This window comes from Bacillus sp. AFS029637 (genome assembly GCF_002584985.1).
In the GTDB taxonomy this organism is placed as follows: domain Bacteria; phylum Bacillota; class Bacilli; order Bacillales; family Bacillaceae_G; genus Bacillus_A.
Genome location: NZ_NUPZ01000022.1, coordinates 1 through 57,671, shown reverse-complemented (window position 1 = coordinate 57,671; position 57,671 = coordinate 1). Strand labels below are relative to the sequence as shown.

Genomic DNA, 57,671 nt, shown 5'->3' with positions numbered 1-57,671 from the left:
TTTCAGCTAATCGATCTTTTCTTGATAAGAACCATCCGTAAGCTCCTAAAAGTAACATGAACGTTCCGCTCATTACCATCGCTCTAAAGCTCCAAAACATTGTATGTACTGGCGGAATATAATCCCCAGGTCCATATTTTTCTTCATATTGTTTTTGAATTTGATTCATACCTTCTACTTGACCGCTAAATTTATCGTATGACAATAGACTTAACATATAAGGGATTTGAATTTCAAACGAATTTTCTTTCTTCTCTGTATCAATTTTTGCAAATACCGTAAATGGCGCTGGATCCTCACTCGTATTCCATAATGCTTCAGCTGCCGCCATTTTCATCGGATGTGTCTTAATTAAATTTTGCGCTTGTGCATGACCGAAAAATAATACCAATGCTGTTGAAATTGTTCCAACAACGATAGAAACTCGGAAAGACTTCTTAAACACCTCAGTCTCTTGTTGTTTTGTAATTTTCCATGCACTAACACCAGCAATAAAGAATGCCCCTGTTGCAAGTGCCGCTGTAATTGTATGCGGGAATTGCACCCATAGTTGTGGGTTTTGAATAATCGCTAAGAAATCATTCATCTGTGCGCGACCATCTGCTGCCATTTCATATCCTACAGGTGACTGCATAAATGCATTTGCAGTTAAAATCCAAAACGCTGATAACATCGTTCCAATTGAAAGAAGCCAAATACATAAAAGGTGAATTTTCTTTGGTAGTTTATCCTCACCAAATACCCATAAACCTAGGAATGTAGACTCAATGAAAAATGCTAATAATCCTTCAATTGCAAGTGATGGACCAAACACATCACCTACGAAACGTGAATACGTTGACCAGTTCATACCAAATTGAAACTCTTGTAAAATACCTGTTACTACACCTACCGCAAAGTTTACAAGGAATATTTGTGTCCAAAATTTCCCCATCTTCTTATATACTTCTTGCCCTTTTACTACATACAACGTTTGCATTAACGCAATAATAAAAGCTAAACCAATGGACAGTGGAACGAACAAGTAATGAAATATCGTTGTTGATGCGAATTGTATTCGTGCCAATTCGAGCGTTTCCATGCTAAACTCACTTCCCTCATAGTTTTTATCATAAAAATTAATTGAGCACTCTTAATGAACTCAATTAATAAGAAATACGAAAAGATAAAATCATCCTGTATGTATTTTCATAAAATATGAAATTTCAGTTTTTCGAACTATTACACTTCTATTTTTTACCTTTTCACTATTTCTGTAGTGTTTTTATTCGTTAATCGAATTGTATAATATACTTACATAATAAATTCAGCTGATTTTTGACGTATTCTTGACATCATTTTGTCTGAAATATGTCTTTTGGTATTTTTTTGAATGATTTTTTTCTCATTAATAAAATGCATTTTTTGAATGTTAAACTTGCTTTTATATTAATAAAAACATTATTTTTCTCTTTATGTATTTGACTTCCCTTCAAAAAAATGTCCTTAGAGCCAACCAGAAAAAACACTATTTTTTTGTCAAGAAAAAAATATATTTTTAATATTCAATCCTATCATTTTGTTATTCAAAAATAGAAAAAAACTCCCTTTTCTCTAAACTAAAATTCATTTTTTTGTCACTTTTTCAAACGTAATACATACATAAAAAAATACCGAGAATCCATTCGATTCTCGGTATTTTCAAATTATTTCGCTGTATGTTTTCTAACAGCTGGTAAAATTTCAGTAGCAATTAATTCGATGTTTTTCTCAATTTTGTCAAATGGTACACCACCAAAATCGATTTGTGCCATAAAACGTTGTTGTCCAAATAATTCATATTGATAAAGCATTTTTTCAATAATTTGCTGCGGGCTGCCAATCATTAACGCGTCACGGTAATCTAGCGCATTTGTAAATTGTTGCTTCGGATATCCGCCTCCACGTAATGCAATCATTCCCGCATTAATGTGAGGATAATATTCACTTAGCGCATCCTGTGAATTTTCTGCTGTATAGAATAAACTCGTTGTTGCAATTGGTAAACTAGCTGGATCAAATCCACTTTGCGCAGCCGCCTCACGATAAGCATCTACTGAAACTTTAAAATTAATAGCTGGTCCGCCAAGTGTTGTTATCATCATCGGAACACCTGCGCGCCCCGCTTTTATTGCACTAGCTGGTGGACCACCAACCGCACGCCAAATTGGTAAGTTATTATTTTTAGCTCTTGGAATAATACCTGCACGTTCAAGTGGTGCTCTGAACTGCCCTTTCCATGTTACATTTTCTTCTTTATTAATTTTTAGTAAAAGATCCATCTTCTCTTCAAATAGCTCTTCATAATCATTTACATCGTAACCAAGTAAACTATATCCTCCAATGCGAGAACCACGACCAGCTACGATTTCAGCACGACCATTAGAAATTAAATCAATAGTCGCAAAATCCTCATATACTCGAACTGGATCTGATGTACTTAAAATTGTTGCAGAACTCGCTATTTTAATATTTTTCGTTGCTTGTGCAACAGCCCCTAAAATTACTGTGTGAGCTTGCGTTGTAAAATGCGTTTGATGACTTTCACCAACTGCAAATACATCAAGTCCAGCCTCATCCGCTAACTTAGCAGTTTCAATAAGCTCACGGATTCGCTCCCCTGCACTTAATTTTTTTCCATTATGCGGATTTAAAATATGATCCCCAATTGAATATAATCCAAACTCAATTCCTTTACTTGTATCCATACGGTATTTTTCCATAATTGCGCTCTCCTTTATTAATCGGTATTAACTTTTCTCTAATCACTTGATTAGTCAATTGATTCTGTAAAAAAAATTACTCACTCGGTAATTCTTTTTTTTCACTATGCTTATGAACTTTTGTCATCAACTCATAAAGTATTTTCTGCTCTTCTTCATTTAATACATCATCAAAAAATGATGATTGAAATGCAAGTTGTTCTGGCAATGCTCTTTCTAAAGCCCCTTCCCCTTGCTCTGTAAGACTAATGGTTTTCGTCTTCCAATCTTGTTTTCGTATAATATAACCTTCTTTTTCAAGGCGAGTTAACATTCGAGAAATACCACCTTGTGTAACAGTAACCTTCTCAGCTAACTCCATTTGCGTTAACGGCTGATAAGTCCGTATTTGTAAAAGTACATCAAATTGTGCTGTCGTTAAATCAAAACGTTTTAAAAACTCATTTGACATTTGATTACTTTGGTTCGTAAATCGTATTAAACGTAACCATATTAACGATCCTATTGTATTATCACGCATGATTCATCACTTCCTAGCGTTTATCTTACTATCACTTTACTACGCAAGTGATAGTAATGCAAGTGATAATTACATTTTTTTTATACAACTCAACTTATTTAAACTTGAAACAATAAGTTATATCGAAATGCATCACTCGTGTAGTGTCAGGTCTACTTGCCGTTCTCTACATCTCCATACAAAAAGGATTAAGCTCCAATGCCTAATCCTTATCATACATTTATTTTTGTTTTCCAAAACGGTATGTTTGAAATTCACACTATCTAACCTAATATTTTTGCCGTACCGTCATTTCATTCAAGCTTACCGTTTTCATTTAAAACTTGTATAGATTTGCATAAAAGACCCTTGTCTACACAAATCGGGCTTTTACGAGATAAATCATTTAAGTTTCACTTTTACTTCCTCTTTAGACATAACATCAGGTCTATAAATTAATTGAAGATTAGAATCACCTTTTTTCGCTTCAAATGTTATCGCTCCTGTTAACTTACCATTTGGATCTACATCATTAATTTTAAAAATATTTTTATTGCTAGTTGAAAATGTATGGTCAACAACACTTCCATCGCCTCTTTCAAGGTAAAAATCTAATGGGTTAATTCTAACTTTTTGATTACCAACATTCTCTACTGTAACATGAACAATAACAAACTCATTACCTTTTTCCAGCTTATCATATTCTGCCACTTGTGCTATTTGCACCTTATGGACTGTTAATTTTTGATCTCTAATTTGAGTAGTTTTTTCAACATTATATTCCCTTGTATCTTCTTTCTTCGCATCTTCTTTTTTTTCACTACTTTGCTCTTCCTTAGTATTATTTGATACGGTTTTAGCTACTTCTTCCTTCTCATCGCATGCCGATAAACTGAAAGCTAATGTCCCTGCTAGAGTGATTGTCCCAATTTTTTTAAACATAAATTCCCTTCCCCCAATATAAAAATGATAAAAACCCCAAAAAAACTATATATTATGATAACAGATGGACGAACAGCATGTTGTCATTTTGTGTCGAATATAGTAAAGCGATTTATAAGTATGAAGTATCACTTCACTCCTCGTCTTTTCGACGTATGATAAAATCTCAAAAATGAGATATCTACCTTACTTACGAATTCTTTCTTCTCGTAAAGTGAAACTTTAATCAGTGGAGGTTTTGTTCACCCCCCACTGATTATTAGCCCGACTCCCACCTTACTTCTTTGCTTCAGCCTAGAGGTGGGAGTTTTACTGCCTACAAATAGCGGGATAAATATGAGTATCTTAAAGTTTCAAATAAGAAAAAATTCAAATAATATGATAAAATTAAACAAAAAACTCGTATAAAGGTGGACAGGCCATGCATATTTCTAAACAATTTATAAAACCGTTTCCTGCATATGAAGAAGTATTTTATGATAATTTGGAACTGCATAAAAAACACTTTTTACCCATTTGCTCTATAAACTTACAATGTATTGAACCGGAATGGGACGAATGGTTACATATTGTGTCAGCAAAGGAAATTCACGAAGGGTGCGTTGGTGATTTCACCCAATCATTTCACACAAATTATACGAAAGCAGATACAATAGGCTTCGATGTCATTGATGGGAAATATAAATTCGAAGCAAATTGGAATTACTTTAAAATTGAACAAAATCATTCTGATATTATAGAAAAAGCCTACGAGTTTAATGAAAAAAACTATAAAATCCGTAAAGAATATTTCAATCGCAATCAAAAAATTTATCCTTATTCTAGTTTTGGAAAAGAATTTACATCTGTAGAATTATTAGAACAAGAGTTTGCTGAAAAACAAACAAATGGCTGGGGATTAAATTATCCCGAGGTAAATGGGTTCCTAAATGATATACGCTTTATGACAGAAGAAGGCAAAGAATTATTAGAAGACTGCGTTAACGAAGACGAAATTTTTGACTATACTAATCTTCTATATGTACCAAAAGATGAATATGGTCATCCCTTTACATATGTTGGATTTGTCACAGGATATTATTTTCAAGCTTATGGTGCAGATCGTGTATACTTATTCTTCAATAAAGAATTAAGAAAAGCAGTAATTTGTTTTGAGTATACATAAGATAATTAAGAAAAATCCATTTTGAACCTTTTTACTTTACTCAAAATGGATTTTTTTATAAATAAGCTATCTTTCATATCTACTGTGAAATGTGTAAAACCTCATATATTGTAATATCCTTCATTTCTTCAACTTCAGGCTTCTCTTCATAAAAATGAAACTGACTATATCCCCATTTATCCGGATTATATACTACCACATTTCCCAAGCAATTTTCTGTATTTTGGACATTATGATTCGAACTGTTAAATTGATTCCCAATCAATGATTCCTTTTGAGAAATACTCCCTACATATTCAACAGCATACCTACTTTTTTTAAACTCATTACTTAAATTAATCACTAAAGGGACACCTATATGTATTTGTTGCCATCCAAACGATTGTAAAATATTATCGTAATACCCTTCAAATATAAATTTGTTCATTCCTTCATGACTATTCCAAATATATAAAGGTGCATAACAGTTATAGAAATTCCCATCTTTACCTGCCTCAGTAATTAAATACGCCTTGAAATTCAGTTCTTGAAAACCATCTGTTTTATACCCATTATCCTTTACCCTTTTCTTAATAATCCCCATGTCATAATCCTTTGGTAAAATGACCTTATATTGCATTCCAATCATGATTATCACTCTCTTTCGATCTTATATATATAATGATAAGTCGACGACCGGCTGACGTAAAATAGGTATAAATTATGTTTGATATCATTTATAATGATACCAAACAAGGGGCTGAGATACATGGAAATTAATGATCTTATCATATTCAAAACTGTAGCCAGTGAGGGTTCTATTAGTAAAGCTGCTAAAGAATTAGGGTATGTTCAACCGAACGTAACGGAGCGTATTAAAAAATTAGAACAAGAGTTAGAAACTCCTTTACTACATAGAGATAACAAAGGTGTTTCTCTGTTACCTTCTGGTGACATTTTATTAGACTACACGAATAAAATATTAACTCTATTAGAAGAAGCCAAAAATGAAATTAAAGCGAGCGGTACTGCTTTTGTAATAGCGACGTCACAATCTATTTTGACAAGTTATTTAAGTAAGCGTATTAAAGAAAATTTCAGGAATTATCAAATATACATAGAAAGTAGTAGCCATTTACAAAAACTACTACAGCAACAAAAAGTTGATATGGTCATAACGTATGAGGATTATTCCGACGTAGCGTTTAAAAAAGTGTTTACTACATCAATTTCTGTAGGCTTATTAAAAACGAAAGAAAAGTATACCATTGACTATTCAAAGGAACTTTTTTTCGTAAGTAACGATAAGAAGTGTCCTTTTCGAAATAAGACAATACAATTTCTTAAAGAAAACGGTCTATCCCAGCATCAACTTCAACAATTGGATTCTTATTCGCTTATTGAAGAATTTATTAATGATGGAAAAGGAATAGCTTTTTTGCCGGTTAAAAATGATATATTAGTAACCATTGAAGATGTTCCCATAGAGAAATTAGCTGTTCATTTTTTTACGAATGGAAACTTTATAAAACATATCCCTGATGAACTATTTTATTAATAGAATTACTATGTTTACAGACTAACTAATTACCTACACCAATAAAAATCCCTCCTTCACTAATCGAAAGGAGGGATTTTTATATTATATACAATTGTTTTTTCACACGTTTTGCTCCACTCCTGCGCTTTTCTCCTTCTTCCTCCTTTTAAAGCCCTTCAACTTCTTAACCGTTCCAACTAATCCTTTCGGAAAAACTAGCAACACGATAATATACAATAAACCTAGCATAATCGTCCATCTTTCAAAAATCCGATACTCCGTCGCTAGTTCTGATAAATAATATTTCAGCGATTCAATTATGCCAGCTCCAGCAATGGCTCCTATTAACGTTCCAACTCCTCCAATCATTGTCATCAACAATGCATTTAATGTCATTTCAATTGAAAATACTGTCGTATTTACAAAGCGCAATGTGATAACAAATAACCCACCGCTAATTGCAGCTACTACTCCCGCCACTACACTCGCGATTATTTTATAATGAAGAACTTTGTATCCAAGCGCTTCAACACGTTGTTCATTTTGTGAGATTGCTTTCAATACTTTTCCAATAGATGATTTTGTGAAAAGACGTAACACAATGAAAATGATAATTAGACATATGAATGTTACATAATAAAATGTAAAACGATCACGAAATACATCTGGCACACCAAATGTAAAACCATCTCCCCCGTGGGTAAGCCCACGCCATTTTTCAGCAAGTACGAAAAACAACTGTGAAATAGCAAGTGTTAACATTGCATAAAAGTGACTTTTCAACCGTAAAGAAAGCAAACCGATTATATAACTAACAATTGCCGAAACGATAATTGCAGCTACAATTCCTATTAAAAAGTTCGTTATTGATACTCCTTGCCGATCAAATAAAAGCGCTACCCCATATGCTCCTATCCCAAAGAACATACAGTGACCGAACGATACAATTCCTGTATACCCAAGCAATACATCAAAACTCATTGCAAAAATAGCAAAGATGAAGATTTGAGTGAATAAAATTAACAGGCTCCGTGAATCATTTACGAATGGAAATACACTTAAACAAATGAGCATAATTACTCCGAAGTATACTTTAATTCGGTTCGATGTGCCGTTCACCATTTCACCCCTTTTCACCAACAAGTCCAGTTGGCTTCACTATTAAGAAAAATAGTAACATTAACATATTAATTGCGAGTGATAAATCTGGCATAAAATACGCTGTAAACGCACCGGCTAATCCAACAATTAAAGAAGCGATAGCTGAACCTTGTACGCTTCCTAACCCGCCAATTATTACTACAATAAAAGCTAAAATTGCATATTGCATACCCATTTCCGCGAAAATAACGCCTGAATATGGAGCAAGTAGGAATCCACCTAATGCCGCCATTCCTGCTCCTAATAAAAAAACGAAAGAAAATATAGCTTTTACATTAATGCCGAGCGCTTGAACCATCTCTTTATCCATTACACCAGCGCGGATCATAAGACCTATCTTTGTTTTTTTGAGTAATAATAGTAATGCAATGTAAATGAGTATCCCGATTACAATAACGAACAGACGATATTTAATTAATATAACGCCTCCGAATGTAAAGCTTCCTTGTAGCCATAAAGGTAATTTTGCGCTAATTGGATTGGGTCCCCAAAATATTTTGATACATTCACTTAGAACGAGCATTCCTCCGAGCGTAACGAGTAGTTGCCGAACATGATTTCCATACACAGGTCTGATAAGAAATCTTTCTAAAATAAAACCAAGCAACATTCCCATAGCTACTGCTCCAACTAACGCTAAGAAATAACTACCCGTCATATTAAATAACCAAACACCTGTAAAAGCTCCCCATGCAAATAAACCGCCATGTGCAAAGTTCAATACACTCATTAATCCGAAAATAAGTGACAGACCAGATGCTAATAAAAATATAAGCATCCCTGTTGAAACACCATTCACAAATAAGTTAATTAACACATCCACGTTCTATCCCCCCGTATCAATGTTAAGAAATACCTAAATATTTTTGACATGTTTCCTTATCCTCGCGTAATTCATTCATAAAACCGTTATGCACAATTCTCCCATTATCCATAATGTAAAAATAATCCCCAATTTGACTAGCCATCATAAAGTTTTGTTCAACAAGTAAAACTGTTGTTTTCTCTTTCATCTTCAAAATAGCTACCATTAGTTTCTCTACCATAATTGGGGCCAGTCCTTTACTCGGCTCATCAATTAGTAATAACCCATCACTATTAATAAACGCTCTTGAAATAGCCAACATTTGCTTTTGTCCTCCGCTCAAAAGGCCACTTTTTTTATTCCAAAACTCCTTTAAATCTGGGAATAGTTCAAGCATCCACTCTATTTTCTCTTCCTCTTCTTCTCCCTTTCCCCTAGCAAGAGCGAATGTTTCTTCTACGGTCAAATCATGAAAAATCCCTTGATTTTCTGGTACGTAACCTATCCCTTTCCTAGAAATCAAATGTGTAGATAATCCATTTACTTGTGTACTATCATAGTAAATTTCACCATCTGCAATCCGGTGAAACCCCATAACCGATCGCAATGTCGTAGTCTTCCCAGCCCCATTTCTTCCAAACAATACAGTAATTGTCCCTTTCTCAACAGAAAGAGATACCCCTTGTAAAATATGAAACTGATCTAAATACGTCTCTATATTATTTACTTGTAATAGTGCCACTATATAATCCCCCTAAATAAGCACTTTGTACACGCTCATCTTTCATAATTTCTTCCGGCAATCCTTCAGCCAATAATTCTCCATGAAATAAAACGATAAGATGATCTGACAAATCGATTACCATATCCATTTTGTGTTCAATAAGTACAATTGTGCTCTCTGGATGTTTCTTAATATTTTCAATCACTTGTAAAATAGCAGGTACCTCCTCAACTGATATACCTGCCGTCGGCTCGTCGAGTAATAACACATCCGTTTTCAAGGCCAATAACATCGCAAGCTCTAATTTTCTTTTTTCACCATGCGCTAAATCCTTCGCTAATACATTCTCTTTTTCGTGAAGTAATACTGTTTTTAAGAAACGCCTTGCCTCTCCAACTTGTTGCTTACGTTTTGCTGAACTTGGAAAGAAACTATAGTAATCTTGAACAAATGATTGAACACTTAAACGAACATTTTCAAGCACCGTTAACTCTGGGAATATATTCGTAAGCTGAAAAGAACGACCAATTCCTAAGCGTGTTCGATCTGAAATCGATAGGTTTGTAATATCTTGACCTTTAAAATACACTGCACCTTTTGATGGAGAAATCTGGCCACTTAGCAAATTAAATAATGTTGTCTTTCCCGCACCATTCGGCCCAATAATTGAAATGAGCTTTCCTTTTTGTACTTTTAAATTTACGTCTTTAATAACATGATGTTCACCGAAAGATACGCTAAGATTTTTCGTTTCTAGCAAATGCGTCACGAAATCCCTCCCTTTAAAGCTTTGAGTATGAAAGAAATACGTATAAAGAGGGTATCCCCTCTTTATACAAAAAACAACTGAAAATTCAGTCTATTTATTTTGAACTGGTGGTTCTGTCTCTTTCATTGTTAATTCTCTCTCTAAAACAGGCACTGGATAATCCACACCATCTTGCTTTTTCAATGTGATAGAATAAAGTGTCTGCATCGCTTGGTGGTCCTTCTCTCTAAATTTCATCTTTCCTTTCGGTGTATCAAATTCCATTCCTTCCATTTTCTTAATAAGCGTATCTACATCTGTATCACCTTTTGTTTTCTTTAAAGCTTCCACAATAGAAATTGCCGCTGACATTCCTCCTGCTGTAAATAAATCCGGCACTGCGCCATTAAAACGTTTTTTATGTTCTTCAACTAGCCAATCGTTCACCTTATTTTTAGGAAGTTTGTGATAATATACAGAAAAACCTTGCATTCCGACTAATGCATCCATCGTTTTTAATGCTGGTATATCTGGCGCACCAGTAGAAATTTTAATACCTTGCGCTTCCACATTCATATCTTTCAACTGTTTCCATGGTGAATTGGCACCTGCCCAAACGACAAATAAATAATCTGGTTTTGAGCTAATGATATTTTGAATATTCGCTGTGAAATCAGTTGAATTCGTATCTGCGTATTGCTCATTTACAATATTCGCACCTAATTTCTTCGCTCCCGCTTTAAATGCTGCAATTCCTTCACGACCGAAAGCATTATCCGGGGCAAACGTCGCAATCTTTACATCTTTTTTAGCAATTGAGGCAGCACCAGCAATCGCATCTTGTGAAGAGCTTCTTCCTGTTCTAAAAATATATTTATTCCAGTTTTTTCCAGTGATACTATCAGCAACTGCCGGTTCAACAACCATAATTTTTTCATATTCTTCAGCTAATGGTAATACTGCCAATGTATCACTTGAACTAGACGAGCCGACTAAAAAATCGACCTTCTCTTCTTCTAATAACTTCGTAGCTTTTTTAACTGCTACATCGGCTTTCGTTTCCGTATCTTCTACAACAAACTTAATCTTCTTTCCTTCCACTTTTCCCGTCCCACCAGTTGCATAATCTAATCCTAATTCAAACCCGTTCACTGTTTGTTTTCCATACGATTCTAGTGGACCTGTTAATGAAGCAAGAACCCCTACCTTAATCGTTTTTTCATCCTCAGTACTTGTCTTCTTACCTGAACAAGCTGCTGTTACCAATAGCGACCCTAAAACACAACCAGTAACCACCGTTTTTAGCCATTTACGTTTTTTTATCGACATTGTGATCCTCCCCATACTTTACTTTCTGATAGAATCAAACACGCCAAATTCCCCTGTCCGTAATCATGACTGTTTAACTTCAAAATTTGTATTGGAAAACTCTTGTAGTAAACTCTACATTCGGCATAAATCTATAATCACCTTCCTATTAAATGGAAACGGACATACAATCCATATATATTCCGCTGTTCAAATGAAATTACTGTTTCATTACAGGAATCATCACGAAAAAAACTGCAAATAATTAACTTAAGTTATTAAGTCAATTATTTGCAGCCTATCTAAAAAGCTCTTAATTACTTTCTACTTTCTCTAATCCTTCAACCAATTGCTTCTTATCTAACCCTTCCCCTATAACTACCAAATTAGTCGGGAAACCGAAATCTTGTTCCAATAAAGTTGGTACCCCGAACGAATATTGGAATAGATGAGGGTATTTATCTCCATGGAATTTCACAAAACCTTTCACACGATAAATACTATCTGGTAAATTCGAAAGCCATTCATATAATTTGTCTTGATCAATTGATTTCGTAAATTGATACGTCATCGTTTGTATATGTAGATGCTGTTTTACATGCAAGGTCTCATGTTCCCCATCATTCATAAATTCAGCTTCTTCTATATCTTTTAAAGATATATTACAATACTTTGTTTCAAACAATTTCGCATGATTATTTATAGCTTTTACTTCTTCAAGTACTTTGTTTTTATCTTCTTCTGTTAGTAAATCTGATTTATTAATTAAAATGTGGCTACCAAACTTCATTTGCTCATGCAATAACTGTTGCACATTTGCACTTAATATACCTCGATGTATCCATCTTACTGCATCTAAAACGACTACAATTGATTTCACTTCTAGGAAAGGTGCTAAAATTGGTGATACACATGCATCTAACACTTCAATTGGATGCGCAACACCTGTCGTTTCTATATAAATTACATCTGGTTTTTCTTGCTGATATAACGAATGCAATTGTATTTCAAGCTCTTCTTTTAATGTACAACAAATACATCCTTTAAGTAGCTCTCTTAAAACATTCTCTTTTCCAATAATATCTGTATCTACTGAGTATTCACCAATCTCATTCATCAACACGGCAACTTTTCTATTCTTCTTTTTCTCCGCTAACAATAAGTTTTGTAATAATGTTGATTTTCCGCTACCTAAAAAACCACCTAATATATGAATTTCTACTTTATTCATTCGACCGACCATCCATTTCTTTATTTCAAACGTATTCAAAGCGTAATAATTACGATTTATATTTATCATTTTATTAAAAGAATAGCAATTTGTAAATATAACTACTAGATTAACTGTTCATTTACTTCATGAGCAACTCTAATTCCAGACTCAATTGCTCCTTGCATCCATCCGTGTGTTAATGTCGTATGCTCTCCTGCAAAGTGTACCTTTCCAGCTGGCGGCGTAATATACGGAAATATCTCTAGCTCTTGCCCTGGTTCAAAAGCTGTAAATGCTCCGCAAGAATACGGATTTTGACTCCAGCTAAAAGATGCACCTGTAACAAACTCACTATAGACGATGTCACCATATATTTCCGCTAAATTTTTTAATACGTAACGAATACGTTCTCTTTGCGTGAGACTATCCCATGTTAACGCCTCATCTGCCCATGTATAACTAGCCAACATTACCGCTGGACCTGGCGTATGAAGCCCATAACTTGGATAGTATGTAAATCGAATCGGCAAATCTGTAATAGATTTGCCACCACACTGTCCCGTTCTCTCCCAAAATCTACTTTTAAACTCTATCGCAATTTTAGTCGCAGCTATGTAGTTTAATTCACGAATTGCCCGTCTTTTAAAATAAGAGAATAAATCATAAGGCTGAATCTCAACAAAACGTAACGCTGAAAATGGGATAGTAACAATTGCAACATCACCCGTGACTGTAGATTGCTCTAACGTTTGTTCATGGTTTACTTGCATCGTCACTTCGTTATCTTCTTGTATGATTTTTTCAACCTTATACTGCATAAATATATTTTCATTTAACTGCGGTAAAAAAGCTTTTGGTAATGCATCCATCCCGCCAGTTATCTCATAATATTTCGCCGTTGAAGTAAAGAAGATCATTTCCCGTAATACCTCAATTAAAGACATTCCCATATACGCTTCCATATCAAGAAGTACTCCAATCATATCTATTGCACCGTCTGAATAATATTCCGTTAAAAATGAACTAAGTGAGTATGTTTTATACTTTTTTTCAACAATAATCCAGTTATTATTAGGATCTTTTTTAATAAAATTAAGTATTGGTTCTAATATTTTTAACATTAATTTCTCTGCCGTTTTTCCTTTTTCGTTTTCTAAAACAGGATATTTAAGTACACTTGGATTTTCTTCAAACATACTCAATCTCGTTCTAATATGATTCGTATAAATTATATCCGAAGGAGTTTTATTAATAAAAAGATTTAACGGCAGTTTAAATTTACGAATGTACGCTAAAGTTAACTCATGAGTTTCAGGAATTCTCATCGGTCCAGCATTAAAATATAAGTCCGCACTAAATGGTTCACGAATCGTATATATTCTGCCACCTATTCGGTTATTTGCTTCTATAATCGTTATTTTATGACCCGCTTCTTTTAATAAAGATGCTGCGACTAAACCTGACATCCCTGCACCAGCAACTATAATTTGTTTTGGCTTTTGCGTTTTTACGAGCCCCGCATTGATAATATGAAGCATTTTTTCTATCGTTAACGGCTTCAGCATACCCTTTTCCCCTTTTGTAAAGGATTTTACTGAATTATATTCGGTTAACATGATTCCTATGTTTTTCATGTTATTGAGCGGATACATTTTCAATTACTTGAATATCTTTTATAAAATGTAATAAACTAGATATGACTATAGAAGTAAGACGTATTATCTTACATAATAAAATTAATGAAATTGCGAGGAATTTTGAAATGAAAAAAGGTATTAACCGTGTTGTATTAGTAGGAACAGGAGCAGTTGGATGTAGTTATGCGTACTGCATGATTAACCAAGCCGTAGCTGAAGAGTTTGTTTTAGTTGATGTAAATGAGGCAAAAGCTGAAGGGGAAGCAATGGACTTAAGTCATGCTGTTCCATTCGCACCTGCCCCAACTAGAGTATGGAAAGGCAGCTACGAAGATTGTAAAGATGCTGATCTTGTAGTCATTACGGCTGGATTACCACAAAAGCCAGGCGAAACACGTTTAGATTTAGTTGAGAAAAACGCTAAAATCTTTAAACAAATCGTTCGTAGTATTATGGATAGCGGATTTGATGGCATCTTCTTAATCGCAACAAACCCTGTAGATATTTTAACTTACGTAACTTGGAAGGAATCTGGTTTACCGAAAGAGCGCGTAATTGGTTCTGGTACAACACTTGATTCTGCTCGTTTCCGTTACATGTTAGGTGAATACTTCAATATTGGTCCACACAACATTCATGCTTATATTATTGGAGAACACGGCGATACTGAACTTCCAGTTTGGAGTCATGTATCAGTTGGTATCCAAAAACTACAAACGCTTCTTGACAGGGACAACACATATACGCAAGAAGATTTAGACAAAATTTTCATAAACGTTCGTGATGCAGCTTACCATATTATTGAGCGAAAAGGTGCCACTTATTATGGTATTGGTATGTCACTTCTACGTGTTACGAAAGCAATTTTAAACGATGAAAATAGTGTATTAACGGTTTCAGCATACTTAGAAGGTCAATACGGCCAAAAAGACGTTTATATCGGCGTACCTGCTGTTTTAAATCGCGGCGGTGTGCGTGAAATTTTAGAAGTAGAATTAAGTGAAGAAGAAGAATTAAAATTCGATCACTCTGTTCAAGTATTAAAAGAAACAATGGCTCCGGTTCTTTAATCTTATATTCCAAAAAGCAATCCAATTTATTTTGGATTGCTTTTTATATTTTTATTGTTCCCCCTCACTCTAAACCATAATATTATCCATAATAGAAAGGAGTGGTTTTATGAATGATTCTTGGACAATTGTAATCCTCTTATTGGCTATTTCATCCTTAATCCTTTTCCTCTTTTTAATCATCAGGACTCTATTTCCAACTCAAAAACATGACAAAAATCTCGGATTCATTCTACTTATTATTTGCTTATTAACAATACCGATAAGCATCTTCCTTATCGGAGGCTGGACAGGTATGGGAATTAGCATAATCGCAGTATTTCTTTTTACTGCTGTTACTATCGCTTTACTAGCCAATAAATTCATTAAACTTCCACCTGCTAAGAAAAAATAAAGTAAAACTTTAATCAGTAGCGTTCCGTCCGTCTTTACTATGTATTTGCTTCTGTCAATTAATATTTTTCAAGATAAAATAACCGATGTTTTCGCTCCTTGAAAACATCGGTTATTTTCTATTATTTTTTAATCGCTTCCTCATTCTTTACATCAAGTACATCTAAGAAAAAGATAAAGATTGGTATCCCGATAATAAGTCCCCATATTCCGAGGAAATACTCTGAAAAGATGAGTATCATAAATGTATAAAAGATTGGTAAATTTGTTTTCGCAGACATAAACTTCGGGTTTAAAAAATAACTTTCAAGAGCATGGATTACTGTAATGATCACAAGTATGTATACAACGTATATAACTCCGCCTACGTTATATGCAATGATACAAAGTGGAAACAAAGAAATAATCACACCTGCAACCGGAATCAATCCTAGTAGGAAAATCATAACAGCTAATACGAGTAGCTGTGGAAATCCTAAAACGATTAATGCAATAACAGTAAGAATACAATTTACAACCGCAATTAAAAACTGTGCTTCAATTACTTTACCGAACGATCTTGCAAATCTTTCACCAAAGTATGCAATCTCCTCATAAAAAATCTTTAACTTACTATCTTTAAACTTAGAAGTAAATGTAATAATACGCTCTTTTTCTAGTAAGAAAAATAAGCTTAAAATTAGAGACAATAATATTTGTAAACTTACCTTCCCTATATTTGTTATCGATTGATATATAACATCTACACCTTGTTCTATATACTTTGATACTTCCATTCCATTAATTGTCGAAAGTGCATATTTAATAATTTCATTATCAGGTGGGTTTTGAAAAAACAACTTAAATTGATAAATCAACTGTGAAATTTGTATCGTTAGTACAGGTAAATATTTATACAATGTCGTGCCGATAAAGGAAACTAATATTATATATAAACATGCGATAACAATTTTTCGATTCACATTCAATTTTTTTGATATAAAACGTTGAAACCGATCCATTAAAAATGTCAGTATAAACGTAATTAATATTAAATTAATCATACTTTTTAATCCGTATAATACAAGCGCTACTATTATTAACACGAGAAAACGTTGAAACCCTCTACTTCGAAAAAAATTTTTCACTTCATTCATTAAAAATTAACCTCCCCCTTCAACGGATGGAAATTGGCTATATTACAAAACGTACTTATTCATTGTAATACTATTACATTTTATGAACTTATATAGACAATCTTTCTTACTAATTGGAAAGAATCCTTTTTTTCTTTTCATATTGTTAGATTCTTTCGAAATCAGCCCAGCAACATATTTCTGTGAAGTTCATTTTTTTCGTATAATCTATTACAGCTTAGGTGATTTTTTATTTTTCGGCTGCTGTTCAGAGAGTTATATTCCCCGTAACTCTCTAGACAAAATGCTAAATAAAAAACTTAATTACTTCAATCTAATCGGTTCTTTTTTTGCATTTGCTTTGCTAATAATTCCTTTACTTGGTTATAAGTTAACCCTGAATTTTTATTTAAACGCTTTACTTCCTCAACATCAGTACCTACCACTGTATATTTTTTCTCATTACCCATGTTTCCACTTCCTTTTTCATCAGTTTATTTCTTATATTCCTTCCCTAAATACACATAAATTAACACCCATACAAAAAAGGAAGCTGCTTCTAAGCACAACTTCCTTCTCGTTTTATATTCTATTTTTTAATAAAATTTCACTACGTCTTCAGTAGGTAAAAATGTTCTTTCTCCCGGTTGTTCATTTGGTTCACCAAATGGCATTTGTCCTACTAAATTCCACTTAGCTGGAATGCTCCAAGTCTCTTTTACTTCTGCGTCTACGATTGGATTATAATGTTGTAATGACGCTCCGATTCCTTCAGCAGCTAATAGCATCCATACAGTATGTTGTAACATTGCATTTCCTTGATGAGACCAGAATGGGAACTGCTCTTTATATAATGGAGCGTTTTCTTGCATCTTTTCTACTGTCGCCTGATCTTCAAAGAATAATACAGTTCCTACACCTGTATGGAATCCTTTTAGCCTTTCTACAGTCGCTTCAAAGTTTTCTGCTGGTACTCGTGATCTAAGCGTTTCTTTTACAATATCCCAAAACTTTTCATGTTCTCCATCCATTAATACGACCATACGGCCACTTTGCATATTGAATGAAGTTGGTGCATGTAAAGCTGTTTTTAAAATTTCTTCAATTCTTTCTTTCGTAATTGCATCGTTTTTTGTTACTTTACGAATTGAACGGCGGTTCACGATCGCTTCTTTTAAATTTGTTGTAGTTGCTGACATGGTAATTCCTCCAAATGTATGTTTTTTCATTTTAGTTATTTCATGATAAACAAATTAGCAATATCCATCCGTATTACATTGCATGCCCTCAAATGAATTTATTTTATCCTTTTCAATTTCTTTATCAATGACTCTTTCTAGCGTTTCTTTACTCGCAAGCCCTTGAATGACTTCATCTCCAATCATAATAGTTGGGACAGCCATAATGTTTGCTTCATCATATGCGTGCTGAATTGCTTCTTGATGTTTTTCTTTATATTTACGAGTTACTAAAGCATCTTTAAATTCAGCTTCAGGAAGACCTACTTCTACCGCTAATTTTGTTAACACATCAATATCTTCAATGTTTTGTTCCTCTTGGAAAAATGCTGTGAATACACGGTGATGATATTCATTTCCTAGTCCATGTTCTTTCGCAAATTGGCATCCCTCAAAAGCTAAATGTGTATATGGATGCGGAGAAACACGTGGTAGACGCATTTCAATTCCTAATTTCTCCGCTGTAGGACGAATGAACGCATCCCATGAACCTAATTTATCTGGTTCGTTCCAAGGATCTATTTTTGAATATGGACTTGGACGTAATTCAAATGGCATCCATTCGATTTCTACATCTTTCGCTTTCGCTACTTCATCTAATGGACCTTTTGCTAAAAAACAAAACGGACATATAAAATCTGAGTATACTTTCATTTTTACAGTCATAATTTTTACACCTTACCTTCATTGTTGTAATCAAAATAGTTACATTAATAACAAAAAAATATAAATATTATTTAAGCATTCATTTTCTCTTGCAACGATTCAAACAACTGCGCCATCGTAATATTTCTCAAAACTTCTTCCATCGCGGATTGTGCTTGAATCAAAATAACTTCTAATACAGCTTGAATATTCGCGCCAATTGGACAATCTGGATTTGGTTGCTCATGAATATGAAATAGTTTATCCTCTTCCACTACATTCACTGCATGATACACATCTAACAATGTGATTTCATGTAAATCCTTTAATAATCCAGCACCACCTGGACCTCGATTTACGTAAACAAAGCCAGCTTGTTTTAAGTACGACATAATTTTACGAATGACTACTGGATTTGTATTTACACTCTCAGCCATATAGTCTGAAGTGCAAAGTGAAGATGGATTGTTTTTCAAAATGGATAAAATATGAACTGCTATAGAAAAGCGGCTACTAATTTTCATTGTGATCACCACCTCGATGTAATCATTATAGTTACAACAAAAAGATAAGTCAATCCTTTTCATAGACTTTTTAGAGTAAACTAAAAAAGTGCCTCATTACGATATATGAGACACTTCTTCTTATTCTGCAAACAACTATTGAAATTCTTCAACAAATAATTGTGCAGCGAGTGCGGCTTCCTTTAATGAAGACACAGCTAAAGCAATTTCTCGCCATACTTGTGGTTCCAACTCTTGCGTTCGCACGTTCTTTGTTTGATAAATTCGTTAAAGATCATTTTGCTACAAACCATTTACACAAAATATTCATACCTCCTCTAATTGTTTTTTCACTTTATTTTTGCATATGGTACTTTAAGAATTTGATTACATTTTATACACACCATTAATATAGGACCACCCATTTGTTTCAACTCTCGTAGTTCTTTATGCTCACACTTCTCCATATTATTTCCTCCCTCACTGAATAAATGGATAATTTCAAATTAATCGTTATATACAGGCACCTCTATTTCCCTTCTGTCCATACCTACTTTAAAGTCTGAATGAAACGTTTAAACGCCGATATCCCTTCTTCGTCTCGTTTAAAAACGCCAGCATCTTCAAGCACCTGTACAAATTTCTGCCCAACTGCTTCTCTTACAACTTCCTGTACATTTTGTTCATTTATCCCATTGTCATATTGAAGTTTTAATTGCTCCGCCCACGGTATATGATACGATGGAATATCACATGGAATATTAAGCAAGAACTTCTTCACTTCCTGAAGCTCTGTTTTTAAACGAGCAGGAAGTACAGCTAATCCCATTACCTCAATCAGGCCAATATTTTCTTTCTTAATATGTTGCACTTCCTCATGAGGATGGAAAATACCGAGCGGATGCTCTTCACTTATACGATTGTTTCGCAAAACTAAATCCAATTCGTACATACCATTCCGGTAGCGTGCGATCGGTGTAATCGTATTATGTGGAATTCCATTTGTAAAAGCATATATATTAACAGAAGAATCACTATATCCCTGCCATCTATCTAGTATGTACTCACCTGTATGTACTAATTGTTCTAAGTCTTCACTTCTTAAGCGAATAACTGACATGGGCCATTTAACAATAGAACATCTAATTCCCGGAAATTCGGTCAGTTCAAAAACGAAGTCGTTCGGTGCTTTTTCCATCGCAAATTCATATTTCCCACCTTGATAGTGGTCATGGGTTAGAATAGATCCTCCTACAATGGGTAAATCTGCATTGGAACCAAGGAAATAATGTGGAAATCTTTCTACAAATTTTAATAAACGCATAAACGTTTGACGGTCAATTTTCATATTTCGGTGTTCTGCGGACAATACAATACAGTGTTCATTGTAATATATATACGGAGAATACTGCAGAAACCATCTTTCGTTTGTAAGATTCATATGAATCATGCGGTGGTTCGAGCGTGCAGGATGTCCAATTCTCCCCATATATCCTTCATTCTCAATACAGAGTAAACATTTTGGATAGTTCTTACTTTCCAATGCTTTTTCTCTCGCAATTTGTTCCGGGTTTTTTTCTGGTTTTGATAAGTTAATCGTTATATCAATGGCACCATATTCCGTTTTTACTTTATAATTTATGTTTTGGGCAATTTGCTTCATTTGGATATAGTTGCTATTTTTACTTAATTCATAGAAGTAATCTGTCGCAGTCATAGGATTTTGTTCGTATTTCTCATAAAATAATGCATTGATAGCGGATGGTTTGGACATAAAGACATCCATAATTACGCTTGCTAAAATCTCTTTCTCATCCAATACTTTCTTAATAATTTCATGCGTACAAGCATATTCAATTAATTCTTCTAATAATTCTGGAATGTCTTTCTTTACAGCCGCTGACACTTCCACTACAAAATCATCTAAGCGAAACAGAGAGAGAATTTTATTCCTTACATATATTTCATCTTCTCGTTCAATCAATTTAGCTTCAATAGCACGATCAATTAACTGCTGGATTGTTTGATATATCATCAACGTTTCCCTCCTCGATCCTCATAGCCCTTTGGATTGTTAAGATGCCAGTTCCATGCATCTTTTATCATTTTATGGACAACCGTACGAGTTGGCCTCCACCCTCATGTAAGAATCTCTTTCCCCGAACAAACTAGTAACATATCTCGGTCGCTCACTCATTTTGCAAGCTATTTTTTTAAATTATACGTATGTAAAAACGCTTCTACAATAAACATCTTGTCGTGTTTTTTAGACATCTTGCTTTTCACTGGTAACAACTCACTAAAATCATAAAAAAGAACATTTTTTCAAGAGCGGTTTCCAACGATTCAATGAACACAATGAGACATATCTCCTCCGGGATAGGCCTTTAATTTACGATATTACACTAGCTATAAAACTACCTTCACCTTAAATCCTAATCTTCACCTCTGTGTCTCCCCCCTGAAATCACCCTTTCAATACGAAGATTATCTAAAAATAAACGTACCTGCCCCGGTATCCCTGTTCAATTTCTGATGCACTTTTCAAATAAAATCAGGCGGATCCCCCACCGGGATTATTTTATATTTATCTTATATCGAATATTACAAAAACAATATTTCTAAAAAACAGAGCAATATCCCTCTTGTGTAAGCGTTTCACAAAAAGTAATCTAGGGGTATAGATAGAGACTGGAATCTACTTCTAGTTTTGATAGATTCTCAACTACTTTGCAGGTTTCACATCCTATCAAAATATTAAGTTTATAAGGCAAAAAAGTAATCTATACCTTTGAAGAAGCATCGATACCAAAATTAAAACGGTTGAATGTGCAATCTGAACTTTATCCTAGATAATTCAGATCAAAGTAATGCAAGTGAAGTACTTTTTAACAAGCTGTAAAAATAAACAAGGGGGGTACATATGAAAAAATCAAAAAAGAATTTCAGGAAAACGATGGCAACACTTGTAACGGGTTGTGTCGTAGGTTCTACTTGTTTTACAAATGGTTCCCTAATCCAAGCTGAGGGAACCACGGATATTAAACAAGCTGAAAGTCAAATCATTCCACAAAGTCCACATACGGTTATTTCATCTAATCAAATGGACGTTCTTGTTGATGTGAATTTTCCAAGAGTCATTCAATACAATTTAAAATCTGGAAATGGGGCAGGAAAGACTTTTTACGGACAGACTGAGGCATTAGATAAAATCCTTATTAATGACGTAGCAGTAAAACCAAAAGTAAAAGCAAAAGTTTCATCAGATAAAGTTGTATATGAGATGACATTAATAGACACTAATAGCAATATTTCTGCGGTTATTACTGCAGAGATGGTTGTTAAAGAGAATATATTAGAATTCAATATTACAAAGATTGTGGACAACAATATCGTAAAAACTATTGAAATCCCAAATCACAATTTAATTTCTGTAAATAACAGTCAAACAGATGCAGTGCTAGATGGCGTACAGATGTCAACAAATACACGTATTAATGGTGACAGACAGGTAAAGGTTGATGAAAATTTAATTACGAAAGATGAAGAGCAAAAAGGATATATGTATGCTTTTCTTTCTACTGATGAATTAAGTGCAAGTATATGGTCTAATACGGAGAATAGTTTAGTAAAAAAATTGGCTCCAGATTCCTATGCTGCAAAGACTGATGCTCAAAGAATTACGGCAAATGCTGCGACTAATAGTGCAGGAAAAAAAACAATTGGTCTAAGTAGTACATTCTGGACTTATCAAAAGTCAGAAGAACATCGTAAAGAAGATGGTACTCTAGAGCTAGAGGATGGGACAGTTAATAAGGTAGATGAAATGCCGTCTGTGAAGGTTGTCATTACTGCTGACGCTAATGATGATAAAAAGATAAACTGGCAAGACGGAGCGATTGCATATAGGAAAATTATGAACGAACCTCTAGGGGCGGAAAAAGTTCCAGACTTAGTTGGTTACCGTGTTAACATGAACTTTGGCAGTCAAGCCCAAAATCCTTTCTTAATGGCTTTAGACGGAGTGAAAAAGTTTCATTTAAATACTGATGGACTAGGACAATCTATTCTACTGAAAGGTTATGGTAGTGAAGGTCATGATTCTGGTCATTTAAATTATGCTGACATTGGAACCCGAATTGGCGGTGCGAAGGACATGAAAACATTGCTAACGAGGGGTAAAGAATATGGGGCAACTTTTGGGGTTCATGTGAATGCAAGTGAAACATATCCAGAGTCAAAATATTTCCAAGAAGATCGTTTATTAAAAAATCCAGATGGAACTTATAAGTATGGTTGGAACTGGATTGATCAAGGAATAAACATTAATGCTGATTATGATTTAAGAAATGGGAGAGCACAACGATTCAAAGATTTATATGATGCTCTTGGTGGCAAGGAGAATGATTTAGATTTTATTTATGTAGACGTTTGGGGTAATGGACAGTCAGGTGATAATAGTTCATGGCCAAGTCGTCAATTAAGTAAAGAAATAAATAGTTTAGGTTGGCGCTTAGGCAGTGAGTGGGGATATGCGAACGAGTATGATTCCACATTCCAACACTGGGCAGCTGATTTAACTTATGGTGGCTATACCCTAAAAGGTATTAATAGTACCATCACTCGTTTCATTAAAAACCATCAAAAAGATGCATGGATTGGTAACTATCCTAAGTATGGAGGCGACGCGGATGCTCCATTATTAGGTGGCTATAGTATGAAAGACTTTGAAGGATGGCAAGGTAGAAGTGACTACAAAGCGTATATTGATAACTTATTTGCGGTGAATATTCCAACCAAATTCATTCAACATTATAAAGTAACACAGTGGGAAGATGGTAAAGCAGTTGAAATGAAAGATGATAAACAACAAACTTACAACTGGGTACCAGGTATGAAGTCAGTATTAAAGGACGAATCTAGTGAAAATACACTTACAATTGAAAGAAAATCAAATGATTTTGCAAATGATAAAGATGGCTATCGAACAAGAACTATGACATTAAATGGTAAGCAAATATTTGAAGGTAAACCTGGTGACGAAAAGTATTTATTTCCATGGTCTTGGGATCAAAATGGCAAAAAATTATCAGCAGAGAATGAAAAATTATATCACTGGAACACAAACGGTGGAAAAACAACGTGGACTGTTCCAACTGGTTGGCAAGGTACCGTTAAAGTGTATGAGTTAACAGAATTAGGTAAAGAGAATATGAAAAATGTTAAAATTGAAAATGGAAAAATCACATTAGATGCAAAAAAATCTACTGCATATGTAATTTATAAAGGGCCAAAATCCAATAAAGATGTTAAATGGAGTGAAGGGATGCATCTTATAGATGCTGGATTTAACAGCAATTCCCTAAAAGATTGGAAAATCAAAGGAGACTCAAAAGCAGTTAAGATTACGAAGAGTGAAGGTAATAATAATATGCTAACAATCTCCAATAATAGAAAGAAAGTAAATGTTACTCAAAAATTAACAGACCTAAAACCTAATACAAAGTATGCTGCATATGTAGGTATAGACAACCGAAGTGAAGCACAAGCAAGTATAACGATTACTTCTAACGACAAAGAGTATACAAATAGTACTGGTAAATCTATCGCTAAAAACTATGTAAGAGCATACGCACATAATACACTAGGCTCTGAGCAAGCAAAAGCTGATGGTCAAATGACTTCAACTGTGGATGGAACAAGTTACTTTCAAAATATGTATGTGTTTTTTGAAACTGGTAAAAAAACATCAGATGTAACTATTGATTTATCTAGGGATAGTGGAAATGGTGCAAGTTACTTTGATGATATTCGCATCGTGGAAAGTAATGCCGAAAACCAAGTAAGCAATAATAAATTTGTACAAGACTTTGAAAATGTTGTACAAGGCATCTATCCGTTTGTAATTGGTAATATTGAAGGCGTAGAAGATAATAGAACACACCTGTCTGAATTACATGCACCATATACACAAAGAGGTTGGAACCAAAAAATAGTAAATGATGTTATCGCAGGTAAATGGTCACTTAAAACGAATGGATTAACAGAAGGCGATGCTCTTGTGTACCAAACTATCCCTCAAAACTTCACATTTAAACCAGGAGTAACGTATAAAATTACTTTTGATTATGAAGCAGGTAGTGATGGGACGTATGCAGTGGTGACAGGTAATGCTCCATTTGAAGAAAAAGGAGTATTAACTAAGGAGGAATTAAAATCAACCGCAAGCAGTGATAAGAATGCAAAAGCTGGCACATATTCCTTTACTTTAACAGGAGATAAATCGGGGCAAAGCTGGTTTGGCATTTATTCCACTAATAAAGCAGCTAATACTAACGGTGTGAAAGGATCACAAGCTAACTTTAACGGTTACAAAGATATTATGCTTGATAATCTAGTTATCGAAGTAGTGTCAAATAAATAGAATCAGTTGCTTTATATTGAAAGAAGTTGTCTCAAAAGGTCCTTAAAAATGATCTTTTGGAGACAACTTTTTTTATACTCTATAAATATAAGAGAATCGTTCCTTTCTGTCCGTAATTTGGTTGTGGTGACATACTTATATCAAAAAGAGGTTAACCCATATAGCTACTCAGCTATCTTTCGGTCAACCTCTTTTCATTCACGTTATTACACAAACTATAAAACTATCTTTATCTTAATTCGAGATTTTTACCTCTGTGTCTCTCCCCTGTAGTCACCTTTTTTCAATACGTAAATTATCTAAAATAAACGTACCTGCTCCGGTATCCCCGTTTAAATTCGTTCCATCACTGAAAATTCCGACATAAGTTTGACCGTTCTCAGAACCTGTCACAGTAAACTCTGCTGTTTTTGTGTCAGTAGATGCAGTAAGAGTGTTATTCACACTCAATCCCTTTGCACTCGCAATGTCTCGAACATCAATTTCTTGATCCCCTGAAATAAAGCGGAATGCATTTGCTGTTGTTTGGTAATCAAATGATACTTTATAAGTTACACCTGGTTCGAAACGATAATTTTGAGGAATCGTACGGTACAGCAAACCTTTATTCCCAGTGTTCACTTTAACGGACCAATTCCCACCTAATACATCATCGACTAGTTTTTTACCTGCCCATCCTTTTTGCGTATATGGAGCATGCAGTTCAGACAGATGAATTCTGTTGTCTTCTACTCCTTCTGTGTTACCGATAACGAATGGGTAAATACCTTGTACTACCGATTCAAAATCTTGTTTAAATTCCGTTGGTGAGACATGATTTTTTAAGGATTTTTGAACGATCCGAATATCATCAAATTTTGTGTTTCCTTTTCCAGCATCACGGCTGAGAGTTAATTTAGCTTTATTAGTTACAGCCGTAAAGCTTACTTGTATGATTTGCATTTTGCTATTGTATCCATCATTTGAAGCATGTGAATCTGCCTTAACATAGTTCTTTTGCAGGCTGCGAAGTGTGTAATTGTTAACGTCTTCTTTCCCACCTGTTACTGTAATTCCGGCCTTTACATCACTATTGTTTTCAACATACACCTCTGCTACATAATCTTTACCTGGTTCCAAACCAGTAAGGACACGGGAAACAGTCGTATCTTTTGACGGACTATCAATATTCAAGTAGTAATCTCCACTACTTACATTGCGGTTGCTTCCAGTTTGATTCGTTCTAACGGCGCTTATAGCTTTGTTATCTCCCTCAATAGTTGTATATGCACTTACTTTTCCTGTATTGAATCCCGCGTCATATATATGAGCACCCTTGCTCCAATCATAGTCAAGGATTTCCAAACCCTTATCTTTTTTTGGCACAACAACATAAGGAGTTGCCGCACTAGCTGTCAAAGTTACCTTATTATTTACGACTTTGACTTCTTTCACATCTGTTCTACCGCGATCTGTCAATTTGTATACATAAACAGTAGAGGCATCTTTATATTCATCTGGAAGTGTCCAAGTAGTTGTACCACCTTCCAAATTCCAGTGATACAATTTTTCAGAATCAGTAGTTGGATTTTTAAAGTCTTGTTGCACCCAAGGAATTAAATAAGCCTTTCCATCAAGTATTACATTTCCATTCAGTTTAATAACACGTTCCCTAGCATTGTCTTTTCTAGTTACATCGACAACATCCCCATTACTTGGGTCCTTCAATTTTATTTCCTTTTCTAAGTTTGTCTTGCTTTTATCACCTTCTACATCTGTCCAGTTCGTTACATAATATTTTTGTAGGAATTTAGTAGGTAAATTAGTATCAAATGTCATGCGAATAAAGTTATCGAAATTCTTATCAGACTGCCACCCTTCGAAACCAGCTAATTCAAATCCACCAAGCAATGGATGGTCAGCAGTTCCGCCTACTTCAGGCCAATTCAACACCCAAGAATCTTTTTGGTGATTGCTAATAAAGCGCAGTACTTCTGAGTTAATGCCCTTGCTTTCCGGACCACCGTAGTTCTTATCAGTAGCCCAGTGTTGCCACGTTGAATAATTGGCTATAGAACCACCAAATTCCGTTGATACTCTCCAACCTCTATCTATAAATTGCTCTGCTATTCTATCTGATTCCCATTGATTTTGATACCATACATCCAAATAGATAAAGTCAAGATCTGGAACAGCAGCTTTCAATTCATCTAATCTTTTCGCACGCGCTCCAGAATACAAATCTTTTAATTTATTAATTGTATAAGATTGATCTAACCATCCCCATCCTAAAGAATTTGGATGGTCAATAAAGTCATTACTGAAAGCTTTCGCTTCAGGATAAACTTCTTGAGCGTTTATATGGACACCAAATTGGGTATTATATTTACGCCCCTCTTTAATAAGCGTATTCAAATCTTTAGCGCCGCCTATACGTTCACCCACATCACCATAATTTGGATGACCACTGTCATGTCCTTCGTTTGCATATCCTTTTAACAAAACAGCTTGCCCCAATTCATCTGTAGCAAGAGCAACCTTTTTAACATTATCTGATGTTTTTAAGAACGGTTGTTGTGCTTGTGATCCAAAATTCATCGCAATACGCATTCCAACGTTATTGTTTACATCTTGGTACCCTTTAATATCTTGCATAATATCACGGTATGCAATCGCCGCATCTTGCCAATCTGCCTTATTATCATTATTCAAATCTTTAGCGATAGCTATTTTAATAGTTGGTTTATTTTTTTGTGGTTCTGGCATAATGTCCCTTTGGTAATAAAGTGCACTAGAACCTATTCCCATTGCTTTCGCACCATTTTTATTTACATATCGATTAGCAACTAAATTTTTATAGCCGTCCACTTCTGAACTGGACCATACACCTGCACTCAATTCGTCAGTTGACAAGAATGCTGTATAATTTTTAGTAGATGTACCTATTTCCTCCATAGAAGAATCTACCTTTACATCTACATCACCTGTTTTCCTAACATCTGTACTAATATTCGTTAATTTAGCTTTTGCACCTTTTTGCTCCGAATTTACCGAAATAAAGTTCATATCAGCAAACTCAACTGTCTCGATTTTGGCACTACCATTATTCTTAATTTCATCGAAACTATAAACAACCTTATTATCATTCACCTTCAAAGATACTTTAAATACAGCATCAAGGTTTTTCATTTCATCCACAACTTTTAATGTATATAGCGCTTCACTATCGTTTAACTTTTCAAAGTTTACTTTAGGATAGTATAGTCCGCCATTTACTTTCAATCCGTAAACAGGAGCTTCCTGTCCACTCATTACTTTATCGCCAACTTTGTATTTCACAATCCGCGGGAATATTTGATCAATAGTGACATCCATATACTTTGACTTTAATGTATCTTCTACTGGTGGAGTATCTGGAGGTTTTGGTGCACTATATTCCTTTATTTTGACATTTGAAATCGTAATATCGGCAGCACCTCGGCTTTTTTCAAACCCTAGTAAGCCCGCTTGATCTACACCACCTGTTAAAGTCCAAGAATCTACCTTTTTACCATCAATGTATAACGTCGCAACATCGTCCATGAATACTAAACGTAAATTATACGTTTGTTTTGCTTTTAACGGCACATTTGAAGTCATCGCCGTCCAATTGTTTATAGGGCCAAAAGTTTCTCCAAAATACTGATCGTTCGTATCCCCTGTTCCCACATATGTGTATGTAGATGGATTTTGAACACGATAGATGAATCCAAAGCGATTCATCTTGTCAGTATTAGTAGTAACATCCGCTTCAAAAACACCATTTTTAATCGCTTTCATTTGGTTGTAGACAATTCTATTCTTTTGGGTAGATGTAACACTGAAAGTTGCTGAACCATCTTCATTATAGGTAACATTTCCGTCACCTGAGATAACTTTCAAATCGCCTTCTTCCAATTTATTATCCGTAATGTCGACAAGTTTTTCATTTCCCGGATCGGTGCCTCCATCCCCAGGCGCATTTCCTAATTCAATGAGTACTTGACTATTTTTATCTCCATAAGCACCAAGTTTAACCGCTTCCTTACCTGTAAGAAGGTTATTTACATCATTAGATAAAGTAACCGGTCCAAATAAATCTTTTCCATCTAATGTAATATTCAAAGTCGTTTTATTATAATCAATTTTAATAGAATGTGAGGTCCCAGCCTCTGGAAGTGGAACATTAGGTCTAGTTTTTAACCAGTCACCTTTCCCTTGATATTTGTATTCATAGAACCATCCAAGTGAGTCATAACCTACAAAAACGAAATTATTATTGTCAATATAGTGAGGATAGAAACCGAATCTAGTATCTTCTCCCTTCGTTTCTGGAATAAAGCTATATTCCATCGTTCCTGATTCTTTAGCGACTTTATTCTGCTCTTGAAAAATTGCAGCTTTAGCCCCATTATCGTTTCCAGCACCTGCTCCAAGCCTTGCATAGGACTTCCCATTTTGTTCTACTAGTGCATTAATTTCGTTTCCTCCAGATGAAATTGTAACCCATGGATTAGACACATTTGCTCCTACACGTAATGGCACAATCATGCTCACTAAAAATGTTGGTACAATTAGTACAAGTGCAAGAAGGGTATTAAAAGCTCTCTTGAAATGCTTATTTTCCAATTCTTCTCCTCCTTTGAATTTTTAATTTTAGTTAAAGACGATACCTGCACATTAATTTTTAAAATATACCAAAACCTGAAAGGTATCGTTGTCACTTATGTTTAGGATAGTTTTTTTAAAATGCCTACACAATAAAGATATTGTTTCTTTTTTTAGGTATATTGTCTTTTTAAAAGCGCTTACAAAATAAAGATATCGTTACCTTTTTAGATATATTTTTTTGGGTGACATCTCACAAAAATTCAATCGATTTGATTGTACATGGCAATTAGTGCTTATCATCGCCTATATATAAAGGTCACTCCACATATCCTTATCTGAAGCTATGGTTACTACTCCCTTTACTGCTTTGAATTTTCACCCAAGGGTTTGCAACCATGCTGGACGCACTAAAAAAATGAGCAGACGAATGTCTGCTCATAATTCTTCATTCCGTTTAAAAAGAGGTTCTGGTGCAAGTATTGCTTAAAGATGTAAAGAAATGAAGGACATATAGAAGGAAAAATATTGTACTACCTTTGAATCTCAGCTGTTTCTTTTACTTTAGTGAACCATGAGCTAGCTGTCTCTTTCAACACAAGATTCAATTCTTCAATATTCCTTTTACCAGTATCTTTTAACCAATCACGACCTGCTTGTTCGCCGCTTATAGCAAAAGGTGCCACACCGTCTTTCCAGGTTGCCCGACCACATAGCACTCCGTTAAAGGTAGAATCAGAGTCTTTAGCAAATTTTAATGTTTCTTGAAATAATTTTGCGCTTACTCCTGCACTCAGGAAGATAAACGGCAGCTCGGTTGCTTCACTTTGTTCTTTGAAAAAGGAAGCAGCTTCTTCTTTTCTATAAACGAATTCGCCTGCCGTATATCCTTCCACAAAGTTCATATCTACCGGAACCTCTACTTTTAAAACATCTACTTTGTATTGTGATTTCGAGAACTCCTTCATGGCCTCAATCACTTTATGTGGTTTTATTTTTGCATACGCTTTACTTTTCACATCTTCATTTTCAGCATCATAAGTAACAATCTCCAAGAAAAATAGAATGTCTTCAGCGGCACACTCGGATCCGATACGTTCCATATAGACATGCTTATAGTCATTAATTTTTTCATCTTCATCGAAATCATAGTAGAGTAAGAATTTAATAGCATCGGCACCTGCTTCTTTTAATCGTTTCACTGACCATTCCGGTAATAAATCCGGTAACCGTCCTACTTCTGACGCATCGTAGCCGGTTTTTTCATACGCTACGATTAAGCCTGATTCTTTAGCGCGGATCTTAGCCGCTGGCAGTCCGTATTCCGGGTCCAAAAGAATCGCTGTTGCAAATGGTGTTAATTCCTCAGAAACCAATTCTTTAAAACGGATAATGCCCTCATCTCCAACATGACTTGCACCGCCAGACGCAATCATTTTTTTCAATGAACCGCGTTGATCAATAGCCAATGCTCCAATTATGCCACTTTCAGCAGATAAACGTTTTAGAGCTTCCAATTTATTTTTGGTTAGTTCTAACATCAACATTCTCCTCTATTAATCTATTTTGTCAACTTTAACGAGATCAAAGTATTGTTTAAACTTATTCACATTAATATAACCAGTTCCAGCTTCCATAGTATTTAACATTCCTGTAGTCATCGCCGTTTTAAGAACAGTCTCGACAGTTTGATTTTGATGTAGTGCCACAGCTAATCCTGCAACTGTCGCATCACCAGACCCAACAGGATTGACTACTTCTATTTTTGGAATCTTAACTCTGTAATAGTCCTCGCCATGCCTGACAAAGGCACCTTCACCACCCATGGACACGATAATCCACTCAATCCCAGTAAATAGTTCATGGTTTAATGCTTGCTTCAAATCAAAGATTTCTGCTTCTATGTTAATGCCCAATAGCTGAGATAATTCCGCTACATTTGGTTTGATGACAAATGGTTTTTCTTTATGCATCAAAGCGTTTTTCAAAGATTCCCCTGACGAATCCATAATCACTAGAATTCCATTTTTATGACAAATTTCTAATATTTTACAATAAAAGTTAGTCGGTAACCCTTTCGGCAAACTGCCCGAAATTGTCACAAGTGAAGCTGTTGTAACGAGGGATTCAAATTTTTCTAAAAAAGTCGTCCCTTCTTCTTTGGATAATGTCGGCCCAGACTCTAAAATCTCTGTTTGCATCCCCTCATGAAGAATGGCAATACAATTTCTTGATTCTTTTTTAATTTTTAAAAAGTCATTTGTAATATTACTTTTATTTAATTCTTGAATAATGTATTCTCCAATCGTACCACCAAGCACACCTGTCGCTAGGACAACTTCTTCCATTTGAGCGATCACTCGCGCCACATTCAAGCCCTTTCCACCAGCAGTTTTATGAACTGTTTCCACACGGTTCACAACATCTAACTTTAATTCATGAATCGAATAGGAAATATCGACGGATGGATTCATGGTGACAGATAAAATCATTTGAAATCCCTCTTTCAGAAAAATATTTAAGCTCTAAAACGGCACACACCATCAAGATAGGTAGCTGCTAAATCCATCGCTGGCGTCAGTACAATAAAGTCAGCAGCATATCCCTCAGCGATCTTCCCACATTCGCTATCAAGCTGAATACTTTTAGCTGGTGCAGTACTCGCCATGTAAATCGCTTCCTCAGGCGCGGCAATTCCCCAATCGACGACATTTTTGACAGCATCTTTTAATTGCAAAATGCTACCTGCTAAACTTCCATTTTCCAAACGAGCCATCCCATCTTTTACTTTCACAGGAAATTCTCCCAGTTGATAAGTCCCTTCAGACATACCTCCGGCCATCATACAATCGGACACCATAACGACATTTTCTCTGCCGCGGACATTCATTAAAATATTTGAGGCGACAGGATGAACATGATGTCCATCACATATGATTTCGACAAAAACATCTTTTAGATTCATGGCTGCTCCGACCATCCCTGGCTCACGATGGTGTAGCGGACTCATTCCATTGAAAGTATGAACAAAAATGGATGCACCTTTTTCAACGGCTTGCTTTGCTTCTTCATAAGTTGCATCACTGTGGGCCAATGCCACTACAATATCTTCTCGCGCAGCATATTCAATAAATTCCACTGCACCTTTTCTTTCAGGTGCAATCGCAATTTTTTTAATAGAATCATTTGATAATTTCTGCCAATCTTTCAACATATCAACTGATGAGTCACAAAAATATTTCGTGTTTTGTGCCCCTTTATGTTTTTCAGTAAAAAACGGTCCTTCTAAAAAAATCCCTTTAATTTTTGCGCCTTGCACTTTCGTGTAATTGGCACCAATCATTTCAACGACGTGATTCAACAATTCTACCGAAGAGGTTAAGGTGGTCGGTAAAAAGGATGTAACTCCGCAAGAAAGGAGTCCTACCGAAATTTGATCCAGTCCTTCAAAATTATTGTCCATAACGTCGTGATTTCTAAATCCATGAATATGTGTGTCTACTAAACCAGGAGCAATCCAATGTCCTGCATACTCAATGATTTCTGCCGCTTCCTCTGGCTTATTTTCCGAGAATACACCGAATTTTCCATCTTTTATCTCCAAAAATCCAGGCCCTGTGACCCTCCCCTCAAGAAAAAACTGATCTGCAAAGATAAAAATAGACATGTATTTCTCCCCTACCTTAGTTACTCGTATTCATAGATGGTAACACCTTTAACGACACGGTTCACCGTTCCTGTTGGTGAAGGTGTATCTGGTGTATTGCCTACTTTCACGGAAGCTAATAGTGAGACTGTTTGCCCAATCATGACAAAAGGTAACGCTAAGTAAGCATCTGGTACAAACTGGGCCTCTTTGCCAAATACAAACCTGTTCCCAGCATAATTTGCTTCTCCATCAACCTCGATGGCACAAATATAGCTGGCAACGTTGTCCTGCTGCATTTCTTTTAACATATCTAAATCATATTGACGTGTATACGGATGGTTGGAAACAAACACAAAAACTAATGATTTTTCGTTTACAAATGATTTTGGACCGTGCCTGAATCCTAACGGTGAATCAAATGCAGTGACAATTTTTCCAGCTGTCAGCTCTAATATTTTTAATTGTGCTTCTCTTGCTAAACCTTCTAAACTACCAGATCCTAAGTAAATAATTCGGCGAAAATCAAAATCAACCATCTCTCGGATAACATCTTCCCTTTGAATGACACTTTCACCCATTTGATGAATTATTTTCACTATCTTTGATTTTTCTTCAATCGATAAAGAATCAAAAACGAGTAATGCCGTTAACGCCATGCAAGTATAACTTCCTGTCATTGCAAATCCTTGATCATTCGATTTTTCAGGCATCAATAACAATAAATTTTTTTCATTCCCCACTGCCTGTTTGGCTAATTGTCCATCTTTAGCACAAGTAATCGTTATCTGATACAAATCGGTTACTATTTGCTCTGCTAATTGTACGGCTGCAACACTTTCCGGGCTGTTCCCGCTTCTAGCAAATGAAACGAGTACGGTTGGAAAATCCTTTTTTAAAAATTGATAAGGATTTGAAACCAAAGTAGTTGTCGGAATACTTAGCATTTCCCACTGTTGTTCATCGACTTTTTCTTTTAGATAAGGGGTGACTGTATCACCGACATAGGCAGACGTTCCAGCGCCTGTAAAAATAACTCGAACCCGGTTGTGTTTCGTTAATACTCTTTGCAAAAACTCTTCAATTTCTCCACTTTTCTCCATATACAAAGCAAAAGTTTCGGCCCATAAATCAGGCTGCCGTTTTATTTCCGCCGTTGTTATCGATGCACCTAAGGAAACTAAATTTTCTTGACTTAATGTAAACATATCCGTCCACTCCTCTATCCATTTGTCATCATTCTCTCCATAAATGAAGACTGGCAATACCTCATTACATACCTTCAAACACTCGTAATCCTGTACCAATGACTCCATTATTCTGCGCCAATGTACTTATGCTCATCTGGTCTAAAAGATGTTGTTGTTCAGGAAGCTGATAGATTTCTAGCTTTTCTTTAATCACCTCCAACAGAAAAGGATTTTTCACAATAACACTGCCACCAAAAACCATTTTGTGTGGATCCAATAAACAGGAAATCGTATAAAGCCCTTGAGCTAAATAATCAGTTACCTCGTTAATGATGGGCTTATATTCCTGTACCCCGCTTATATAACCAGCAAAAATATCCTTGGTTGAAATAGTATCTACCTGTAAGTCCCTTTCTGCTATTCTCTGGATCCCTGGCCCAGCAGCTACTTTTTCCAATCGATCATTGTTTCCCTTCGAAAAGGCTGGGATTAAACCCAGTTCTCCGGCGAACCCTGCGCCCCTGAAAAATGAACCTTTATGAATAATAGAACAGGAGATTCCCGTACTTATAGTCACGTAAACAAAGGTCTCATCCCTTTTTCCCTGCGCTGCCTTCCATTCGGCAAAAGCCGCCATATAGACATCATTGTCAATCGTAATCTGCCTGATGCCAAATTGCTCCTGTAAACGAAACGTAATGGGAAACTGCCTCCAAGGCAAATTGTTTTGAAAAACAGCGATCCCCTTCTCACGATCCACTTTTCCTGGTACACCAACACCCATACCCTCGATGTCAGCAATTGAAATCGATGACTTTCTGAGAACTTGTTCCACAGCTTCTACGACTCTACCAAACATTTTTTCCCGATCTGAAGGGTCACTTTTTACTTCCGCACGTTCAAGTAGTTCGCCCGTATCCGAAATGACTCCCGCTGCAATCTTCGTTCCTCCAATATCAATGCCGACTGCCTTTTTCATTTGTCCGCACCCCTAAGTTTGTATTTAAAGCACTGCGTAATTTTCTATGATCGTTATCGTTGAACATATATATGGGATTCCTTGATCAATCCACTTACCCTGGTTGATTTATACGTATTTCCGATTGTAATCATAAAGCAGCCCTAAGAGACCCGCTAATCCAATTAACATCATACCCAATTCGAATTTACCAGCTGTCTTTTGGTAAATGATAATTAAAGACAGACATACGATAAACACAACAATTTTAATAATGAATAGAGCACTATCCTTCATTTGAAAAATCCTCCCATCTGATTTCACTAGGCGCCAACGTTACTTCTTTCCCTTTACCCTGTCCGTCATAGACAATCGTCGTTTGTTCACTCATTGAGTTGTTGACAATTGCCATTTTTTGAATAGATGGATATGCATGGACTTCACAATAAATGTTGCTGGCATGAAATGTTTGGAATTCTCCTTCTTTATGAGCAGCATAGTATAACGCGCGCATCAGCAGACGCGTATTCTCTTCGCTGTATGGTAGCCCTGCTATATAGACAGCTCTGCCTTCTCCAAACGAATGACTAGAAAGATGAACTTCACCATTTGAATATTCAATTATTTCGGTTTCTTCCGATAACGCATAAATGTTTTTCATCCCTTCACCAAAATCAAATTGGGTGCTGTCCGCAGAAATAAAATGATTTTCAACAGGAGTGACAAAATATTTATCTGTTGATAAGCTGAATCCTAGTTCTTTGTCAACACCTAAGGCGTTCGCCAATTGAAAATAATGTCCTTCATGCTGATGGGCTGTAGGTTCGCCAATACCTATGAAACCTCCGCCGTTATAAATCCAGGCCCTAATTGCAGTAACTAACTTTTCATTAGTCCAATGAGTCCCACCTGAAAAAGCTGTACCTACATCACCTGCATTAATGATGACATCAACATCCTCAGGTATCCCATCGTTAATGACATCATCAAAACTAATGAACGAAACTTCCGTAGCAGCCCCGCTCAAGGATTCCAAAACACCTAAATAAGAATAAATTTGTTTATACCATAGAGCATGAGCGACCATATGTGTCTGCCAAGTTCTCAACTTACCCCAAGAGTTCAAAATTGCGACTTTAAGACCGCTGTATGGTTGAACGCCTTTAATTGTGTCATAAATCCCACGAAATTCCTCGGTGACTTCTTCAATGTATGATACAAATTCTGGAAACTGATAAGCCAAACTTAAATAACCACCATAACCGATGCGGTCAACAGGATTTCGCAGTAACGCTCTCCGCGCCGTTAACCAGTTTTCATTGGCTTCAATTACTGGATTGTTACCTTCATAAAATGTATCTGGGAAGAAATAAGGTAAGAATCGGCCTTCTGTGTAACGAACATGTGGTATATCGGCAATCATACGTAATGTGGCTCCGCCGCCCACACTGCCTACAACTGCGTCCATTCCGATATTTTCAAAGTATTTCCCATACGGTTCCGTACCAATCCAGTTATCACCAAGGAACATCATCGCTTCCTTGCCACTGTCATGGACAATGTCCACAAGTTTCTTTGCTTCTTCAGCAACAAACTTATGTACGAAATCCATATAATCTAAAAAAGCTGGAGTTGGAATTCGAAACGAAGTATTGTAATAGCCTTGATCAACGATGTCTTCCGGTCTTAAACGATAGCCTTTTTCTTGTTCAAAAGCCTCCAAAGCAGCCACTGAAACACTAGCGCCATAACCGAACCAATCGACAAATTTTTCTTTTCCAAGATTATTGAATACAAGGGTAAAATGATAGAAAAATGTTGTGAACCTGACCACATCCGTATCCGGATTTTCTGCCAGCCATTGTTTTAAGTAGGTTTTCATAAATTCTTTAGAGTGTGGCTGCCTAACATCAAAAGGAATGTCATGTGGCTTATCACCCCAATCGTTTGTAATATGATTGTACATTTGTGTTGGATCCCAAATCGCATACACTAGGAATGACACCGTGTATTCATGCCAAGGATTCGCCTTCGTAATCAACACACGATTTTTCTCTTCGTTTACTTCCCAATCATTAACATCAACAACTTTTCCGGTCGTCCGGTCGATGACCTCCCAGTATTTCTTAGGACTGTTAAGGTAATCTGGCTTTAATTGTTCCTCAAAATAACCTTTCATAAAATCAATTTCAAGTGTGTCAGTAATTGCGGTATTGAACAAACTCATTAAATAAAGTTGCTGACATTCATCCATATGTTTCTCTGCAAACTCATTGTGAGCTCTAGCAACAAAATAGGTCGTATAAATTTTCGCATCCAATTGCTTAATATCATCATCCAGCTTTGTCCCATCACTATCACGAATCGCATCCGCACCCCAGCGCTTCATCAATTCTTTTGTTTCCTTAAGAAAATTTTCTTCACTCGGTAAAGTAACACGACCTGTTTTCTTTTTCATATAAATCCTCCTTTAATCCTTTAAACCACCAAGGGTCATCCCTTGTGTTAATCTTTTTTGAACAATGATATATAAAATCAACGTTGGCAACATGACGAGAACCATTCCTGCATACATTTGACCATAGTTCGCAGCAGATTTCTGAGCTGCCATCAAGTTCATTAGCCCAACAGGTAACGTTTTATTCGGCCCTGGGATTAATGTTAAGGCAATAATATATTCGTTCCAAAAGGCAAGAAAATTAAATAAAATGACGGCAATAATACTTGGACGAGCTATCGGAATCATGACTGAAATCATTGTTTTGAAATATCCGGCACCATCAACCAACGCCGCTTCCTCGTACGTGGACGGAAGAGATTGAAAAAAGCTAGACAACAAGTAAATGGTAAATGGCAATGCCGTCGCCGCATACACCACAGCTAAAACAAATAAATTGTCTAGTAGAAATCCATCCCCAAATTGTCCCCGTAAAAAGGTATCCCCATCCAATAACATTAAGAAAATTGGAACAACAATGTAGTTCACATTGATGAATAATCCAGCTTTAAAAAAAGCATTTATTAATCGACTTCCTCTAAAGGTATATCTTGCCAAAACATAGGCTGCTGGCAAGGCCACAATCAATAAAATAAGCAGAGCCAATCCTGTTACCATGACTGAATTCAACATATAGGTACCCATATTTGCCTTTTGGAAAGCATCAATGAAGTTTTGAAAATAGAAACTTTTTGGCATGGCCCAAGGGCTTCCATAAAATTCTGAGTTTTGCTTCACTGAGGCTAAGAAAACCCATGCAACAGGAACAATAATAGAGATCGCTAATGTAATCAGTGCTACGTAGATAAAACAACGATACACTGTTTCTGTCGCCATTCCTTTTTGGGTCTTCATTGTTTTGGGGCTTTGATAAGCTGTTTCTGCAATCATTCCTTTTCTGGTTTCCATCGTTTCTGGATCTCGATACGCTGTTTCTGTCGTCATTCTTTTTTGTGTTTCCATCGTTTTGGACCTCCTTAATACTCCAACACTTCCCTTTTAGTAACACGGCTAATAATCGCAGATAATGCGAATGAGAATAAGAAAACGACCACCCCAATAGCCATACCGTAACCGTAAGAAGAATTGGTATAAGCCTGCTTATACATATAGCTTAAAAACACTTCCGTCGATCCGTCGGGTCCGCCGCCGGTCATCGCTTGCACGAGAAGAAAACTTAAATTAATCGTACTAATAACAAAGAAAGTTAACGTCGTCCGCATGTTATTCCAAATTAAAGGCAATGTAATACTGAAAAATTGTCTGAACCGTCCGGCCCCTTCCAAAGAAGATGCTTCATAAAAACTTTCAGGGATACTCGCCATCGCCGCCATATACATGACCATATAGTAACCAACGGCTTGCCAAATAAGTGCTCCGCCGATGCTGTATATGGCAATTTTTTGATTACCAAGCCACATCTTTTGAAGATTATCAAGGTTAAACAAAGCAAGCATATTATTCAACAACCCTGTAGTTGGATCATAAACTGCAGAAAATATACCCGAGATGACCACAACAGATAAAATATTAGGGATGTAGAAAATAATTCGGAATAAACTCTTACCTTTTATCTTTTCTCTCGTTAACAAAGTGGCAAACAAGATCGCCAGCACCATGGTGATAAGTGTAACGATAACAATCAATACAATACTGTTTTGAAGAGATCGAAAGAAGTTCATATCATTCCATAAAATTTTGAAGTTATCCAGCCCAACAAATACCTTATTATTAGAAAATCCTCCCCACTTATATAAGGACATTCTGAATACCTCAATTGTAGGAACAATCATAAAAATAGCTAACAGGATTAGTGCGGGTGCAGTACTAACAAAAATAAAAATTCTTTTTTCTGTTGTCTTATTCATGCCATCACCTCAATTAATAAATATAATGGTGAAACTATTCGTTCACCATTATATGTAGTGAAAACTAATAAACTAATTTATTTTAATGCAGACCGTAATTGGTCACTCACTTTTTCAACAGAGCTTTGCCAATCTTTCACCTTTTTATCACCAGAGATAACACTGTCAATCGTTCTAAATAATGTATCTGGCATACTTACGCCTTCAACAGCTTTCGTTGCAGCAAATCCACCTACCCCGACTTTCACTCCATTATCATAGATACTATAGAATGATTTATTTTCACCTGTTAGTTTATTAGAAAGGCCTTTGATAGGCTGGATTGCACTGGATTCCGCAAAAATTTCAACTGCCTTATCCGAATAAACAAACGTCATGAAATCTTTAGCAGCCTGTTTATTTTTAGCTGCCGACGGAATCCACATTTGTTCAAAGAAAGTAAATGCATAACGGTCGCTACTAGCATTAATTGTTGGTAAAGCCATCATGCCCCATTCAAAACCTTTCGATCGAGGGGCTTCTTTCATTTCCCCAACAACCCACGTACCATTTGGCATAAACAATGCTTTGTTATCGAGAATCAATTGTTGATTTTTCTTGTAGTCTTTATCATTTGCATTAGCAACAGTTGTTGGTTCTGTGTATTTTCCTAATTTTCCGACAATTTCAAAGGCTTTTGTTGCTTCAGAAGTTTCCCAAACACCATCTCCATATTTCATAGCCTTATTGTATAACTCCGGTCCACCCACCCCTAATAGTAAGGAATAGAAGAACGTATCAAAGTAACCAGTGGTAGGATACGTAAATAAAGAAATCCCTTCTGCTTTCGCTTTATCGCCTAAAGCCCACATCTCGTCCCAAGTCTTCGGCACTTCCCAACCTTTTTCTTTGAATAAGTTGGCATTATAGAATAATCCGGTTGGACTATAGAACATCGGTGCCATATAGGTTTTGCCGTCGTTATAAGGATTAGTTGCAGGTGTACCAGTAAGCCCTGGTACTAATTTATCTTTAACTTTGACATCTTCGCCATAAACGTTCTTATCAAAAACATCGGTAATGTCTTCTAATGCTTTATCCTTAATCAATGTTTCTGTCAGTGCCTGTTTTCTCCCGGTTGCCAGCAACACAACATCCGGATATTTTCCTGCTTTCATATTCGAGCCGATGACATCCTCGAGATTTTTATCCACCGTCAATTCAACATCAACTTTTGGATTAGCAGCTTCATATGCTTCAATCACTTTGGTCCACATCTCTTTACCATAAGCCGATTCAAGTGTTGCCACATGAAGGGTTTGTTTTTTACTGGATCCTTTACCGCCCGTAGAGTTATCAACTTTTGTAGTATTACTCTGGCAGGCTATTAAACTAAGAGATAACAAAGCCGTCATTCCAGATAACAAAAACTTTTTTTTCATCTTTATCTTACCCCCATCTCCTAATCTGCCTTTCATAAATCAAGAATACAAAATAGATAACGCTTTCACAATAAACATCTTGTTCTGTTTTTTAGATATCTTGCTTTTTGTTCAATATTCCCCTAAAATCGTTATAATATAGATAAAAATTCGATAAAGGGGGGAGCCATTTGTCCAATGAGGTGTATGAGATTCCGCAATCTCAAAGAGACCATCTTCCAGTAAAACTTCTTTATGTAACAAAATCAAAATACAATAAATATTGGCATAGCACCAATCATGCTCATCACTTTACAGAGCTATTGTATATTACCAAGGGCAAAGGAACTTTTATCTTTAACAAAGAAGAAATCCCCGTCAAAGAGCATGATTTGATTATCATCAACCCGAATGTCGAGCACACGGAAAAGTCTGATACCAATCACCCACTCGAATATATTGCGCTTGGTATTCAAGGTCTCTCCTTTTCATCTACAGAAAATCCGGGTCAGATCACTATTTACAATTATAAACAGGAGCAAAAAAACTTTCTCTTTTACCTTCAGCAATTGCTTGAAGAAGCGGAAAATCAACAGGAAGATTATGAATTAATCATGCAAGATATTTTAGAAATTTTGTTGCTTAAAATGATGAGAAAAAAAGCTTTTAACGTGGAGAAAACCTCTTCTCAAAAAATCAATAAAGATATTGAATTTGTTAAAAATTATATTAAGCAGCATTTTCGTGAAAATATCAGCCTGGATACATTAGCAAAAGTAGGTCATATCAATAAATATTATCTATCACATTCCTTTAGGAAATTCGTCGGTGTTTCACCTATTGAATACTTAATTCAAATCCGGATTAGAGAAAGCAAAATATTGTTGGAAACCACCAACTATCCGATTTCCAATATTTCAACCATTACCGGCTTTTCTTCCCAATCATTCTTTGCACAATCATTTAAACGAGAAACGAATCTATCTCCTTCAAAATACAGAAATACTATAAACTCTAACAAAAATAAAACGGATTTTGATGCAAAAACTTAAGGACACTTGCAATGAATCTATAAATCTTGGACATATTGTTACTATTATTTTAGAAAAGGGGTGTTCCTATGATTCAAAAATTAAAATCATATTATGGTAAAGATATAAAGATTAATGAAGCCGTATTGTCTGAGGATTATAGCTGGTTTTTAGTCGAAGAACATAAAGTAGGGATACGAAAAACTCGATTACATAAAAAGGAACATCTATTGCTTTCATCTATCTTAACACCTATTCATACTGATACATTTTATGAAACAGAAAAAGAAAAATTGTGGTATGAAGTGTTATATAAAAATAAGAGCCTTCCTATCGTATCGGTTCGTTTTTTACACTTCTTCACAACGCACCCTTTAGTAGAAAGAGAAGAATTTCAATATGCTTTACAGTCTATGTTTCCTTTCACCACTACAACAATATGGGAGACCTCTCAAACTGGCGCCCTCATCTTAGAAGAAGATGTACCGGCATCTGTATTGCAAGCAGCCCTTGATACACTAGAAACAGATTTTTTTATATCTCTATCCTTTTTTATGGGAAGACACTATACACAAACAAATGAAATTGCTCAATTATATCAATGGGAGCGAAATTTATTTTCTGTTCTTTCTCCCTATGTATCGCAAAAAATTATACATATTGAACAACTACTTCCTTATCAACTAATGATTTCATTACCGAAAGAAGAAAGAGAAAAATACACGAATCAATTATTAGCACCCATTTCTAATAACAAGGAACTAATAGATAGTATTAAAGTATTCTTTCAATGTAATTTAAATGTATCACTTGCAGCTAAACAATTATATTTACATCGTAATACTTTACAATATCGAATTGATAAATTCATTGAAAAGACAGGAATTAATATAAAAACTTTTGAGGGTGCAGTAACAGTTTATATGGCTTTTCTTTCATTAGATATCTCGTAAACTTGCATAAAAACCTCACATTCTTTTGTGCACCATGCCAATTTACCTACGCCTTAAATAATCTTATAATTCAATTAATTATAAAAGGGAGTGAGTAATTATGACAGAACTTGTATTAGATCATATTTTTAAAGTTTATGATAATAAAACGACTGCTGTTTCTGATTTTAATTTACATATTGAAGATAAAGAGTTTATCGTATTTGTCGGACCTTCTGGATGTGGAAAATCAACAACTCTACGTATGATTGCTGGTCTAGAAGACATTTCTGACGGTTCATTTTATATTGATGGCGTACGCATGAATGATGTCGCTCCAAAAGATCGCAACATTGCAATGGTATTTCAGAATTACGCACTATATCCACATATGTCTGTTTATGAGAATATGGCTTTTGGCTTGAAACTACGAAAACTACCAAAAGCTGAAATTAATCACCGTGTAACTGAGGCGGCGAAAATCTTAGGGCTTGAAGATTACTTACAACGAAAACCGAAAGCATTATCAGGTGGACAACGCCAACGTGTTGCGCTAGGAAGAGCTATCGTTCGTGACGCAAAAATATTTTTAATGGACGAGCCTCTATCCAATTTAGACGCAAAATTACGCGTAAGTATGCGTTCCGAAATCTCTAAACTTCATCGTCGTTTAAACACGACTACTATATATGTGACACATGATCAAACAGAAGCAATGACAATGGCATCGCGCCTAGTTGTTATGAAAGATGGACTTATTCAGCAAATTGGTACTCCAAAAGAAGTATATGATAATCCTGAAAACATTTTTGTTGGAGGATTCATCGGTTCTCCAGCTATGAATTTCTTTACCGGAACATTACAAGATAAATATTTCCATATAGAAAATATTCGCTTCAAGGTACCAGAGGGTCTATTAAAAACATTAACTAAACAGGGGTATAATGGAAAAACAATCATACTCGGTATTCGTCCTGAAGACATTCATGATGAACCAATTGTTCTTCAAGCTTCTCCTGAATCCACTGTCGAAATTACAGTAGAAGTTGCTGAGTTATTAGGTGCCGAAACGATGATTCATGGCAAACTTGCGAGCCAAAACTTTATTGCACGAATCAATGCCCGTTCCGAAATTAAAGCAACCGATAAAATTCCGTTAGCTTTTAGTTTAACTAAAGCTCATTTTTTCGATATTGATACAGAACAACGTATACGTAATAATTAGACATACTTGATTAACAATTCCATGTTTTACGTAACACCTTTTCTGGCTGCTGAAAAGTCTTCTCCACAATCTAGAGAAAGAGCCTACTGTTTGTAGGCTCTTTCTCTTTCCTTATTTTTTACGACGTACGACAAACACACACGCGCCCACCGACGATACAATCGCCAAAATAGATAAGACAATTGCTATTGTTGTCATATTACTTGTACTCTCATTTTTTTCAACACTTGACACTTCTCCATGTTCTCCTGTTAATGATGTACCTTTTGTAATTGCAGTAAGTGAATGTGGTTTCTCCGCTTTTTCGTCGCCTGTCCATTCAACAATTTCTCCATCTTTATATTGTTGATATGCATCCCAAGCTATTTTTTGTTCCTTATTTGGATTTTTAGCAACGAAAGTAAATCGTTGAAACTGACCAGGTAAAATTCCCTCACCTGTTGCTTCCCATACTACAGTTTTAACTTTTCCATCTGTATCTTTTTTCTCTTCCACTTTCCATCCCGGCACTGGTTCATATTGCTGAAATTCAACTCCAGACGGTATTTTTAGTGTGACTTTTGTCGTTGCCACATTCTTTTCAACTGGTACTTTTATCGTGTACGTCTCCCAAGAGTTAACATCTGAAGTTGCTGGTTTCACAGTTACGTGAGCACTAACAGGTAACACAAAAATTCCCATTGCAATGATTGTTGCTATCATTGTTGTTCCTAATTTTTTTATACGTTTCATTTTCTATTAACTCCTTTTCATCTATTAGGCCCCTTTATCTGCCACCTACAATAAATTTATAATCTGCATCGAAGCTATCAAGAGATTTTGTTAATCCATGAACATGTATATTCCAGTTTCCTGTCATGTTAATATACATACCTTCCGCTTCATATTCTCCTGGTGAAACAGCTGAAGCTTTAAATGAACCTTTGCCCATATTCATATCTAACGATTGAGTTGTCAATACAATTTGTTCCATATCAGTAACAGGCTGTCCATTCTCATCCTTTAAAGTAATATGAAATATATTTTGTCCTACCTTATTAGGACTCACCTGTAGAGTAAGTTCATATCCATTATTTAATTGCTTACTCTCTGTAAAAGGTCCAGTAGGAGGCATCGGCGGTGTTTGTACGTTTGTCATAAAAGCTACGATTATAAAAACGATAATTCCTATGATAAATTCTATTTTCACCGTAGCTCCTAACCTTTGCTGCGCCCGTATTCTTCCCTTCACATAATGAACAATTCCCAATATTCCCATGCAAACGAATAAAAGTATCTTTGCTAATAAAGCTAATCCATACTTCGTATCAAATAGTGAATGGATCGTAGGAATAAAAAATGTACTATTAAAAAGACCCGTTATTACAATCACTATAACAGCACCTGTTGCCCACGGTGAAAAACGCTTAATTGCATCCCAATACTTAGTCCACTTATCCTCCTCTTTACGTAAAAGAAGAATAATTGATGATAAACCGCCAATCCATAATGACGCTGCAAATAAATGTAGAAAATCCATAACGATAGCAATGCCTTTAAACTTCAAACCATATGCATGACTATTTAAAGCTTTCATAACAAGCAGCCCAGTAAACAATAGTATTGGAATGCTCCATACTTTAAACGACGAAAGTTTCTCACGCTTCACCGCAAAATATGTAACTAGTATAAGCATACTAATAAGAGCCATTTGCGTAATCCATACATAACCAAAAACAGATAGCTGTAATGTTTCTTTTAATAAGAAAGGATCAAATGCTTCTAGCCATGAAACATCAGCATTCATTTTCGATTGCAACGGTAGATTGAATAGTAAACTAATGAATATACCAATTAATGAGATCCATATTATTCTCTTACTTCTTGATTGAACTTCTATTGCATTTCCTTTATACATAATAAGATTAAAAAATAGAACTCCTAAAAATAGTGCGAAACTTGTATATAGAATCCCGCGTTCCATAATCATATCAATTTGCGGAACATACCCCATCTCTTCTACTTGTATATCGTCTGTGCCAGCTTCTGCTAACCCAACACGAAATGGAATCACACCTTGAATGGGATGCCCGTCAGCTGAAATAACTTTCCATTGAATTGAGTAGAGACCATTTTTGAGGTTCTCTTTTAACCCAGCTTCTAATACTTTTTTATTCTTTTTATCAATATGAGCATCTTTTAAATCTACTCTTTTACCTGAGGAATCTCTTACAAACAATGTATTAAAATGCGAAACTTGTATATCCTCATCAAATTCAATTTTTACAACAGATGGTGCTTTCTTCAACGTTTCATTTTCAGTAGGATTTGATTTCACCACATATGCATGAGCAGATACGCTTTTTGGTATCAATATGATACATACACACGCAACTAATAGCCATACCCCTAACCTTCTCATTACTTTCAAGCTTATTTCACTTCTTTCGTCTTCGTTACTACACTTTCAATACTGTTTATTTTGATTTTCCATCAAAATGTTAATCTGGTTAAGTATAGGTTTCTACATAGTGCAATACTTTATTTATCCTTCACCTCTTAACTTCCAATATTATAGCTACTACTTCCATTGATACAACTTACATTTTTAAAGCCGATTGTTATTATATCACAAAATATATTTATGTAAGTTCCAGAAGAAGAAAAGTTCTCGTGAATCATTTGTGAAGAAAATGTGAAATACATAAATAAAAAGGTGTCACATTAGTATGTAACACCTTCCACAAAAAATATTCTTCTTTTATTTCTCTTCCGGATAATCACAATATTCAATAATTGTCCCTTCCGTATCCGCTGGGTTAAGGTAAATCAATCGTCTACCATGTTTATTTATTCGAAGTGTATGCTCTAACGTTCGAATTCCTTGTTCTTTCAATTCTTCTAAAGCTACATCTAAATCATCTACACGATACGCAACATGATGAACGCCTTTCCCCTTTTGTTTAATAAATCGTGCGATTGGAGATGTCGTATTATTCGTAGGCGCAAGTAATTCAATTCTATCACCGTCTACTTCCATAATAGCAACTTCACTTTCAACTCCTGGCGCTTCACTTACGTAACGGTCAATTAAAGTTCCTGACAAAACCGTTTCATAAAAATGTATCGTACTATCTATATCACGAACTGCGATTCCGATATGATCAATTGTTTTTTTCATTTTATTTCCCCTAATACTTTATTTTTTCTCACTATTAATAGTAACAAAAAAAGTCATAGAAACAAGTTCTATAACTTTTTTTATTTAACCTATTTTCTTACCCGCTCTAGTTGCTGGTTGAACTTGATTTTTCACTTTTAAAACGCTAATACCATATCCGATAAATCCACCGATAATCGCTGGGAAGATCCAGCCTAATCCTACTTCTTGCATTGGAAGGAATTTAGTGAACACTTTGCTTACTACTTCAATGTTAACTCCAGCTGCACTCAATCCATCGAATAAGCTGATGATAAATGTTACGATTAAACTCACTTGATAAACTTCAGCTCTTCCTTTAAATAGTGAATGGAAGAATGTTAAGAAAATCAATACAATTGCTAGTGGATAAATTGCTGTCAATACCGGAACAGAAACTGCGATTAGTTGTGTTAATCCTACGTTTGCAACAATTGCACTAAATACACATAGCGTGATTGCGATTGCTTTGTAAGGAACATTTGGGAATAACTTATGGAAGAATGAAGAACATGCTGATACAAGTCCCACACTAGTCGTTAAACAAGCAACTGTAATCATTAATCCTAATAATACGCCACCATATGATCCGAAATAGTAGTTAGAAACTTTTGCTAATACTTCTCCACCGTTTTCTAAATATCCAAGTTTCGCAACACTTGAAGCCCCCATATAAGAAAGCGCTGTATAAATAATTGCTAAAATAGATGCTGCAATGATTGTCGCCTTTGCACAAACGACCATAATTTGTTTTTTCGTTTTCGCACCTTTTTCTTTAATTGCATTAATGATGATGATCCCAAATACGAATGATGCAAGTGTGTCCATTGTTAAGTATCCTTCTTGGAATCCTTTAAAGAACGCATGCGATGTATAATCTTCAACTGGCGCTTGCAGATCTCCAATCGGATGAATAAAAGCAACGATTACTAAAATCCCGATGAATGTTAATTTAATTGGTGTTAATATTTTCCCAACAATATCGACAATTTTTGCAGGATTTAGCGAAAAAAAACAAGTAATGCTAAAGAATATAATTGTAAAAAGAATTAACGATGTAGAACCTAATCCTTCTGGTATAAACGGTTTAAGACCAATTTCATAAGAAACATTTCCTGTTCTTGGTATTGCAAATAACGGGCCGATTGCTAAGTATAAAACTGTTGTAAACACAATCCCGAACACTGGGTGAACACGACTTGCTAATGACTGTAAATCATCTTTACCTGAAAAACCAAATGCTAGTACACCTAGTAATGGTAATCCAACACCTGTTACTAAAAATCCAGCGTTAGCAATCCATACATTTTCTCCTGCCGATTGACCAAGCATCGCTGGGAATATTAAATTTCCTGCTCCAAAAAATAGGGCGAATAACATTAAACCAATAACTACAACGAACGAGAACGGTACTTTATTCGTCATCATATAACCTCCATTCAAAATAACCTATATCATTTCCATTTTTAACTAATTGAATTTTCTGAATATTTAATTTGAACATCAACTATTCTTGAACTAATTATAGTTTGAAAGATAATATTTTGCAATACTATTTTCAAACTTTTCTTTCATTTTATTAATATACATTTTTTAACATTAGTAATAGACTAAAAAACCAACATGGTCATCCATGTTGGTTTTTCCATTTACTATCATTAGTTAAAATTGCGCCGCTACTTTTTTCACGTTTTCTAAACCTTCTTCAACAATTTGTTGTGAACGATCTGGATATTGATTGTGTCCTTCAATTACAACTGTCTCTGGATTTGTAATTCCCCAGAATCCAAGCACATTTGTTACATAATTAACTGCCATTTCCATAGGAGCCATTTGATCTGAAGAGTAATCTGAACCACGAGCACCTAACACAACTACTTTCTTATCACCAGCTAAACCTTCTGGACCATTTGCTGTATATTTAAACGTTTTGCCCGCTTGAGAAAGGTATGAAATATACGTAATTAATGGTGCTGGCACTGTAAAGTTCCATAATGGGAATGCAAATACAACTTTATCTGCTTCTAAAAACTGATTTAAATATTGATCTACTGTTGCTACAGCCTTTTCTTCTTCTGCTGTTAACTCCATTCCTTGACTACGTTTATATCCGCCTGAAATAGCGACATTTCCGTAATAAGGAAGATCTAGTGCAAATAAATCTAACTCCGTCACTTCTGTATTTGGATTTGCTTCTTTATAAGTACTTACAAATGTTTCATACATTTTTGAACTAACTGCTTGCTCCGCTGGACGATCGTTTGCTTTTACAAATAATACTTTTGACATAACTTGATTCTCCTCTACTTTTGTATTTTCTTCTTTTTTACCAAATAATGAGCTAAATAATCCCACTCGCCTCACCTAAACTTTCTTTTCATATTCATTATTCATCATCATAAAAATTCTTATTCTAAGAAAAAATTCCAATAGATACCTTAAGTTAAACTCTCTAAAACTTTTTGTTATTTAATTACCTTATGTAAGTGAGTATATTACAACCACTTACTTTAGTCAAGTAACTTTTTAAAATTAAAAATATCTCAAATTAAAAATATATAAGAAAGATATTCCCTCAGTCAAAATGTTAAACTCGAAAACACATACGTGAAATACCTTGTATAATACAATTAGAGAGAGAAATTCACCAATAGAGAGGATTTATTAATGAGTACTTTAGAAAAGATTCAAACCTTTATCATTCTTGCAGCTGTTATATTCGGAGTTATATTGGGGCAATTTAATATGATACATATGCATTCTGAAAAATTTATTGTCCCCTTCTTATTTTTCATGCTATATGGACTATTCCTCAGCATCCCATTAAAAGAAATAAAAAACGGATTCCGCAATTTAAAATTTGCTGGAACAAGCCTTACCATTAATTTTTTATGGACACCTCTCCTCGCTTGGGGATTAGGTGCACTATTTCTTTCAGATCATCCAGCACTTTGGGTTGGGTTTATTATGTTAATGGTTACTCCATGTACAGATTGGTACTTAATATTTACTGAAATAGCGAAAGGAAATGTGGCGCTTTCTACTGCAATTCTACCTGTAAATTTAATTTTGCAAGTACTACTCCTTCCAATTTATTTATTTTTATTTGCTGGTGTAATGAAGACCGTAGCAGTTTCTGTTTTAGTAGAAAGTATTGTTATCGTAATCGTCTTACCATTTTTACTTGCACACGCTACAAAATTCATTATGAATAAAATGAAAAAAGCTAAAACACTCGAGAATAAACTCATTCCATTTTTCAGCTCTGCCCAAATTGTATTTTTAAGTTTAGCCATAGTAGCGATGTTTGCATCCCAAGGTAAATATTTACTACAAAACATGAATGTCGTTTTATTATTACTGATTCCTGTTCTATTGTTCTTCATTATTAATTTTTTACTAGGACAATTTATCGGGCGCATTATGCGTTTATCTTATAAAGATACAGTAAGCCTAAACTTAACAACATTAGCAAGAAACTCGCCTGTTGCGCTCGCTATTGCTGTGACTGCTTTTCCAGACGAGCCTCTTATTGCACTTGCACTCGTTATTGGGCCGTTGATTGAGCTGCCCGTACTCGCTTGTGTTTCACAAGTGTTGTTGCTTATTAAGAAAAAACAATACTAGGTAAACTAGGAAAAATAAAAACTCGTCCCAGTGTCCATTTACACATGCGACGAGTTTTATTATTACAGTTTTTTTAAAGAACATATAGTAAGTAATTTTATAATACGGACTTCCTCTTACACTCTAATATCCTCTATTTTCAATAAGATATCCTTTGAACTTCGTCAAAAATTGAATCATTCAAAAGCGTTATTTTTTCAATTTATGATTCGTGCAACCCCTTAGCTTAATAGTGATTGGTCCGTATCCCTATAAGTAACTAGCTATTTGAGAGTAACATGTTGTATTCATTATTTTAATTATTGGGAGTTGTTAATAGTAAATCTTTTATTAAAGATTCCCACTGCTTAGAAACAATTGCTCCTGTAAATTCCTTAATTACTTCATATGAATTCTCACTATAGCGTTCTCTTGTTTGATCATGTTGTAATAATTCTATTACTTTTTCAGCAAATTGTTCCATATTATCCGCTTCAACTTTCATAGAATTTTCACCATGTCTTAAGTAATCCCCTAAATAATCAATATCAAAATAAATAACGGGACATCCACATGCAATTGCTTCTTGGGCAGCTAAACAAAATCCCTCATTGCGGCTTGTTAGTAAAAAACAGCTACTTTCGTTTAAAATTTGTTTAGTTTGAAACGTAAAGGGATGTATAAAAATACTTTTCTCCATATTATTTCTCTTTATTATATCTATTAATTTACTTTTTTCTTTACCTTCTCCATAAATATGCAATGTTGCAGAAGGAATTTTTTTCACTACCCTTGTAAAAATTCCAACCATTTTATCAATCTGTTTTTCGGGTGATAATCTTGCAAATAAAACACACTTATTTTTTTCACGTTTTTCAAAAGGAACTTTTTCAATTTCACCAGAAATAGAATGAGGTATTACAGCTAACTTCTCTTCTCCCCCGAATCTATTAGCAATATCCTGCTTTTGCTTTCCGGTTAAAACCACAATTTTCTCAACTTGATTAAAGTCCTTCCAAATCGGTATGTAATTCGAATTAAGTGCCCCATTTAATTTATCACTCGGATTATTATAAAAAGTACTATGAATTATAGGAACAACGTGGACCTTGGGGTTTCTTATGTTTTTTACAATATGATAATAAAATCGATTTTTGTCCACGAACAAAATGCTTTCATCATCATTTTTTATTTTCTGTGTAATCCAAATTTGAATTAATTCTTCTTCTGTCACACTTTTGCGAAAGTTACCACATTCATCCATTAACAAGAAAATATCCTGTTTTATATCTTTAACTAAAGCTATTGTGCCGTCTGTTCTGTAATATTCTTCACGTACTATTTTTTGTGTATCATCGAAATACTGCTTACTAGACAATGTACCGTATTCATCAAATAGCTCCTTCATATACTTTTTCCCATGAATAAAATTGTTAATATAGTTAATTTTCTGTTTGTCTTTCTCATCGTATACGATGTATTTTATAACTTCTTTATTTTCATTTATTACTTTCACAACATTTTCTTGATTAGGTTCTTGAGCAGCAGACCATATACTCTCACTAACATGTTTAGATATTTTCCGATTTTCCGAGTGTTGAAAATCTCCATATAGATTTGCGAAATTCACCTTATTAGACAATCTATAAGAATCCAAATACATCGATCTGCATTTATCTAATGTTCTTCTATATTTTAATGATAATAGTTTTATATCATAATTTAAAAATTCATCAAAGATTTGGGCTCTCTTTAGCGAAGATATCTCAATCCCCGTTAATTTTTCACCATAATCTAAATTTAGAAAATACACTCCTATTTTCCTCATTAAAAATCTCCTTTCACTCAAAAACCTACTTAAAGAAGTTCCACTATAACTGTATAATCATTAATACGTTATTTATCCCACTATTTGTGAGCAGTAAAACTCCACTTCAAAATTCAGCTTAAACAAAGAAGTTAAGTGGGAGATGAACAAAATCCCACCGGACTAAACTTTCACTTTATACCCAAACTTAATTTTGTGGATTTTTTAAATAATTAATAAATCCTGAAAGAAAATGCTCTGCATCATCTATTCTAGTTCTAAAACGATCATGCCGAGAATAGAATCCATATTGTATCTTTTGTGGGTTTTTAAAATACATTGCTATTTCTGGCAGAAAAACTCCTGTAATTTCATGTCGAGCTCGTTTGGTTCTAATTTTTTCAAACTTCTCTACATCATATTTTTCTAATAGTTCAGGATGTTCTTTTTTACATTTTTCTATTAATAAATGAGCAGAGTTCATAAGCTCTAGAAGAGTAGGGTATGCCGTCTCTCTTTTATCAATAAATTCCAAGTGTTCAAAAGCATTTCTAATTCCAAAATCGAAATAGTCAGGACAATTGATATAATATGTAATTTCATTTGCGGCGTAACTTAACCAATGGTCATGATATTTCCAATATTTCTTTTCAATCAAACGGTCAAAAATGCGTTGCGCAAGCTCTAAAATATGCTTATCTTGAACTAAAGTATATAAACGCATTAATCCAAAAACAGCTTCTCCATCATAATAAACCGTCCGAAACTCTTCTACTACTTGAAGTGTTTCCCCATCTAAAACATGTACGGTATTTCCAGCCTTGTCCACCATTCTTTCAAGGGCGGAAACAACCTGTAAACAAGAGGATTCATACTCTCTTGATCCTGTAATAGACATATATTTACTTAATGCAAGCAAGACCATACCTTGCGCACCTAGTTTAATCTCCCTATTTGTACTTTCAAAAAAGAACCGTTGATTATCTACTAGTTTACTTAAATGTTTAATTCCCCAATCAATAGAGGATTTAATTTTTTTAACCATCGAAAAGTCCTTTGTATATTCAAGAACTTCTAATAAGGCATATAAACTAGAAAAATGACGAATTGTATTATAACTTGTCAAAGTACGGTCATAGCAAGGAAAATATCCGTATACAAATTTACCGTCATGTGAAAGTTGATTTACTAAAAACTTTCCACCCTCTTCCACAATATGAGTTAGTAGTTTCTTTTCATTTTTTCCATTTATAAAACGGATACCGTTATACAACTCTCTTTTTTGCAAGTCTACTAATGTACCGCTTTCTTCAATAAGAAATGATTTCGTTGTGAATATATGTAAAACTTTTGAATGGAGCATTTCTTCTTTTAGGAAGAGTGGTCTTTTATACTTTTCAAAAATATACTTATTAAGATTATTAAAATCAAAATGCAAATCAACATTACCTAATTGTGAAATCCGATAATTAGGACCAGGTTTTAAAATTTCATTTGCATTTATCTCTTGCTCTAAAAAGGCTACTTCAAATCGATTATCAAAAGCTATGCCGTATCTAAAATAATTGTTTCTTTCTATCGTGCTAAATTGTTGCTGTAATTCTTCATAACTCATAGTACGTACTGAATCAACAACGTCAATCTTAATCCATGGTGAAACGTTGTAATATCTATCAATATGACGTTCTATCTTCGTCCAAATTCTATTGGAATTTTCATGTCGAGTTTGCCATACGAAAGCTCGTTTGTTTAGAAAACCTACAGAAACAAAAGCTATTTTCTGAGAATGATCCTGTGGTAATGATGCTAGTACTCTTTTTTTTACCTTTTCAAGTAACTCAGATCGGGATATTCGTGTCATTTTCTCACTCCATCTATCAATTATACGTTTTACATTATACACACATTACCATTTTTCGGAAAGTAGATTTTCACTCCCTTTTACCTTCTATCTCTCCTTCATATAAGAATTCTAATTTGAAATTTTTTCATTAAATACATAAAAACAAAAAAAATCCTAAACATTTCCATTTTAATATGATACCATATCATAGGTGTGACACAAATATACATTTTACAGCAATTTTGTGTCATACTTAACAACTTTTTGTAACAGTTAACGGAATTACATTTTATGTACTTAATATTACATGAAATAAATTAATTAAACCATTATTACATAATATTAATTTATTTAACTAACATTACATAGAGTTAATTATTACTTTTATATTAAGTGAAATTAATCTAGTACTTCTATACTACAAAAGAGTAAATTTATTCACTTAATATTACATGAAACTAATTACACGAAATTAATATTACATGTAGTTAATCAAAGGGGAAGAGAATACATGAAAAAGAAGGTCAACTATAAGAAAAAGTTGAACGCTAATAACTCTAGAAAACTAATGCTATCTGCCAAACTATTAACAGCAACTTGTGTACTGATTGCACCTTTCGCACCAAATGCTTCAAATCATATACCATTTGCTCAATCAGGGGTAGCTTACGCAGATGGTCTTACAGATATTACGATTCTACAAAATGCAAAATTAACAACGTCTAACGATCGTCCAGTACAAAAACCTGATGGATCATACGATTTTGATTTAACATTATCAGGCCGAGCACTAGCTGAAGTAGGCGCTTTAGATGATAAAAAAATTGTTTTCACAATTCCAAAAGAACTTCGGGGAAAAATTACAAATCCGACAGTTGACATCAGCGTCGAACTATTACCTTTACAACTTGCAGATGTCCCATTACTAAACACTACTTTAACTGGTCTTCAAGCAACATTGGAAACGGTTAACGGTATCTTAAAACCAATCAGTAAAGTTCCACTTGTTGGTAGACTTGTTAGTGGGCTCATAACTGCGATTACAAATTTAACAACTAACATCAATCAAACTATCGAAGGACTAAAACATTTAGGAACTTATACAGACTCACTTCCAGGTGTAATTTCAAACGACGGTAGTACTATTACTGTCGATTTCGATGAAGGTCTAGGGAATTACTTGCAAAAAACATATGCGGAAATTCTTAGTCCTCTTGTGAATGGATTGGATCAATTTGTTAAGGAGTTAATAAACGGACTTCCAGTTTTAGGGAAAATTCTAGGGCCAGTTTTAACTCCAATTGTAGATACTGCTTTAAAACCGGTACTAGCCCTACTTCAAGGAGTAATTAACGGAACTGGAGATCTAGCTAATGCACTACTAAATGCTAGAATTCTAGGAGAAAACAAATATACATTGCATGCAACAACTTTAGATCCGAATATTCCGCTTTCTGATTTTCATGCCGCAGCAATAAAAGGGAATTTAATTAATCTAGATTTAATTACTTCAGGCGCATCGAAACAAAGAATTTACTGGAAAGATGACTCTGATAGTGACTCTGATTCCGATTCTGATAGCGACAGTGAATCAGACTCTGACTCTGATTCTGATTCTGATTCCGATAGCGACTCTGATTCCGACTCTGACTCTGATAGTGATTCCGATAGTGACTCTGATTCTGATTCTGATTCCGATAGCGACTCTGACAGCGATTCCGATTCTGACAGCGATTCTGATTCTGACAGTGACTCTGATAGCGACTCTGATTCCGACTCTGATTCCGACTCTGATTCTGACTCTGATTCCGATTCCGACAGTGATTCCGATTCTGATAGCGACTCTGATTCCGACAGAGACTCTGACAGCGATTCTGATTCCGATAGTGACTCTGATTCCGACTCTGACTCTGATTCCGATAGTGACTCTGATTCTGACTCTGACTCTGATTCTGATTCTGATTCCGACTCTGATTCTGTTTCCGATTCTGATAGCGACAGTGATTCTGATTCCGATTCTGATAGCGACAGTGAT

Annotated in this window: 46 protein-coding genes and 1 pseudogene (1 of these 47 running past the window's edge); 10 read left to right on the top strand and 37 right to left on the bottom strand. The window is 35.0% G+C overall.

All coding sequences use genetic code 11. From position 1 onward, the window contains the following. The 4 genes from cydA to COE49_RS09750 form a co-directional block, all read right to left on the bottom strand. Window positions 1–1,081, bottom strand: the 5' portion of a protein-coding gene (gene cydA, locus COE49_RS09765) for a cytochrome ubiquinol oxidase subunit I (protein WP_088230584.1). Its footprint begins 323 nt before the window's first position; the window shows 1,081 of its 1,404 coding nt (coding positions 1–1,081); its start codon is at window positions 1,079–1,081; the stop codon falls past the left edge of the window. 604 nt (window positions 1,082–1,685) lie between these two features. After that, complete coding sequence (locus tag COE49_RS09760) at window positions 1,686–2,741, bottom strand: LLM class flavin-dependent oxidoreductase (RefSeq protein ID WP_088230585.1); 1,056 nt, start codon at window positions 2,739–2,741, stop codon at window positions 1,686–1,688. Window positions 2,742–2,817: 76 nt separating this feature from the next. Continuing rightward, the gene (locus COE49_RS09755) at window positions 2,818–3,261 is read right to left on the bottom strand and encodes a MarR family winged helix-turn-helix transcriptional regulator (RefSeq protein ID WP_088230586.1); all 444 of its coding nucleotides are present in this window, start codon (window positions 3,259–3,261) and stop codon (window positions 2,818–2,820) included. A 381-nt stretch (window positions 3,262–3,642) separates the two neighbouring features. Then, complete coding sequence (locus COE49_RS09750) at window positions 3,643–4,182, bottom strand: DUF4352 domain-containing protein (protein WP_088230587.1); 540 nt, start codon at window positions 4,180–4,182, stop codon at window positions 3,643–3,645. A 421-nt stretch (window positions 4,183–4,603) separates the two neighbouring features. Here COE49_RS09750 and COE49_RS09745 point away from each other — a divergent pair, with 421 nt between their 5' ends. Then, entirely contained in the window at window positions 4,604–5,347 is a 744-nt protein-coding gene (locus COE49_RS09745; RefSeq protein WP_088230588.1) for a siderophore biosynthesis protein, read from the top strand. Between the two features lie 79 nt (window positions 5,348–5,426). Here COE49_RS09745 and COE49_RS09740 read toward each other — a convergent pair whose 3' ends face one another. After that, window positions 5,427–5,975, bottom strand: a complete 549-nt coding sequence (locus COE49_RS09740; RefSeq protein WP_088230589.1) for a DUF4865 family protein — start codon at window positions 5,973–5,975, stop codon at window positions 5,427–5,429. A 120-nt stretch (window positions 5,976–6,095) separates the two neighbouring features. On the opposite strand from COE49_RS09740, the gene COE49_RS09735 reads away from it, so the two are divergent. Continuing rightward, window positions 6,096–6,884, top strand: coding sequence for a LysR family transcriptional regulator (locus COE49_RS09735; RefSeq protein WP_088230590.1), 789 nt, complete (start codon window positions 6,096–6,098; stop codon window positions 6,882–6,884). Window positions 6,885–6,986: 102 nt separating this feature from the next. Here COE49_RS09735 and COE49_RS09730 read toward each other — a convergent pair whose 3' ends face one another. The 7 genes from COE49_RS09730 to COE49_RS09700 form a co-directional block, all read right to left on the bottom strand. Further along, on the bottom strand, window positions 6,987–7,940 hold the full coding sequence (locus COE49_RS09730) for a branched-chain amino acid ABC transporter permease (RefSeq protein WP_141556626.1): 954 nt from the start codon (window positions 7,938–7,940) through the stop codon (window positions 6,987–6,989). A 49-nt stretch (window positions 7,941–7,989) separates the two neighbouring features. Beyond that, window positions 7,990–8,850 carry a branched-chain amino acid ABC transporter permease gene (locus tag COE49_RS09725; protein WP_000382808.1) on the bottom strand — a complete coding sequence of 287 codons (861 nt, stop codon included), beginning with the start codon at window positions 8,848–8,850 and terminating at the stop codon, window positions 7,990–7,992. Between the two features lie 22 nt (window positions 8,851–8,872). Further along, window positions 8,873–9,574 carry an ABC transporter ATP-binding protein gene (locus COE49_RS09720; protein WP_088230593.1) on the bottom strand — a complete coding sequence of 234 codons (702 nt, stop codon included), beginning with the start codon at window positions 9,572–9,574 and terminating at the stop codon, window positions 8,873–8,875. Next, window positions 9,552–10,325 carry an ABC transporter ATP-binding protein gene (locus COE49_RS09715; RefSeq protein ID WP_088230594.1) on the bottom strand — a complete coding sequence of 258 codons (774 nt, stop codon included), beginning with the start codon at window positions 10,323–10,325 and terminating at the stop codon, window positions 9,552–9,554. The genes COE49_RS09720 and COE49_RS09715 overlap by 23 nt, the downstream gene beginning before the upstream one ends. 90 nt (window positions 10,326–10,415) lie before the next feature. Next, complete coding sequence (locus COE49_RS09710) at window positions 10,416–11,633, bottom strand: substrate-binding domain-containing protein (RefSeq protein ID WP_098252243.1); 1,218 nt, start codon at window positions 11,631–11,633, stop codon at window positions 10,416–10,418. Between the two features lie 292 nt (window positions 11,634–11,925). Next, complete coding sequence (locus COE49_RS09705) at window positions 11,926–12,843, bottom strand: CobW family GTP-binding protein (protein ID WP_088230596.1); 918 nt, start codon at window positions 12,841–12,843, stop codon at window positions 11,926–11,928. A 104-nt stretch (window positions 12,844–12,947) separates the two neighbouring features. Next, window positions 12,948–14,390, bottom strand: a complete 1,443-nt coding sequence (locus COE49_RS09700; protein ID WP_098945886.1) for a flavin monoamine oxidase family protein — start codon at window positions 14,388–14,390, stop codon at window positions 12,948–12,950. A gap of 197 nt (window positions 14,391–14,587) precedes the next feature. On the opposite strand from COE49_RS09700, the gene COE49_RS09695 reads away from it, so the two are divergent. Both COE49_RS09695 and COE49_RS09690 read left to right on the top strand, forming a co-directional pair. Continuing rightward, window positions 14,588–15,532, top strand: coding sequence for an L-lactate dehydrogenase (locus tag COE49_RS09695; protein WP_098945885.1), 945 nt, complete (start codon window positions 14,588–14,590; stop codon window positions 15,530–15,532). 109 nt (window positions 15,533–15,641) lie between these two features. Then, window positions 15,642–15,926: a YesK family protein gene (locus tag COE49_RS09690; protein WP_088230599.1), complete on the top strand. Its 285-nt coding sequence runs from the start codon at window positions 15,642–15,644 to the stop codon at window positions 15,924–15,926. Window positions 15,927–16,047: 121 nt separating this feature from the next. Here the strand turns inward: COE49_RS09690 and COE49_RS09685 are convergent, their stop codons facing one another. The 7 genes and pseudogenes from COE49_RS09685 to galT all read right to left on the bottom strand — a co-directional run bounded on the left by COE49_RS09685 (window position 16,048) and on the right by galT (window position 21,461). Then, window positions 16,048–17,061, bottom strand: a complete 1,014-nt coding sequence (locus tag COE49_RS09685; RefSeq protein ID WP_098882949.1) for an AI-2E family transporter — start codon at window positions 17,059–17,061, stop codon at window positions 16,048–16,050. A gap of 308 nt (window positions 17,062–17,369) precedes the next feature. Continuing rightward, window positions 17,370–17,510: a hypothetical protein gene (locus tag COE49_RS27610; protein WP_071712481.1), complete on the bottom strand. Its 141-nt coding sequence runs from the start codon at window positions 17,508–17,510 to the stop codon at window positions 17,370–17,372. A 126-nt stretch (window positions 17,511–17,636) separates the two neighbouring features. Continuing rightward, window positions 17,637–18,239, bottom strand: a complete 603-nt coding sequence (locus COE49_RS09675; RefSeq protein WP_098882950.1) for a nitroreductase family protein — start codon at window positions 18,237–18,239, stop codon at window positions 17,637–17,639. 54 nt (window positions 18,240–18,293) lie between these two features. Next, entirely contained in the window at window positions 18,294–18,944 is a 651-nt protein-coding gene (locus tag COE49_RS09670) for a DsbA family oxidoreductase (protein WP_098882951.1), read from the bottom strand. 71 nt (window positions 18,945–19,015) lie between these two features. Continuing rightward, window positions 19,016–19,447 carry an Rrf2 family transcriptional regulator gene (locus COE49_RS09665; RefSeq protein ID WP_088230603.1) on the bottom strand — a complete coding sequence of 144 codons (432 nt, stop codon included), beginning with the start codon at window positions 19,445–19,447 and terminating at the stop codon, window positions 19,016–19,018. Window positions 19,448–19,582: 135 nt separating this feature from the next. Continuing rightward, window positions 19,583–19,699, bottom strand: a pseudogene (locus COE49_RS09660) (LysR family transcriptional regulator); the annotation flags it as partial. Window positions 19,700–19,976: 277 nt separating this feature from the next. After that, window positions 19,977–21,461, bottom strand: coding sequence for a UDP-glucose--hexose-1-phosphate uridylyltransferase (gene galT, locus COE49_RS09655; RefSeq protein ID WP_098882952.1), 1,485 nt, complete (start codon window positions 21,459–21,461; stop codon window positions 19,977–19,979). Window positions 21,462–22,349: 888 nt separating this feature from the next. On the opposite strand from galT, the gene COE49_RS09650 reads away from it, so the two are divergent. Then, on the top strand, window positions 22,350–25,850 hold the full coding sequence (locus tag COE49_RS09650; RefSeq protein ID WP_098945884.1) for an endo-alpha-N-acetylgalactosaminidase family protein: 3,501 nt from the start codon (window positions 22,350–22,352) through the stop codon (window positions 25,848–25,850). A gap of 273 nt (window positions 25,851–26,123) precedes the next feature. On the opposite strand, the gene COE49_RS09645 is transcribed toward COE49_RS09650, so the two are convergent. From COE49_RS09645 to COE49_RS09600, 11 genes are all read right to left on the bottom strand, one after another. Further along, window positions 26,124–30,476, bottom strand: a complete 4,353-nt coding sequence (locus COE49_RS09645) for an endo-alpha-N-acetylgalactosaminidase family protein (RefSeq protein ID WP_098945883.1) — start codon at window positions 30,474–30,476, stop codon at window positions 26,124–26,126. A gap of 512 nt (window positions 30,477–30,988) precedes the next feature. Continuing rightward, window positions 30,989–31,996 carry a tagatose-bisphosphate aldolase gene (gene lacD, locus COE49_RS09640; RefSeq protein ID WP_098945882.1) on the bottom strand — a complete coding sequence of 336 codons (1,008 nt, stop codon included), beginning with the start codon at window positions 31,994–31,996 and terminating at the stop codon, window positions 30,989–30,991. 15 nt (window positions 31,997–32,011) lie between these two features. Then, on the bottom strand, window positions 32,012–32,947 hold the full coding sequence (gene lacC, locus COE49_RS09635; protein WP_098945881.1) for a tagatose-6-phosphate kinase: 936 nt from the start codon (window positions 32,945–32,947) through the stop codon (window positions 32,012–32,014). Window positions 32,948–32,973: 26 nt separating this feature from the next. Beyond that, complete coding sequence (gene nagA, locus COE49_RS09630; RefSeq protein ID WP_098945880.1) at window positions 32,974–34,122, bottom strand: N-acetylglucosamine-6-phosphate deacetylase; 1,149 nt, start codon at window positions 34,120–34,122, stop codon at window positions 32,974–32,976. A 20-nt stretch (window positions 34,123–34,142) separates the two neighbouring features. Continuing rightward, a complete protein-coding gene (locus tag COE49_RS09625) occupies window positions 34,143–35,309 on the bottom strand; it encodes an SIS domain-containing protein (RefSeq protein ID WP_098945879.1) in 1,167 nt (388 codons plus the stop codon). 64 nt (window positions 35,310–35,373) lie between these two features. Further along, entirely contained in the window at window positions 35,374–36,270 is an 897-nt protein-coding gene (locus COE49_RS09620) for an ROK family protein (protein ID WP_098945878.1), read from the bottom strand. Between the two features lie 108 nt (window positions 36,271–36,378). Beyond that, window positions 36,379–36,546: a DUF6903 family protein gene (locus COE49_RS27605; protein WP_170952750.1), complete on the bottom strand. Its 168-nt coding sequence runs from the start codon at window positions 36,544–36,546 to the stop codon at window positions 36,379–36,381. Beyond that, a complete protein-coding gene (gene gnpA, locus COE49_RS09615) occupies window positions 36,536–38,707 on the bottom strand; it encodes a 1,3-beta-galactosyl-N-acetylhexosamine phosphorylase (RefSeq protein WP_098252235.1) in 2,172 nt (723 codons plus the stop codon). Before gnpA ends, COE49_RS27605 begins: the two co-directional genes overlap by 11 nt. Window positions 38,708–38,719: 12 nt before the next feature. Continuing rightward, window positions 38,720–39,709: a carbohydrate ABC transporter permease gene (locus tag COE49_RS09610; RefSeq protein WP_170952749.1), complete on the bottom strand. Its 990-nt coding sequence runs from the start codon at window positions 39,707–39,709 to the stop codon at window positions 38,720–38,722. A gap of 14 nt (window positions 39,710–39,723) precedes the next feature. After that, a complete protein-coding gene (locus COE49_RS09605) occupies window positions 39,724–40,614 on the bottom strand; it encodes a carbohydrate ABC transporter permease (protein ID WP_098252234.1) in 891 nt (296 codons plus the stop codon). 77 nt (window positions 40,615–40,691) lie between these two features. Next, window positions 40,692–42,035: a carbohydrate ABC transporter substrate-binding protein gene (locus tag COE49_RS09600; protein WP_098252233.1), complete on the bottom strand. Its 1,344-nt coding sequence runs from the start codon at window positions 42,033–42,035 to the stop codon at window positions 40,692–40,694. 170 nt (window positions 42,036–42,205) lie between these two features. Here COE49_RS09600 and COE49_RS09595 point away from each other — a divergent pair, with 170 nt between their 5' ends. From COE49_RS09595 to COE49_RS09585, 3 genes are all read left to right on the top strand, one after another. Beyond that, window positions 42,206–43,066 (top strand): AraC family transcriptional regulator, encoded by an 861-nt coding sequence (locus COE49_RS09595; RefSeq protein ID WP_098252232.1) that lies wholly within the window; start codon window positions 42,206–42,208, stop codon window positions 43,064–43,066. A 68-nt stretch (window positions 43,067–43,134) separates the two neighbouring features. Then, a complete protein-coding gene (locus COE49_RS09590; RefSeq protein WP_088230605.1) occupies window positions 43,135–43,998 on the top strand; it encodes a PucR family transcriptional regulator in 864 nt (287 codons plus the stop codon). A 100-nt stretch (window positions 43,999–44,098) separates the two neighbouring features. After that, on the top strand, window positions 44,099–45,202 hold the full coding sequence (locus COE49_RS09585) for an ABC transporter ATP-binding protein (RefSeq protein WP_088230606.1): 1,104 nt from the start codon (window positions 44,099–44,101) through the stop codon (window positions 45,200–45,202). A 111-nt stretch (window positions 45,203–45,313) separates the two neighbouring features. Here the strand turns inward: COE49_RS09585 and COE49_RS09580 are convergent, their stop codons facing one another. From COE49_RS09580 to COE49_RS09560, 5 genes are all read right to left on the bottom strand, one after another. Then, a complete protein-coding gene (locus COE49_RS09580) occupies window positions 45,314–45,934 on the bottom strand; it encodes a YcnI family copper-binding membrane protein (RefSeq protein ID WP_088230607.1) in 621 nt (206 codons plus the stop codon). 34 nt (window positions 45,935–45,968) lie between these two features. Further along, window positions 45,969–47,618, bottom strand: coding sequence for a copper resistance CopC/CopD family protein (locus tag COE49_RS09575; RefSeq protein WP_140417348.1), 1,650 nt, complete (start codon window positions 47,616–47,618; stop codon window positions 45,969–45,971). A 324-nt stretch (window positions 47,619–47,942) separates the two neighbouring features. Next, the gene (locus COE49_RS09570) at window positions 47,943–48,362 is read right to left on the bottom strand and encodes a VOC family protein (protein ID WP_088230608.1); all 420 of its coding nucleotides are present in this window, start codon (window positions 48,360–48,362) and stop codon (window positions 47,943–47,945) included. 84 nt (window positions 48,363–48,446) lie between these two features. After that, complete coding sequence (gene brnQ / locus COE49_RS09565) at window positions 48,447–49,805, bottom strand: branched-chain amino acid transport system II carrier protein (RefSeq protein ID WP_088230609.1); 1,359 nt, start codon at window positions 49,803–49,805, stop codon at window positions 48,447–48,449. 237 nt (window positions 49,806–50,042) lie between these two features. Then, on the bottom strand, window positions 50,043–50,735 hold the full coding sequence (locus tag COE49_RS09560) for an FMN-dependent NADH-azoreductase (protein ID WP_088230610.1): 693 nt from the start codon (window positions 50,733–50,735) through the stop codon (window positions 50,043–50,045). A gap of 312 nt (window positions 50,736–51,047) precedes the next feature. On the opposite strand from COE49_RS09560, the gene COE49_RS09555 reads away from it, so the two are divergent. Beyond that, window positions 51,048–52,007, top strand: coding sequence for an arsenic resistance protein (locus COE49_RS09555; protein WP_088230611.1), 960 nt, complete (start codon window positions 51,048–51,050; stop codon window positions 52,005–52,007). Between the two features lie 295 nt (window positions 52,008–52,302). On the opposite strand, the gene COE49_RS09550 is transcribed toward COE49_RS09555, so the two are convergent. Together COE49_RS09550 and COE49_RS09545 are read right to left on the bottom strand one after the other, a co-directional pair. Beyond that, window positions 52,303–53,814, bottom strand: coding sequence for a glycosyltransferase (locus COE49_RS09550; protein WP_170933761.1), 1,512 nt, complete (start codon window positions 53,812–53,814; stop codon window positions 52,303–52,305). A gap of 187 nt (window positions 53,815–54,001) precedes the next feature. Next, window positions 54,002–55,654 (bottom strand): hypothetical protein, encoded by a 1,653-nt coding sequence (locus COE49_RS09545; RefSeq protein ID WP_098357522.1) that lies wholly within the window; start codon window positions 55,652–55,654, stop codon window positions 54,002–54,004. Window positions 55,655–56,147: 493 nt separating this feature from the next. On the opposite strand from COE49_RS09545, the gene COE49_RS27600 reads away from it, so the two are divergent. Beyond that, the coding region (locus tag COE49_RS27600) for an adhesive domain-containing protein (protein WP_176551488.1) at window positions 56,148–57,671 on the top strand (1,524 nt) is incomplete at its 3' end.

Coding starts and splice junctions, on each gene's coding strand:
- COE49_RS09760 (WP_088230585.1), bottom strand. CDS start 2,741: ATGGAAAAATACCGTATGGATACAAGTAAAGGAATTGAGTTTGGATTA.
- COE49_RS09755 (WP_088230586.1), bottom strand. CDS start 3,261: ATGCGTGATAATACAATAGGATCGTTAATATGGTTACGTTTAATACGA.
- COE49_RS09750 (WP_088230587.1), bottom strand. CDS start 4,182: ATGTTTAAAAAAATTGGGACAATCACTCTAGCAGGGACATTAGCTTTC.
- COE49_RS09745 (WP_088230588.1), top strand. CDS start 4,604: ATGCATATTTCTAAACAATTTATAAAACCGTTTCCTGCATATGAAGAA.
- COE49_RS09740 (WP_088230589.1), bottom strand. CDS start 5,975: ATGATTGGAATGCAATATAAGGTCATTTTACCAAAGGATTATGACATG.
- COE49_RS09735 (WP_088230590.1), top strand. CDS start 6,096: ATGGAAATTAATGATCTTATCATATTCAAAACTGTAGCCAGTGAGGGT.
- COE49_RS09730 (WP_141556626.1), bottom strand. CDS start 7,940: ATGCTCATTTGTTTAAGTGTATTTCCATTCGTAAATGATTCACGGAGC.
- COE49_RS09710 (WP_098252243.1), bottom strand. CDS start 11,633: ATGTCGATAAAAAAACGTAAATGGCTAAAAACGGTGGTTACTGGTTGT.
- COE49_RS09705 (WP_088230596.1), bottom strand. CDS start 12,843: ATGAATAAAGTAGAAATTCATATATTAGGTGGTTTTTTAGGTAGCGGA.
- COE49_RS09700 (WP_098945886.1), bottom strand. CDS start 14,390: ATGCTGAAGCCGTTAACGATAGAAAAAATGCTTCATATTATCAATGCG.
- COE49_RS09695 (WP_098945885.1), top strand. CDS start 14,588: ATGAAAAAAGGTATTAACCGTGTTGTATTAGTAGGAACAGGAGCAGTT.
- COE49_RS09690 (WP_088230599.1), top strand. CDS start 15,642: ATGAATGATTCTTGGACAATTGTAATCCTCTTATTGGCTATTTCATCC.
- COE49_RS09685 (WP_098882949.1), bottom strand. CDS start 17,061: ATGAATGAAGTGAAAAATTTTTTTCGAAGTAGAGGGTTTCAACGTTTT.
- COE49_RS27610 (WP_071712481.1), bottom strand. CDS start 17,510: ATGGGTAATGAGAAAAAATATACAGTGGTAGGTACTGATGTTGAGGAA.
- COE49_RS09675 (WP_098882950.1), bottom strand. CDS start 18,239: ATGTCAGCAACTACAACAAATTTAAAAGAAGCGATCGTGAACCGCCGT.
- COE49_RS09670 (WP_098882951.1), bottom strand. CDS start 18,944: ATGACTGTAAAAATGAAAGTATACTCAGATTTTATATGTCCGTTTTGT.
- COE49_RS09665 (WP_088230603.1), bottom strand. CDS start 19,447: ATGAAAATTAGTAGCCGCTTTTCTATAGCAGTTCATATTTTATCCATT.
- galT (WP_098882952.1), bottom strand. CDS start 21,461: ATGATATATCAAACAATCCAGCAGTTAATTGATCGTGCTATTGAAGCT.
- COE49_RS09650 (WP_098945884.1), top strand. CDS start 22,350: ATGAAAAAATCAAAAAAGAATTTCAGGAAAACGATGGCAACACTTGTA.
- lacD (WP_098945882.1), bottom strand. CDS start 31,996: ATGTTAGAACTAACCAAAAATAAATTGGAAGCTCTAAAACGTTTATCT.
- lacC (WP_098945881.1), bottom strand. CDS start 32,947: ATGATTTTATCTGTCACCATGAATCCATCCGTCGATATTTCCTATTCG.
- nagA (WP_098945880.1), bottom strand. CDS start 34,122: ATGTCTATTTTTATCTTTGCAGATCAGTTTTTTCTTGAGGGGAGGGTC.
- COE49_RS09625 (WP_098945879.1), bottom strand. CDS start 35,309: ATGTTTACATTAAGTCAAGAAAATTTAGTTTCCTTAGGTGCATCGATA.
- COE49_RS09620 (WP_098945878.1), bottom strand. CDS start 36,270: ATGAAAAAGGCAGTCGGCATTGATATTGGAGGAACGAAGATTGCAGCG.
- COE49_RS27605 (WP_170952750.1), bottom strand. CDS start 36,546: ATGAAGGATAGTGCTCTATTCATTATTAAAATTGTTGTGTTTATCGTA.
- gnpA (WP_098252235.1), bottom strand. CDS start 38,707: ATGAAAAAGAAAACAGGTCGTGTTACTTTACCGAGTGAAGAAAATTTT.
- COE49_RS09610 (WP_170952749.1), bottom strand. CDS start 39,709: ATGGAAACACAAAAAAGAATGACGACAGAAACAGCGTATCGAGATCCA.
- COE49_RS09605 (WP_098252234.1), bottom strand. CDS start 40,614: ATGAATAAGACAACAGAAAAAAGAATTTTTATTTTTGTTAGTACTGCA.
- COE49_RS09600 (WP_098252233.1), bottom strand. CDS start 42,035: ATGAAAAAAAAGTTTTTGTTATCTGGAATGACGGCTTTGTTATCTCTT.
- COE49_RS09590 (WP_088230605.1), top strand. CDS start 43,135: ATGATTCAAAAATTAAAATCATATTATGGTAAAGATATAAAGATTAAT.
- COE49_RS09585 (WP_088230606.1), top strand. CDS start 44,099: ATGACAGAACTTGTATTAGATCATATTTTTAAAGTTTATGATAATAAA.
- COE49_RS09580 (WP_088230607.1), bottom strand. CDS start 45,934: ATGAAACGTATAAAAAAATTAGGAACAACAATGATAGCAACAATCATT.
- COE49_RS09570 (WP_088230608.1), bottom strand. CDS start 48,362: ATGAAAAAAACAATTGATCATATCGGAATCGCAGTTCGTGATATAGAT.
- brnQ (WP_088230609.1), bottom strand. CDS start 49,805: ATGACGAATAAAGTACCGTTCTCGTTCGTTGTAGTTATTGGTTTAATG.
- COE49_RS09555 (WP_088230611.1), top strand. CDS start 51,048: ATGAGTACTTTAGAAAAGATTCAAACCTTTATCATTCTTGCAGCTGTT.
- COE49_RS09550 (WP_170933761.1), bottom strand. CDS start 53,814: ATGAGGAAAATAGGAGTGTATTTTCTAAATTTAGATTATGGTGAAAAA.
- COE49_RS09545 (WP_098357522.1), bottom strand. CDS start 55,654: ATGACACGAATATCCCGATCTGAGTTACTTGAAAAGGTAAAAAAAAGA.